The 57,103-nt window shown below is 71.0% G+C and carries 49 protein-coding genes and 1 riboswitch (1 of these 50 cut by a window edge); of the genes, 27 read left to right on the top strand and 22 right to left on the bottom strand.

The genetic code is table 11. The features are described 5' to 3' along the window. The 3 genes from AB0D29_RS21970 to AB0D29_RS21960 form a co-directional block, all read left to right on the top strand. A protein-coding gene (locus AB0D29_RS21970; RefSeq protein WP_319725750.1) for a M24 family metallopeptidase crosses the window boundary here: on the top strand, positions 1 to 371 show its final stretch. Its footprint begins 499 nt before the window's first position; only the last 371 of its 870 coding nucleotides appear in the window; its start codon lies beyond the left edge, outside the window; the stop codon is at positions 369 to 371. A gap of 5 nt (positions 372 to 376) precedes the next feature. Then, positions 377 to 2,158, top strand: a complete 1,782-nt coding sequence (locus AB0D29_RS21965; RefSeq protein WP_362856425.1) for an SDR family oxidoreductase — start codon at positions 377 to 379, stop codon at positions 2,156 to 2,158. A 180-nt stretch (positions 2,159 to 2,338) separates the two neighbouring features. After that, positions 2,339 to 3,259, top strand: coding sequence for a MerR family transcriptional regulator (locus tag AB0D29_RS21960; RefSeq protein WP_362856424.1), 921 nt, complete (start codon positions 2,339 to 2,341; stop codon positions 3,257 to 3,259). A gap of 90 nt (positions 3,260 to 3,349) precedes the next feature. Here the strand turns inward: AB0D29_RS21960 and AB0D29_RS21955 are convergent, their stop codons facing one another. Then, entirely contained in the window at positions 3,350 to 4,177 is an 828-nt protein-coding gene (locus AB0D29_RS21955; protein WP_362856422.1) for an aquaporin, read from the bottom strand. A 134-nt stretch (positions 4,178 to 4,311) separates the two neighbouring features. Here AB0D29_RS21955 and AB0D29_RS21950 point away from each other — a divergent pair, with 134 nt between their 5' ends. The 3 genes from AB0D29_RS21950 (at position 4,312) to AB0D29_RS21940 (ending at position 9,953) form a co-directional block, all read left to right on the top strand. Further along, on the top strand, positions 4,312 to 4,851 hold the full coding sequence (locus tag AB0D29_RS21950) for an RNA 2'-phosphotransferase (protein WP_362856420.1): 540 nt from the start codon (positions 4,312 to 4,314) through the stop codon (positions 4,849 to 4,851). 189 nt (positions 4,852 to 5,040) lie between these two features. Continuing rightward, complete coding sequence (locus AB0D29_RS21945; protein WP_362856418.1) at positions 5,041 to 6,897, top strand: HSP90 family protein; 1,857 nt, start codon at positions 5,041 to 5,043, stop codon at positions 6,895 to 6,897. After that, positions 6,894 to 9,953 carry a tetratricopeptide repeat protein gene (locus tag AB0D29_RS21940; RefSeq protein ID WP_362856416.1) on the top strand — a complete coding sequence of 1,020 codons (3,060 nt, stop codon included), beginning with the start codon at positions 6,894 to 6,896 and terminating at the stop codon, positions 9,951 to 9,953. Before AB0D29_RS21945 ends, AB0D29_RS21940 begins: the two co-directional genes overlap by 4 nt. Positions 9,954 to 10,000: 47 nt before the next feature. Here the strand turns inward: AB0D29_RS21940 and AB0D29_RS21935 are convergent, their stop codons facing one another. Then, complete coding sequence (locus AB0D29_RS21935; protein WP_362856414.1) at positions 10,001 to 10,906, bottom strand: LLM class flavin-dependent oxidoreductase; 906 nt, start codon at positions 10,904 to 10,906, stop codon at positions 10,001 to 10,003. Between the two features lie 122 nt (positions 10,907 to 11,028). Between AB0D29_RS21935 and AB0D29_RS21930 the strand changes: the two genes are divergently transcribed. Beyond that, entirely contained in the window at positions 11,029 to 11,901 is an 873-nt protein-coding gene (locus AB0D29_RS21930; RefSeq protein ID WP_362856412.1) for a Cof-type HAD-IIB family hydrolase, read from the top strand. A 74-nt stretch (positions 11,902 to 11,975) separates the two neighbouring features. On the opposite strand, the gene AB0D29_RS21925 is transcribed toward AB0D29_RS21930, so the two are convergent. The 4 genes from AB0D29_RS21925 to AB0D29_RS21910 are packed head-to-tail and all read right to left on the bottom strand — an operon-like array spanning position 11,976 to position 20,013. Continuing rightward, positions 11,976 to 13,751, bottom strand: coding sequence for a GAF domain-containing protein (locus AB0D29_RS21925; RefSeq protein ID WP_362856410.1), 1,776 nt, complete (start codon positions 13,749 to 13,751; stop codon positions 11,976 to 11,978). Between the two features lie 24 nt (positions 13,752 to 13,775). Next, positions 13,776 to 17,438 carry a thiol reductant ABC exporter subunit CydD gene (cydD, locus tag AB0D29_RS21920; protein ID WP_362856408.1) on the bottom strand — a complete coding sequence of 1,221 codons (3,663 nt, stop codon included), beginning with the start codon at positions 17,436 to 17,438 and terminating at the stop codon, positions 13,776 to 13,778. A gap of 49 nt (positions 17,439 to 17,487) precedes the next feature. Beyond that, positions 17,488 to 18,489: a cytochrome d ubiquinol oxidase subunit II gene (gene cydB / locus AB0D29_RS21915; RefSeq protein WP_362856406.1), complete on the bottom strand. Its 1,002-nt coding sequence runs from the start codon at positions 18,487 to 18,489 to the stop codon at positions 17,488 to 17,490. Between the two features lie 18 nt (positions 18,490 to 18,507). Next, on the bottom strand, positions 18,508 to 20,013 hold the full coding sequence (locus AB0D29_RS21910) for a cytochrome ubiquinol oxidase subunit I (RefSeq protein WP_362856404.1): 1,506 nt from the start codon (positions 20,011 to 20,013) through the stop codon (positions 18,508 to 18,510). Positions 20,014 to 20,203: 190 nt separating this feature from the next. Between AB0D29_RS21910 and AB0D29_RS21905 the strand changes: the two genes are divergently transcribed. Continuing rightward, positions 20,204 to 20,572 carry a cyclophilin-like fold protein gene (locus tag AB0D29_RS21905; protein WP_351290081.1) on the top strand — a complete coding sequence of 123 codons (369 nt, stop codon included), beginning with the start codon at positions 20,204 to 20,206 and terminating at the stop codon, positions 20,570 to 20,572. Between the two features lie 42 nt (positions 20,573 to 20,614). Here AB0D29_RS21905 and hisC read toward each other — a convergent pair whose 3' ends face one another. Then, positions 20,615 to 21,694, bottom strand: coding sequence for a histidinol-phosphate transaminase (gene hisC, locus AB0D29_RS21900; RefSeq protein ID WP_030707773.1), 1,080 nt, complete (start codon positions 21,692 to 21,694; stop codon positions 20,615 to 20,617). A 361-nt stretch (positions 21,695 to 22,055) separates the two neighbouring features. Between hisC and AB0D29_RS21895 the strand changes: the two genes are divergently transcribed. From AB0D29_RS21895 to AB0D29_RS21885, 3 genes are all read left to right on the top strand, one after another. Beyond that, positions 22,056 to 23,171: a LacI family DNA-binding transcriptional regulator gene (locus tag AB0D29_RS21895; RefSeq protein ID WP_327414982.1), complete on the top strand. Its 1,116-nt coding sequence runs from the start codon at positions 22,056 to 22,058 to the stop codon at positions 23,169 to 23,171. 215 nt (positions 23,172 to 23,386) lie between these two features. Next, complete coding sequence (locus AB0D29_RS21890; RefSeq protein ID WP_362856583.1) at positions 23,387 to 24,625, top strand: metallophosphoesterase; 1,239 nt, start codon at positions 23,387 to 23,389, stop codon at positions 24,623 to 24,625. A 148-nt stretch (positions 24,626 to 24,773) separates the two neighbouring features. After that, positions 24,774 to 25,592: a hypothetical protein gene (locus tag AB0D29_RS21885; protein WP_362856402.1), complete on the top strand. Its 819-nt coding sequence runs from the start codon at positions 24,774 to 24,776 to the stop codon at positions 25,590 to 25,592. Between the two features lie 139 nt (positions 25,593 to 25,731). On the opposite strand, the gene thiC is transcribed toward AB0D29_RS21885, so the two are convergent. Further along, a complete protein-coding gene (gene thiC / locus AB0D29_RS21880; protein WP_351591864.1) occupies positions 25,732 to 27,519 on the bottom strand; it encodes a phosphomethylpyrimidine synthase ThiC in 1,788 nt (595 codons plus the stop codon). Continuing rightward, positions 27,513 to 27,658, bottom strand: a riboswitch (TPP riboswitch). Its footprint overlaps the gene before it by 7 nt. Positions 27,659 to 27,697: 39 nt before the next feature. Between thiC and AB0D29_RS21875 the strand changes: the two genes are divergently transcribed. Continuing rightward, positions 27,698 to 29,158: a YibE/F family protein gene (locus AB0D29_RS21875; protein ID WP_362856400.1), complete on the top strand. Its 1,461-nt coding sequence runs from the start codon at positions 27,698 to 27,700 to the stop codon at positions 29,156 to 29,158. A 10-nt stretch (positions 29,159 to 29,168) separates the two neighbouring features. On the opposite strand, the gene AB0D29_RS21870 is transcribed toward AB0D29_RS21875, so the two are convergent. The 4 genes from AB0D29_RS21870 to AB0D29_RS21855 form a co-directional block, all read right to left on the bottom strand. Then, on the bottom strand, positions 29,169 to 29,618 hold the full coding sequence (locus tag AB0D29_RS21870) for an SsgA family sporulation/cell division regulator (RefSeq protein ID WP_351290094.1): 450 nt from the start codon (positions 29,616 to 29,618) through the stop codon (positions 29,169 to 29,171). A gap of 97 nt (positions 29,619 to 29,715) precedes the next feature. Further along, entirely contained in the window at positions 29,716 to 30,462 is a 747-nt protein-coding gene (locus AB0D29_RS21865) for a helix-turn-helix domain-containing protein (RefSeq protein WP_362856398.1), read from the bottom strand. 293 nt (positions 30,463 to 30,755) lie between these two features. Beyond that, positions 30,756 to 30,980, bottom strand: coding sequence for a DUF5326 family protein (locus AB0D29_RS21860; protein ID WP_362856396.1), 225 nt, complete (start codon positions 30,978 to 30,980; stop codon positions 30,756 to 30,758). Positions 30,981 to 31,123: 143 nt separating this feature from the next. Then, positions 31,124 to 31,441 (bottom strand): cupin domain-containing protein, encoded by a 318-nt coding sequence (locus AB0D29_RS21855; RefSeq protein WP_319721218.1) that lies wholly within the window; start codon positions 31,439 to 31,441, stop codon positions 31,124 to 31,126. Positions 31,442 to 31,530: 89 nt separating this feature from the next. Here AB0D29_RS21855 and AB0D29_RS21850 point away from each other — a divergent pair, with 89 nt between their 5' ends. The 5 genes from AB0D29_RS21850 (at position 31,531) to AB0D29_RS21830 (ending at position 35,199) form a co-directional block, all read left to right on the top strand. Then, a complete protein-coding gene (locus AB0D29_RS21850; protein WP_362856394.1) occupies positions 31,531 to 31,911 on the top strand; it encodes a phage holin family protein in 381 nt (126 codons plus the stop codon). 11 nt (positions 31,912 to 31,922) lie between these two features. After that, the gene (locus tag AB0D29_RS21845; protein WP_362856392.1) at positions 31,923 to 32,423 is read left to right on the top strand and encodes a low molecular weight protein-tyrosine-phosphatase; all 501 of its coding nucleotides are present in this window, start codon (positions 31,923 to 31,925) and stop codon (positions 32,421 to 32,423) included. Then, entirely contained in the window at positions 32,420 to 33,577 is a 1,158-nt protein-coding gene (locus AB0D29_RS21840; RefSeq protein ID WP_362856390.1) for a cystathionine gamma-lyase, read from the top strand. Before AB0D29_RS21845 ends, AB0D29_RS21840 begins: the two co-directional genes overlap by 4 nt. Before the next feature lie 176 nt (positions 33,578 to 33,753). Continuing rightward, on the top strand, positions 33,754 to 34,659 hold the full coding sequence (locus AB0D29_RS21835; protein ID WP_362856388.1) for a LysR family transcriptional regulator: 906 nt from the start codon (positions 33,754 to 33,756) through the stop codon (positions 34,657 to 34,659). 60 nt (positions 34,660 to 34,719) lie between these two features. After that, entirely contained in the window at positions 34,720 to 35,199 is a 480-nt protein-coding gene (locus AB0D29_RS21830) for an NUDIX hydrolase (protein WP_362856386.1), read from the top strand. 32 nt (positions 35,200 to 35,231) lie between these two features. On the opposite strand, the gene AB0D29_RS21825 is transcribed toward AB0D29_RS21830, so the two are convergent. Continuing rightward, positions 35,232 to 36,419 (bottom strand): globin domain-containing protein, encoded by a 1,188-nt coding sequence (locus tag AB0D29_RS21825; RefSeq protein ID WP_362856384.1) that lies wholly within the window; start codon positions 36,417 to 36,419, stop codon positions 35,232 to 35,234. Between the two features lie 142 nt (positions 36,420 to 36,561). Then, a complete protein-coding gene (locus AB0D29_RS21820; protein ID WP_362856582.1) occupies positions 36,562 to 37,212 on the bottom strand; it encodes an HAD-IB family phosphatase in 651 nt (216 codons plus the stop codon). A gap of 155 nt (positions 37,213 to 37,367) precedes the next feature. Between AB0D29_RS21820 and AB0D29_RS21815 the strand changes: the two genes are divergently transcribed. From AB0D29_RS21815 to AB0D29_RS21805, 3 genes are read left to right on the top strand one after another with little or no spacing between them, the layout of a single operon-like run. Then, complete coding sequence (locus AB0D29_RS21815; protein ID WP_362856382.1) at positions 37,368 to 38,261, top strand: GNAT family N-acetyltransferase; 894 nt, start codon at positions 37,368 to 37,370, stop codon at positions 38,259 to 38,261. An 18-nt stretch (positions 38,262 to 38,279) separates the two neighbouring features. Further along, complete coding sequence (locus AB0D29_RS21810; protein ID WP_362856380.1) at positions 38,280 to 38,741, top strand: GNAT family N-acetyltransferase; 462 nt, start codon at positions 38,280 to 38,282, stop codon at positions 38,739 to 38,741. Positions 38,742 to 38,798: 57 nt separating this feature from the next. Continuing rightward, entirely contained in the window at positions 38,799 to 39,974 is a 1,176-nt protein-coding gene (locus AB0D29_RS21805) for a winged helix DNA-binding domain-containing protein (RefSeq protein WP_362856378.1), read from the top strand. 35 nt (positions 39,975 to 40,009) lie between these two features. On the opposite strand, the gene AB0D29_RS21800 is transcribed toward AB0D29_RS21805, so the two are convergent. Beyond that, entirely contained in the window at positions 40,010 to 41,395 is a 1,386-nt protein-coding gene (locus AB0D29_RS21800) for a serine hydrolase domain-containing protein (RefSeq protein ID WP_362856376.1), read from the bottom strand. A gap of 9 nt (positions 41,396 to 41,404) precedes the next feature. After that, entirely contained in the window at positions 41,405 to 42,871 is a 1,467-nt protein-coding gene (gene dnaB / locus AB0D29_RS21795) for a replicative DNA helicase (RefSeq protein ID WP_362856580.1), read from the bottom strand. 452 nt (positions 42,872 to 43,323) lie between these two features. On the opposite strand from dnaB, the gene AB0D29_RS21790 reads away from it, so the two are divergent. Next, positions 43,324 to 44,661 carry an MATE family efflux transporter gene (locus AB0D29_RS21790; protein WP_362856374.1) on the top strand — a complete coding sequence of 446 codons (1,338 nt, stop codon included), beginning with the start codon at positions 43,324 to 43,326 and terminating at the stop codon, positions 44,659 to 44,661. Between the two features lie 150 nt (positions 44,662 to 44,811). On the opposite strand, the gene rplI is transcribed toward AB0D29_RS21790, so the two are convergent. The 4 genes from rplI to rpsF all read right to left on the bottom strand — a co-directional run bounded on the left by rplI (position 44,812) and on the right by rpsF (position 46,519). Next, a complete protein-coding gene (gene rplI / locus AB0D29_RS21785) occupies positions 44,812 to 45,258 on the bottom strand; it encodes a 50S ribosomal protein L9 (RefSeq protein ID WP_351290121.1) in 447 nt (148 codons plus the stop codon). 18 nt (positions 45,259 to 45,276) lie between these two features. After that, the gene (rpsR, locus tag AB0D29_RS21780) at positions 45,277 to 45,513 is read right to left on the bottom strand and encodes a 30S ribosomal protein S18 (RefSeq protein WP_005315025.1); all 237 of its coding nucleotides are present in this window, start codon (positions 45,511 to 45,513) and stop codon (positions 45,277 to 45,279) included. Positions 45,514 to 45,556: 43 nt separating this feature from the next. Further along, the gene (locus tag AB0D29_RS21775) at positions 45,557 to 46,156 is read right to left on the bottom strand and encodes a single-stranded DNA-binding protein (protein WP_362856372.1); all 600 of its coding nucleotides are present in this window, start codon (positions 46,154 to 46,156) and stop codon (positions 45,557 to 45,559) included. Positions 46,157 to 46,228: 72 nt separating this feature from the next. Beyond that, the gene (gene rpsF / locus AB0D29_RS21770; protein ID WP_004950685.1) at positions 46,229 to 46,519 is read right to left on the bottom strand and encodes a 30S ribosomal protein S6; all 291 of its coding nucleotides are present in this window, start codon (positions 46,517 to 46,519) and stop codon (positions 46,229 to 46,231) included. Between the two features lie 250 nt (positions 46,520 to 46,769). Here rpsF and AB0D29_RS21765 point away from each other — a divergent pair, with 250 nt between their 5' ends. The 3 genes from AB0D29_RS21765 (at position 46,770) to AB0D29_RS21755 (ending at position 49,416) form a co-directional block, all read left to right on the top strand. Then, a complete protein-coding gene (locus AB0D29_RS21765) occupies positions 46,770 to 47,072 on the top strand; it encodes a hypothetical protein (RefSeq protein WP_362856370.1) in 303 nt (100 codons plus the stop codon). 142 nt (positions 47,073 to 47,214) lie between these two features. Continuing rightward, positions 47,215 to 48,333: a peptidoglycan bridge formation glycyltransferase FemA/FemB family protein gene (locus tag AB0D29_RS21760; protein ID WP_351290127.1), complete on the top strand. Its 1,119-nt coding sequence runs from the start codon at positions 47,215 to 47,217 to the stop codon at positions 48,331 to 48,333. 51 nt (positions 48,334 to 48,384) lie between these two features. Next, positions 48,385 to 49,416: an alanine racemase gene (locus AB0D29_RS21755; protein ID WP_362856368.1), complete on the top strand. Its 1,032-nt coding sequence runs from the start codon at positions 48,385 to 48,387 to the stop codon at positions 49,414 to 49,416. 9 nt (positions 49,417 to 49,425) lie between these two features. On the opposite strand, the gene AB0D29_RS21750 is transcribed toward AB0D29_RS21755, so the two are convergent. Both AB0D29_RS21750 and AB0D29_RS21745 read right to left on the bottom strand, forming a co-directional pair. Further along, positions 49,426 to 50,886: a glycosyltransferase 87 family protein gene (locus AB0D29_RS21750; protein WP_362856366.1), complete on the bottom strand. Its 1,461-nt coding sequence runs from the start codon at positions 50,884 to 50,886 to the stop codon at positions 49,426 to 49,428. Positions 50,887 to 50,980: 94 nt separating this feature from the next. Beyond that, positions 50,981 to 53,590: a transglycosylase domain-containing protein gene (locus AB0D29_RS21745; protein WP_362856364.1), complete on the bottom strand. Its 2,610-nt coding sequence runs from the start codon at positions 53,588 to 53,590 to the stop codon at positions 50,981 to 50,983. A gap of 274 nt (positions 53,591 to 53,864) precedes the next feature. Here AB0D29_RS21745 and AB0D29_RS21740 point away from each other — a divergent pair, with 274 nt between their 5' ends. From AB0D29_RS21740 to AB0D29_RS21730, 3 genes are all read left to right on the top strand, one after another. Next, positions 53,865 to 54,467, top strand: coding sequence for a PadR family transcriptional regulator (locus AB0D29_RS21740; RefSeq protein ID WP_030707740.1), 603 nt, complete (start codon positions 53,865 to 53,867; stop codon positions 54,465 to 54,467). A gap of 49 nt (positions 54,468 to 54,516) precedes the next feature. Continuing rightward, positions 54,517 to 55,599: an inositol-3-phosphate synthase gene (locus tag AB0D29_RS21735; protein WP_362856362.1), complete on the top strand. Its 1,083-nt coding sequence runs from the start codon at positions 54,517 to 54,519 to the stop codon at positions 55,597 to 55,599. Positions 55,600 to 55,705: 106 nt separating this feature from the next. Further along, a complete protein-coding gene (locus AB0D29_RS21730) occupies positions 55,706 to 56,974 on the top strand; it encodes an MFS transporter (protein ID WP_362856360.1) in 1,269 nt (422 codons plus the stop codon). Positions 56,975 to 57,103: the final 129 nt, after the last annotated feature.

The following is a 57,103-nucleotide window of genomic DNA, read 5'->3' as shown; positions in this document are numbered from 1 at the left end:
AGGGGTACGCCAACCGGCACCGGGCCTATCCCTTCGGCGTGATCGCGCACAAGATCGACCGGGTCAAGGAGCGGCGCTGGTCCCCGACCGCCTTCGGGTTCGGCACCCAGTCCCTCAAGGGGCTGGCCGGTGACGCCCTGCACGGGCATCGCGAGGGCTGGTCCCCGCTGTGGAGTCCGTACCACTTCTCCGACCACCCGCCACAGCCCGGACTGTGGGCGGTGGAGCCGCACCTGGGCTTCCGGGGCACCGGCGCGAAGTTCGAGGAGATCCTGGTCGTCACCGACTCCCGGGATCCCGAGGAGAGCGCGTTCTGGCTGGACGACGACCTGCCGCACGTGCGGCGCTGGGCCGAGGAGAAGGCAGCATGAGCGGCATGAGCGGAGCAGGAGTGGCGGGGCCGGCGGGTGCGCGCGAGCGCTGGGTGAGCACCGGAGGGGTCGAGCTGTGCGTCGTCGAGCTCGGCGAGGCGGACCGCCCGACCGTGCTGCTGGTGCACGGTTACCCGGACAGCAAGGAGGTCTGGTCGGAGGTCGCCGAGCGGCTCGCCGCCCGCTTCCACGTGGTGCTCTACGACGTACGCGGCCACGGGCGCTCCACCGCGCCGCAGCCGCTGCGCGGCGGTTTCACCCTGGAGAAGCTGACCGACGACTTCCTGGCCGTGGCGGACGCGGTCAGCCCGGACCGGCCGGTGCACCTGGTCGGCCACGACTGGGGCTCCGTACAGGGCTGGGAGTTCGCGACGGTCGGCCGCACCGAAGGCCGCATCGCCTCCTTCACCTCGATGTCCGGTCCCTCCCTCGACCACTTCGGGCACTGGATCAAGAAGCGGATGACGCGGCCGACCCCGCGCGCGGCCGCGCAGCTGCTCGGCCAGGGCGCCAAGTCCTGGTACGTCTACATGCTGCACACCCCGGTGCTCCCGGAGCTCGCCTGGCGCGGGCCGCTCGGCAAGCGCTGGCCGTCGATCCTCCAGCGCGTCGAGAAGGTTCCGGCCGGCTCGTACCCGACGGCCTCGCTGCCCTCGGACGCGGCGCACGGCGCCTGGCTCTACCGCGACAACGTGCGGGCGCGGCTGCGCCGGCCGCGCTCCGACGCGTACGCCCACGCACCCGTGCAGCTGATCACCCCGACCGGGGACGCCTTCCTGTCCGAACGGCTCTACGACGGCCTGGAGCACTGGGCCCCGGACCTGCTGCGGCGCACGCTGCCCGCCAAGCACTGGGTGCCGAGGACCCGGCCGGACCAGCTGGCGGCCTGGATCACCGAGTTCGTCACCGCCCGGGAGGAACCGGCCACGCGGGCACCGGAGCTCAAGGCTCCGGGCCGGTACGCCGACCGCTTCGGCGGCCAGCTGGTCCTGGTCACCGGCGCGGCCAGCGGCATCGGCCGGGCCACCGCCTTCGCGTTCGCCGAGGCCGGGGCCCGCGTGGTGGCCGTCGACCGCGACGCCGAGGGCGCGGCGCGCACGGCCGACATGGCCCGGCTCGTGGGCGCCGCCGAGGCCTGGGCCGAGTGCGTGGACGTCAGCGACGAGCAGGCGATGGAGAAGCTCGCGGAGAAGGTCGCCGCCGAGTACGGCATCGTGGACGTCCTGGTCAACAACGCCGGGATCGGCCTGTCCGGAGCCTTCCTCGACACGACGGCCGAGGACTGGAAGAAGGTCCTGGACGTCAATCTGTGGGGCGTCATCCACGGCTGCCGGATCTTCGGCAGGCAGATGGCCGAGCGCGGCCAGGGCGGGCACATCGTCAACACCGCCTCCGCCGCGGCCTACCTGCCCTCCAGGACCCTGCCCGCCTACAGCACCTCGAAGGCCGCGGTGCTGATGCTGTCGGAGTGCCTGCGCGCGGAACTGGCGTCGAAGTCGATCGGGGTCTCCGCGATCTGCCCCGGCATCGTCAACACCAACATCACCGCCACCTCGCGCTTCGCCGGGGTGGACGAGGCCGAGGAGAAGCGCCGCCAGGAACGCTCCTCGCGGCTGTACGGGCTGCGCAACTTCCCGCCGGAGAAGGTCGCCGACGCCATCCTGCGCGCCGTGGTCCGCAACGAGGCCGTCGTACCGGTGACTCCCGAGTCCAAGGGCGCCCTGTGGATGTCCCGCCACGCCCCGCGCGTCCTGCGGCGCCTCGCGAGGCTGGAGCCGAAGCTGTGAGCGGGGGCTCGTGGTGGAGAGAGCCCGGCACGGCCATATCCCGCTCCATCCGGCGGTCGTACCATCCCTCGCAGGAGGGCTCGCTGCGCAGGGCGGTCGAGCACCTTGCGGCTTCACCTGCCGCCCGGGCCGCGGCGGGCGGCTCGGTCGGCCCAGCCGCGATGTCGTAGGGAGCCGGGATTGTCCGATCAGGCGGTAGCCGAGTACCGGATCGAGGATCTGGCGCACCACAGCGGGGCGACGGTGCGCACGATCCGCGCGTACCAGGACCGCGGGCTGCTGCCGAAGCCGGAGCGGCGCGGCCGTTCCAACGTCTACCGGGACACGCATCTGGCGCGGCTGCGCCAGATCGCGGACCTGCTCGACCGCGGCTACACCCTGGCCTCCATCAAGGAGTTGCTGGAGGCCTGGGACGCGGGACGCGGCCTGGGCGGCGTACTGGGCCTGGTCGCCGAGGTGCACGGGCCGTGGACCGACGAGGAGGCCGCGCGGATCAGCCGGGAGGAGCTGAACGAGCGGTTCGGCGGCCGGCCGGACGACGAGGCGGTGGGCGAGGCGTGCGAGCTGGGGGTCCTGGAGCGGATCCCGGGGCGCCCGGACCAGTTCCTGGTGCCCTCCCCGCAGGAACTGGCGGTGGCCGCCGAGCTGTACGCGGCCGGGGTGCCGCTGCCGGCGATCACCGGACACCTGCGGGAACTGCGCGGGCAGGTGGAGCACATCGCCTCGCGGTTCCTGGAGTTCACCACCGAGCACGTCTTCGCGCGCTACCTCGGGCAGGTGCCGCCCACGGACGCGGACGCGGCGGAGGCGGCGACGATGGTCCGGCGGCTGCGCCCGCTCGCCCAGCAGACCGTGGACGCGGAGCTGGCGCGGGCGATGCGGCTCTTCGCGACCCGGCATCTGCAGCGGCACCTGGGGACGGCGGGCACGCCCCAGCCGTCGGGGCCCTCACCGGTGGCGCTGCCGGCCGGGACGGTACGGGCGGTGCAGGACCTGGTGGGCCCCGACCACGTGGCGGAGTTCGTCCGGGCCGCGACGGAGCGGGAGCTCCAGGCCCGGACCATGAACGATCTGGCGCGCCGGGCGGAGCCTGGCCGGTAGTCCACAGGGCGGATCATGCATTTGCCGTCAAAACCCGCCCAAACGGCTGTGGACAAGTGCCCTTTTCCTGTGGGCAACTGAGGCGACGTCTCAGCCGACGGGCTCGTACGCCGCCTTCGTGGGGCTCGCACCGTCCGCCGGCCCGGTCTGGGGCAGGGACGCCGGCACGGCCGTCTCGACCGGTGCCGGCACCGCTGTCCGCGAGGCCCCGCCCCCGCTTTCACTCCCGTTCCCGTTCCCGTTCCCGTACAGCAGGGCGGCCAGGGCCAGGCCGAGGATCCCGCCGATCAGCTGGGCGGCGACGAATCCGGGCAGCGACTCCGGGGCGATGCCGGTGAAGGAATCGCTGAAGCTGCGCCCGATGGTGCCGGCCGGGTTGGCGAAGGAACCGGAGGAGGTGAACCAGATCGCGGCGGCGATGTACGCCGCGACCGCCGCCGGGATGAGCCGGGGACGCCCGATCCGCCCGAGGCCCTGGATCACGAGGACGAGACCGGCGGTGGCGACCACCTCGCCGATGAGCAGGTGCCCGCCGTCGCGCACCTGGGTGGAGAAGGTGCCCGGGGTCCGTCCGAACATGGCCTCCGCGAGGAGGGCGCCGCCGATGGCTCCCGCGGTCTGGGCCACGGTGTAGACGAACGCCTCCCGGCCACCGAGCCCCTCGCCGCCGGTGCGCCGAGCCCACCAGGAGGTGAGGGTGACCACCGGGTTGAGGTGGGCGCCGGAGAGCGGCCCGAAGAGGGTGATGATCAGCCCGAGGCCGATGGCCGAGGCGAGCGAGTTGGCGATGAGGGCGACCCCGGTGTCCCGGCTGAGCTCGGCGGCCTGCAGTCCGGAGCCGATCACAACCACGAGCAGTCCGGCGGTCCCGATCAGCTCGGCAGCCGCGCGGCGTGACAGAGAGGTATGGGCTGTCATGGTTTCTCCCCCTGATCAGAAGTGGCAGCGGAAAATATATTCCGCATCTTGGAATGGCGATAGAGGGTGTCCACCACCGGGCCGCACCCGAAAATCCCTGCCGGAAGACCGCCCGAGCGGGCACGCTGGGGCCCATGGATGAAAGACGCACCGTGAAGGTGTCGAAGTACGTCTCGAAACACCTGCGGCACCAGCCGGAACGGATCGGACTGGTGCTCGATCCCCACGGCTGGGTGGAGATCGACGATCTACTGGGGGCCGCCGCCGCCCACGGATTCCACTTCAGCCGCGCCGAGCTCGACCACGTCGTCGCCGCCAACGACAAGCAGCGGTTCGCCGTCGACGGCACCCGGATCCGGGCGAACCAGGGGCACACCGTCGCCGTGGACCTGGACCTTCCGGAGGCCGAACCGCCCGCGTACCTCTACCACGGCACCGTCGCCGCCGCCCTGGACGCGATCCGCGCCGAGGGCCTGCGCCCGATGGCCCGCCACCACGTGCACCTGTCCCCGGACCGGGAGACCGCGACCCGCGTCGGCGCGCGGCGCGGGCGGCCCGTCGTGCTCGCCGTGGACGCCGGCGCGATGCGTGCGGCCGGGCACGTCTTCCGGATCAGCGCCAACGGGGTGTGGCTGGTCGACGCGGTGCCGCCGCAGTTCCTGCGCTTCCAGTAGCCCTTCCGACAGCGCATCCGAGAGCGCACCGGCAGCGCTGCCGGCGGCGGTTCCGGGGCATTCCCAAGGGCGGGAATTCACGCTGAGATTGTCGGACCATCCCCCTAATGTGTGTCCCACTCCGGGATCCGTGAGGGGGGTACCTCGCGATCACCGAACCATCCCTGCACGTACGCGAGGTGACGCCCCATGACGTCCGCACCCCACAATTTCCAGGTCGATCTGCGCGGCCTGGTGGATCTCCTCTCCCACCACCTCTACTCCAGCCCGCGCGTCTACGTCCGCGAGCTCCTGCAGAACGCCGTGGACGCGGTCACCGCCCGCCACGCCCTCGACCCGGAAGCCGAGGTCCGCATCCGGCTGTCGGCGTCCGGCGGCCGCGTGACCATCGAGGACAGCGGCATCGGCCTGACCGCCGACGAGGCCCATTCCCTGCTCGCCACCATCGGCCGCAGCTCCAAGCGCGGCGGCGACGGCTCCATCGCCGAGCACGGTCTGGAGGCCACCCGCCGCGAATTCCTCGGCCAGTTCGGCATCGGACTGCTCGCGTGCTTCGTCGTGGCCCGCCAGATCCGCGTGGTCACCCGCTCCGCCCGCGACCCCCATGCCGCGCCCGTCGAATGGCTCGCCACGGACGACGGTTCGTACACCGTCCGCGAACTGCCCCACGAGGCGCGCCCGGAGCCCGGTACCACCGTCGTCCTCGAAGCCCGCCCGGGCGCCGCGGAATGGACCGTCCCGGCGACGGTCGAGGAACTGGCCCGCGACTACGGCTCCCTGCTGCCGTACGCCATCACCTTCGACGACGGCGAGGGCGGCGGCCCGCGCCCCGTCACCGACCGCCCCGCCGTATGGGACCGGTCCTTCCCCACCCCCGCCGCCCGCCGCGTCGCGCTCGCCGGGCACTGCGCGGAGCTCTTCGGCTTCACCCCGCTCGACAGCATCGACCTCGACCTGCCGGTCGCCGGCGTGCGCGGGGTGGCGTACGTCCTTCCCGAGCCGACCAGCCCCGCCCACCGGGCCGGACACCGCGTCCACCTCAAGGGCATGCTGCTGACCGACCGGGCCGACAACCTGCTGCCGGACTGGGCCTTCTTCGTCCGCGCCGTCCTCGACACGGACACCCTGCGGCCCACCGCCTCCCGGGAGAACCTCTACGACGACGAGACCCTGGCCGCCGTACGGGAGGCACTCGGCGCCCGCGTCCGCGGCTGGCTCGCCGAGCTCGCCGCGAGCGAACCGGACCGTCTGGCCGCGTTCCTGCGCGTCCACCACCTCGGTGTGAAGTCCATGGCCCGGCACGACTCCGAACTGCTCGGGCTGATGCTGCCGTGGCTGCCGTTCGAGACCAGCGACGGCTCGATGAGCCTGCAGGAGTTCGCGGCCGCCCACACGGACATCCACTTCACGCGCACCGTCGAGGAGTTCCGCCAGATCGCACCGATCGCGGCGGCCCACGGGCTCGGCGTCATCAACGCCGGCTACACGTACGACGCGGACCTGCTGGCCCTGCTGCCCGCCGTACGCCCCGACCTCAAGATCACCGAGCTGGACGCCGGAGCCGTCACCGAACGGCTGGACCCGGTACCGACCGCGGCCGAACTGGAGCTCGCCGGCTTCCTGGCCACCGCACGCACCCGCCTGGAACCCCAGGGCTGCGACGTGGTGCTGCGCGCCTTCCAGCCCGTCGCCGTCCCCGCGCTCTACCTCGACGACCGCCAGGCCCGCCAGGAGCGCGACCGCACCGCCGCGCTGGAGAGCGCCGACTCCCTGTGGAGCGGCATCCTCGGCGCGCTGCGGGGCTCCGCGCCGCGCGCCCGACTGGTCCTCAACCACAACAATCCGCTGATCCGGCGGATCGCCGCCCTTCCCGACGAGGCACTGACCGGCACCGCCGTCGAATCGCTGTACGGGCAGGCCCTGCTGATGTCGCAGCGGCCGCTGCGCCCCGCCGACTCCACCCTGCTCAACCGGGCCTTCCTCGGACTCCTGGAATGGGCGACGCACTCCACCGATGCCCGCGATGCCCAGGAGGACCAGAAGTGACGACGCTGACGCGCGAGGAGATCGTGCGGGGGCTGGCGGAGAACCGCGAAGCGCCGAACGGCGCGGCGCGCAACGCGCACGCCGAGGCCCTGGCCGGTGCGGCCGAGGCGAACGGCGACCGCCCGCTGTTCCGCGAGGCCCTGGACAACCTGATCAACGCCTATCTCTACAGCTCCGAGTCGTCGAAGATGCTGGTGCCCTTCGCGCGGCTGCTCCAGGAGTACGACAAGGACCCGGGCGCCTTCGGCGAATGGGACGCGCACTCGCTGTTCTGGCAGTTCAAGTGGGTGGCCTCGGCCATCTCGGACTCCCCGGGGATCCCGCTGGAGTCAGCCGTCGGCTGGCTGGACGAGATGGAGCGCCGCTACAAGATCGCGGGCTACAGCGAACGGCCCGTGCGCGAGGCCGAGCTGTGGCTCGCCCATGCGATCGGCGACGACGAGCGGGCCGAGCGGGCCTTCCGGCGCTGGCTCGCCGCGGAGCGCGACGACATGAGCGACTGCCAGGCCTGCGAGCTCAACGGCCAGGGCCAGTACGCCGTCGTGCAGGGCAAGGACGCCGAGGCGCTGGAGCTGTGGAAGCCGGTGCTCACGGGCGATCTGGTCTGCGCCGAGGAGCCGCACCGGGTCCTGGCCACCTCGCTGCTGCCGCTGCTGCGGCTCGGCCGGGCCGACGAGGCGCGCTCGAACCACGTGCGCGGCTACCGCATGGCCCGTGGCAACGAGAGCCTGCTGCCGTCGGTCGGCAGGCACATCGAGTTCTGTGCGCTCACCGGCAACGAGTCGCGCGGACTGGAGATCCTGGCCGAGCACGCCGCCCATGTGGCCCCGCTCGCCAATCTCGACGACCGGCTGGCCTTCCACGGCGGCATCCTCGTGCTGCTGCGCCGTCTGGAAGAGCTGGGACACGGCCGGAGCCCGGCCGTGCCGTACGAGGGGTCCCCCCGTACGGTCTCCGAGCTGTACGGGGTGCTCCACGCCGGCTGCCTGGACATCGCCCGGCAGTTCGACGCGCGCAACGGCACGACCCGGGTCTCGGACCGCTTCCTCGCGCGGGTGGGCCGGGAGCCGCTGGTGGGCGCCCTGCCGCTGGGGGTGCGCAGTGCGGAGCTGCCCCGGACCGACACGGCGCGCGCCGCTGTTGGCGCCGCCTCCGCCGTGCCCGCCGTGCCCGCGCCGGTCGCGGTACCCGCCGGGTTCACCGAACTCGTGGAGCGGGCCCGCGGTGCCCGTGACCTGAGCCATCCGGGCGCGGACGCCCTGTGGGCCGAGGTGGCCGTACGGGTGGAGGCACAGCCGGAGCCCGATCCGCTGGTCCTTGCCGACCTCGCGGACCAGCGGGCCCTGGCCTCCGCACGGCGCGGGGACGAGGAGGCTCCGCAGCTCCTGGCCGCGGTCCGCGACGGCTACCGGGCGCTCGGCCGGGCGGAGCGCGCCGCGCTCGCCGAGCTGCGGCTGGCCAGCGTGGCCGCGCAGTCGGGGGCCGCGCCCGCGGAGATCCGGGAGCTGCTGCGGGTCGCCCTGCGGTCCGCCGAGGCACTGGACGCCGCCGAACCGTTGCGGGCCCGGCGGATCGCGCTCGCGGAACTGTCGGCGATCCGCGTGGAGTCGTACCTGCGCTCCGTCGAGGCGGCCGGCCCGGACGATCACCACCAGGACCATCACCACGACGGGGAAGAGGAGCACGGTCACGGTGAGCTCGCCGCCGAGCTGACCGGCTTCATCTCCGCCTATGGGGACGTCGCGGCGGACCTGGTCGCGGACGCCGAGGAGATGCTGGGCCGGGTGGCCCTCGCGCAGGGCGACCCCGAGCGGGCCCTGCCGCTGCTGGCGGCCTCCGCCGCGCGGGCGGTCGCCGCCGGCCGGCCGTGGCAAGCCGTGGACCCGCTGGTGCTGCGGGCCGGGGTGCTGATGTCCCTGGACCGGCCCGAAGAGGCTGAGGAGGCGGCGCGCTCCGGGCTGGAGCACGCGGCCGAGCTGACCGACGCCGAGGCGCAGGGCGTCGTACGGCTGACCCTCGCGGACATCCTGCTGCGGCGGGGCGGCCCGGCGCAGGAGCCCGCAGCGCTCGCACTGGCCGGAGCCCACTGGTTCGACCAGGCCGGTCTCACCGCGGACGGCGGGGCACAGGCCCGGCTGCTGCTGGCCCGGGCGTACGCGCGCGAGGACCGGGCCGCCGAGGCCGCCGAGGTCCTGCAGTCGGCCCTGCCGGATCTGCTGGAGCACGGTGAACAGCAGGCGGTGTCCGTACGGGAGTTCCTGGGCGACCTGCTGCGCCGACTGAACGAGCCCCGGCCTGCGGCGGAGCAGTACCTGCTGGCGGCGGAGCTGACCAAGGGCTGGGAGGATCCGCGCCCGCAGGCGGGCCTCGCGCAGTCGGCCGCCGACACCCTGTCCGACGCGGGGCTGCCCGCGGAGGCGGTCGCCGCCTACGAGCGCGCCCTGGAGCTGCACCGGCTGACGGGCGAGGCCCCGGTGGCCGAGGTACGGGTGCTGCGCTCCCTGGCCTGGCTGGGGCTGCGCGAGGAGGTCGACGCCCCGGCGGTGGAGCAGGCCCGCGGCCGCATGGCCGAGGCCGCCGAGGTGCTGGAGGCGGCCCTGGCCGCGGATCCCGGTGATCCCGAGCTGCGCTCCGAACTCGCGCAGACCTGGCACCAGCTGGCCCAGGTGCTCGACCGGCACGTCAGCACGAACGAGGAGACCCCGGAGGACGAGGCACCCGAAGACGGGGCCCCGGCCGATGCGGGCCACTCCGCGAGCCCGGTCCCGGCCGCCCGGCTGAGCCGTGCGGAGGCCGACGCGCTGCGCCTGGAGGAGATCGAGCTGTGGGACCGGGCCGCCCGGGCCTACGCCGAGCTCGGTCCCGATCATCTGCGGGACCGGTTCCAGTGCCTGAACAACGCGGCCTGGACGGAGCAGGAGCGGGGCGACGCGCAGGCGGGAGCAGCGCGTGTCTCCGCGCTGATCGACGAGCTCCGGGCACGGCCCGAGGACGAGCTGCCCGACTGGTTCCTGCCGTCGGCGGAGCGTCTCCTCGAGCAGTTGAGCGGGGCGTAGAGCGTCGGTCGTCGCCGCTCCGGTCCGGAGCGGCGACGACCGGTGGATCAGCTGTCGAGCTGGGCCAGAGCCTCGGTGGCGATCTTCTCGAAGACGGCCTCGTCGGCGGCGAAGTCGGAGTCCGGGATCGGCGCGTGGATCACCAGCTCGGTGAAGCCGAGCTCGCGGTGGCGGCCGGCGAAGTCGACGAACGCGTCCACGGACTCCAGCACGGTGTTGGCCTCCGGCGTGAAGCCGGTGAGCAGGATCTTCTCCATGGGCTCGGATTCCCGCCCGATCTCCACGAAGGCCTTGTCGAGCCGTTCGAGCTGACCACGCAGGGCCTCCCGCGACTGCTCGGGCGTGCCCTCCTCGAAGAGCTTCGGGTCACCCGTGGTCACCCAGGCCTGGCCGTGGCGGGCGGCAAGACGCAGACCGCGCGGTCCGGTCGCGGCGACCGCGAACGGCAGCCGCGGCCCCTGCACGCAGCCGGGAAGGTTGCGGGCCTCCTCGGCGCAGTAGAAGGTGCCCTCGTGGCTCACCGAGCCCTCGGTCAGCAACCGGTCCAGCAGCGGCACGAACTCGGCGAAGCGGTCGGCGCGCTCCCGCGGGGACCAGGCCTCCTGGCCCAGCGCGGTCGCGTCGAAGCCGTTGCCGCCGGCTCCGATGCCGAGGGTGACGCGCCCGCCGGAGATGTCGTCCAGGGACATGAGTTCCTTGGCGAGGGTCACCGGGTGGCGGAAGTTCGGCGAGGTGACCAGCGTGCCCAGGCGCAGTCGCTCGGTGGCGGTGGCCGCCGCGGTCAGGGTGGGCAGCGCACCGAACCACGGGCCGTCGCGGAAGGTCCGCCAGGACAGGTGGTCATAGGTGTAGGCGGTGTGGAATCCGAGCTGCTCAGCCCGGAGCCACTGATCGCGGCCTCCCTCGTGCCATCGACGTACCGGAAGGATCACCGTGCTCAGACGCAGACTCATGCGTCGAGCCTACGGCGAGGCGATGTTTCACGTGAAACATCGCCTCGTGTGAAACATCATCCGGCGCGGCAGCCGGAATCGATCATGGTCCGGCCGTACCCGACCATGGGCGAAGATGGAGCGTGACCTCGGCTCCCCAGCGCCCGGACGGGCCTACCCCCACGCCCCGGCTCATCGCCACCGACCTCGACGGCACCCTGCTGCGCGACGACAAATCCGTCTCGCCGCGTACCGTCGCCGCGCTCGCCGCCGCCGAGGAGGCCGGGATCGAGGTCTTCTTCGTCACCGGACGCCCGGCCCGCTGGATGGACGTGGTCAGCGACCACGTCCACGGGCACGGCCTCGCGATCTGCGCCAATGGCGCGGCGGTCGTCGACCTGCACGCCGGACGGGAGTTCGTCCAGGTCAGGTCCCTCCCGCGGGCGGCGGCACTCGCCGTCGTCGATGCCCTGCGGATCGCCGCACCCGGTACGTCCTTCGCGGTCGAGCTGACCACCGGCATCAACTACGAGCCGGCGTACCCGCCGTTCTTCAAGGACCCGGCCGCCAGGATCGCCACGGCCGAGGAGCTGCTGTGGGAGGCCACGGACGGGGGCGGAGCACCCGTGCTCAAGCTTCTGGCGCACCACTCCGAGATCACCCCGGACGAGTTCCTGGCGCTGGCCCGCTCCGCCGCCGACGCATACGCGTCGATCACCCGCTCCAGCCCCACCTCCCTGCTGGAGATCAGCGGGCACGGCGTCTCCAAGGCCAGCACGCTGGCGCTGTGCTGCGCCGAGCGGGGCATTTCCCCCGCCGAGGTCGTCGCGTTCGGGGACATGCCGAACGACGTGGAGATGCTCAGCTGGGCCGGCACCTCGTACGCCATGGGCAACGCCCACCCGGATGTGATCGCGGCCGCGTCCGGCCGTACCGTCGCCAACAACGAGGACGGGGTCGCCCTCGTCATCGAGCAGATCCTGGCCGAACTCGTCGCACGGCGGCAGCAAGCCTGAGCAGCGGGCCCATCGCAGGGCGGCGGCAGGCCTGAGCAGCGGCTCCGAGCGATCGGGCCGCAGCGGCGGGCACCTCAGAGCGGGGCTTCCCAGACCAGGGTGGTCCCGCCGCCTTCCTCGCCGATGCCCGGGCCGTACGAGCTCGCGCCGCCCAGCGACTCGGCCCGTCGGCGCAGATTGCGCAGCCCGCTGCGCCGGCCCCCTTCGGGGATGCCCACCCCGTCGTCGGCGACCTCCAGCCGGACACCCGGCCGGCCGTCGGCGAGCGTGATCGTGGAGTCGAGGACCACCTCGATCCGGGACGCGTCGGCATGGCGAAAGGCATTGGACAGCGCCTCGCGCAGCGCGGCGATCAGGTTCTTGCCGACCAGCTCGTCGACGACGGTGTCGATCGGGCCGAGGAAGCGGTGCGCGGGCTTGAAGCCCAGGGGTACGGCGGCCATGTTGATCTCGCGCAGCACCCGGGTGCGCAACCCGGACGGGGCCTCCGCCGGACCCTGCTGGAGGGCGAAGATGGCCGTGCGGATCTCCTGGATCGTCACGTCCAGTTCGTCCACGGCCTTGCCCACGCCGTCGCGGACCTCGGGAACGATGGACCGGCGCTGGGCGCCCTCCAGCATCAGGCCGGTGGCGAAAAGCCGCTGAATGACCAGGTCGTGCAGGTCGCGGGCGATCCGGTCCCGGTCCTCGAACACGGCCAGCCGCTCCCGGTCGCGCTGCGCCTCGGCCATCATCAGGGCGAGCGCCGCCTGCGAGGCGAACTGAGTGGCCAGGGTCCGCTCGGCCTCGCTGAACGGGCGCTCGCCACGCCCCCGGGGAGTGACCAGCGCGCCCAGCACCCGCCCGCCGCTGTGCAGGGGCAGCATCATGCAGGGCCCGTACTGACTGGTCAGCTTGCTCATCGTGCGGGGGTCGGACGAGGCGTCGTCCACGAAGACCGGCTCGCCGTGCAACAGGCTGTCCACCACCGGGCTCTCGGCCGGGATCACCACGCCGAGCGAGGTGGCCGGGTTCTCGGCCGAGACGGCGACGATCTCCATCCCGCCCTCCTCGGCCGGCAGCAGCACGATTCCCGCGGAGGAGTCGGCCAGCCGGCGGGCCTGTTCCGCCACCACCGCGAGGGCGTCGTCCGCGTCCCCGCCGGACAGGAGGGCGGTGGTGACGGCCACCGAGCCGTCGATCCAGCGCTCGCGCTGGGTGGCGGCCTCGTACAGCCGGGCGTTGCCGATGGCGATGCCGGCCTCGGTGGCCAGGACCCGGACCATGTGGACGTCGTAGTCGTTGAACTCCCCGCCGCCGTTCTTCTCGGCGAGGTACAGATTGCCGAAGATCTCGCCCTGCACCCGGATCGGGACACCGAGGAAGGTCTTCATGGGCGGGTGGTGCGCCGGGAACCCCGCGGAGCGCGGATCCTTCGTCAGGTCGGCGAGCAGCACGGTGTCGGAATGTGAGATCAGCGCTCCGAGCAGGCCCCGCTTCCCGTCCGGACGGTGTCCGATCTTCCGGGCCAGCTCCGGGTCGATCCCGTGGGTGACGAAGTCCGAAAGCCCGCGGCCCTCCGTGTCGACGACGCCGATCGCCGCGTAGCGGGCGCCCGCGAGCTCGGCCGCGGTCTCGCAGATGCGGTCCAGCGTGGAGTGCAGCTCGAGGCCGGTCCCGACCGACCGCATCGCCTCCAGCAGTTGCGGTACCCGGGCCGTGAGCTCGGTGGACAGGCCCTGCAGGCTCCTGGTGGCCTCGGTGGCGGTCACCAGCGGGTCCGACGTCACGGGCACGACCGGTGTGACCGGGGAGGGATCCGGCAGCGGATCCGGGGAATCCGGCGACTGTTGCGACTGCTGCGCTGACATGCTCTTGAGACTAGTTAGTCCCCATTAGCGGGGAAAGTTGGCCAAAGTCCCGTCCGTAGCCCTTTCCCGTTCCAGCAGCCTGCGCAGCGGTCCCTCGGCCACGGCCAGCTCCGCGTACGCGCCCCGCTGCACGACCTCGCCGTGGTCCAGCACGAGCACCTCGTCGACCGCCGCCAGGCCGGCCAGTCGGTGCGTGATCAGCACGGTGGTCCGGCCCTCGGTCGCGGCCAGCAGGTCCGCCGTCAGGGCGTCCGCCGTGGCCAGGTCCAGGTGCTCGGCCGGCTCGTCCAGGACCAGTACGGCGAAGTCGGCGAGCAGCGCCCGGGCCAGGGCCAGGCGCTGGCGCTGACCGCCCGAGATCCGCTCGCCGTGCTCGCCGACCAGGGTGTCCAGGCCGTCCGGAAGTCCGTCGGCCCACTCCAGCAGCCGGGCCGCGGCCAGCGCGTCCCGCAGTTGCTCCTCGCTCGCCCCGGTCCGGGCCAGGCGCAGGTTCTCCCGCACCGAGCTGTCGAAGATGTGCGCGTCCTGGGCGCACAGGCCCACGAGCGCGCGGACGTCGTCGCCGTCGAGGGTGCGCGCGTCGGTCCCGCCCAGGGTGTAGGCGCCCTCGCGCGGATCCAGGAAGCGGAGCATGACCTGGGCCAGCGTGGTCTTGCCGGAGCCCGAGGGGCCGACGACGGCGATGCGGCGGCCGGCCTCCAGGGTCAGGTCCAGCCCGTGCAGCGCGTCGCGGTCCTGGCCGGGGTGGCGGGCGGCGAGCCCCGTCAGCCGCAGCGGGAAGGGCGAGGCCGGCGCCGCGGCGGGCTGCTCCGGCTCGGCGACCGGGACCGGCGCGTCGATGACCTCGTAGACCCGCTCGGCGCTGCGGCGCACCCGCTGGCGGTACTGGACGGCGAGCGGAAGTCCGTTCACCGCCTCGAAGGCGGCGAGGGGCGTGAGGACCGCGACGGCCATGGCCACCCCGGTCAGCCGTCCGTCGTGGACGGCGTTCGCGGCGACGGCCGCGGCGGCCACGACGGTGAGCCCGCACACGAGGGCGGACAGCCCGCCGCCCAGCCCGCTCGCGGCGGCGCCCCGCGCGGCGATGCGGGTCAGCAGGCCGTCGCTCTCGCGCGCCCGGCCCTCGCGGTCCTCCAGGGCACCGGCCACGGTCAGCTCCGCGGTGCCGGTGAGGAGATCGGCCACCCGGGTGGCGAGCTCGCCCCGGGCGGGCGCGAGCCTGCGCTCCGCCCGGCGGGCGCAGGCTCCACTGACCAGCGGCACCCCGATACCGGCGGCGAGCAGCCCGGTGGCGAGCACAGCTCCGGCCTCGGGAAGCAGCCAGGTGGTGAAGGCGACCGAGCCGGTTCCGACGAGCACCGCGGTGCCGACGGGCAGCAGCCAGCGCAGCCAGTAGTCCTGGAGGGCGTCGGCGTCGGCCACCAGTCGGGCCAGCAGGTCCCCCCGCCGGTGCTCGCGCAGCCCGGCGGGTGCGATGCGCTCCAGCCGCCGGTAGACGGACACCCGCAGATCGGCGAGCATCCGCAGCACCGCGTCGTGGGAGACGAGCCGCTCCGCGTACCGGAAGACGGCACGGCCCATCCCGAAGGCCCGGGTGGCCGTGACGGCCACCATCAGATAGAGCACGGGCGGCTGTTCGGAGGCCCGTGAGATCAGCCAGCCGGACACGGCCATCAGGCCGACGCTGCATCCGACGGCCAGCGCCCCCAGCAGCAGCCCGAGCCTGAACCGTCCCTGCCAGGCCTTGGCCACCGCGCGCACCCGGCGCAGCGGATCGGCCCCGCGCGCGTCGGTCCCGCCGCCGGCCCGCACCCGCTCGGGCGCGGAGCCGAGGATCCACTCCCCGGCGTCCGGGCCGCGGTCGCCGGGGGACGGCAAGGCCCCGTCACGGGAAGCGCCCGGGTGGGGGAGCGGCCCCTCAAGGTCCGGCCCCGCAGGAAGAGCACCCTCGGGAAGAGCACCTTCGGGAAGGGCGCCATCGAGGCGAGGCCCCTCGGCAAGGGACCCCTCGAGGTGGCGCCCGTCGGCGAGGAGTTCAGCCAGCCCGCCCGCCGCCATCGGGACCACCCGGTCCGCGACGGCGAGCAGCGCCGGCCGGTGCACGACCAGCAGTACGGTCCGCCCTGCGGACAGCCGCCGGACCGCGTCCACGATCCCCGCCTCGGTCTCGCCGTCCAGGGCCGCCGTCGGCTCGTCCAGGAGCAGCACGGGCCGGTCCGCCAGGAAGGCGCGCGCCAGGGCCAGCCGCTGCCGCTGCCCGGCGGACAGTCCCACGCCGCCCTCGCCCAGCAGGGTCTGCGCCCCGCGCGGCAGCGCGGTCACGAACTCCCAGGCCCCGGCGTTCTTCAGGGCCTCGGCCACCTCGCTGTCGCCGGCCCCCGCGCGGGCCAGCCGGACGTTCTCGGCGATCGTCCCGGCGAACAGGTGCGGCCGCTGAGGCACCCACGCGACCTGCTCGCGCCAGTGCGCCGGCGACAGCTCGGCCAGGTCCACGCCGGCGATCCGTACCCGCCCCGCAGTCGGGGTCACGAACCCCAGGAGCACCTGGAGCAGTGTGGACTTGCCCGCGCCGCTCGGGCCGGTGAGGGCCACGCACTCCCCCGGCGCGACGGTCAGCGAGACCGGCCCGGGGGAGTCCTCGCCCCGGCCCTCGTAGCGGACGGCGACCCCGTCGATCTCGATCCGCAGGGGGGCGCCGGCGGGCAGCTCGGCCGTCCCGGCCGGACCGGTGGCGGGGGTCTCCAGGATCTCGAAGATCTCCTCCGCGGCCGCGAGTCCTTCCGCGGCCGCGTGGTACTGCGCCCCCACCTGCCGCAGCGGCAGGTACGCCTCGGGCGCCAGGATCAGGATGACCAGGCCGGTGTAGAGGTCCAGTTCACCGTGGACCAGTCGCATGCCGATGGTCACGGCGACCAGGGCCACCGACAGGGTCGCCAGCAGTTCCAGCGCGAAGGAGGAGAGGAAGGCGATGCGCAGGGTCCGCATCGTCGCGCGCCGGTAGTCGTCGGTGATCTTGCGGATCGACTCGGCCTGCGCCTTGGCCCGGCCGAAGACCTTCAGCGTGGGAAGGCCGGCCACCACGTCGAGGAAGTGCCCCGACAGCCGGGACAGCAGCCGCCACTGGCGGTCCATCCGGGACTGGGTGGCCATGCCGATGAGCACCATGAACACGGGGATCAGGGGCAGCGTGACCACGATGATGGCCGCCGACACCCAGTCCTCGGTGACGATGCGGGCGAGGACCGCCACCGGCACGACCACCGCGAGTCCCAGCTGGGGCAGGTAGCGGGAGAAGTAGTCGTCGAGCGCGTCCACACCCCGGGTGGCCAGTGACACCAGCGACCCGGTCTTCTGCCCGGTGAGTCCGCCGGGGCCGAGGTCCGCGGCCCGGTCCAGCAGCCGGCCCCGCAGTTCCGATTTGACCGCCGCGCTGGCGCGGTGCGCGGCCAGTTCCGTCAGCCAGGCGATCAGGCCGCGCCCGAGCGCCACTGCCGCGAGCAGCAGCAGCGGCGTCCGGAGCGCTTCGCCGCCCAGGCCCTTCTCGAAGGCTCCGACCACGATCTCGGCGATCAGCATCGCCTGACCGACGACCAGCCCCGCCCCGACGAGCCCGAGGGCCACGACCGCGCCCAGGAAGAGGCGGGTGGAGCGGGCGTACCGAAGCAGGCGCGGGTCGATCGGTTTCACGTGAAACATCCCCCAGGGGAGGGTCGGACGGGCGGGGTGTCGCGGGAACTCAGTGCACGTCGACGATGTGCTGCGTACCGATCCGCTTGCGGAACACCCAGTACGTCCAGCCCTGGTAGAGGAGGACGAGCGGGGTGGCCACGGCCGCGCACCAGGTCATGATCTTCAAGGTGTACGGGCTGGACGAGGCGTTGGTGACCGTGAGGTTCCAGGCGTCGTTCAGCGAGGACGGCATGACGTTCGGGAAGAGCGTCAGGAAGAGCATCGCGACGGCCGCCGCGATGGTGACCCCGGACAGTGCGAAGGACCAGCCCTCGCGTCCCTTCAGGTTGGTGCCGAGCGCCCCGAGCAGTGCCAGCACGGCGACGGCCATCGCGATCAGGCTCTTGCCGTCGCCGCGGGAGAGCTGGGTCCAGGTCAGGAAGACCAGGGCCAGCACGGCGGTGACGACGCCCAGCCCGGTCGCGAGCTTCCGCGAACGGTCCCGGATGTCACCGACCGTCTTGAGCGAGGTGAAGACCGCGCCGTGGAAGGTGAAGAGGGTGAGGGTGACCAGTCCGCCCAGGATCGAGTAGACGTTGAGCAGGTCGAAGAGGCTGCCGACGTACTCCATGTCCTCGTCGATCTTCACACCCCGGACGATGTTGGCGAAGGCCACGCCCCACAGGAAGGCGGGGATCAGCGAGGTCCAGAAGATCGCGTGTTCCCAGTTGCTCTGCCACCGGTCCTCGGGGCGCTTGTGCCGGTACTCGAAGGCGACGCCGCGGATGATGAGGCAGACCAGGATGAGCAGCAGCGGCAGGTAGAAGCCGGAGAAGAGGGTGGCGTACCACTCGGGGAAGGCGGCGAAGGTCGCACCGCCCGCCGTGAGCAGCCAGACCTCGTTGCCGTCCCATACGGGCCCGATGGTGTTGATCAGGACCCGCTTCTCCGTACGGTCGCGGGCGAGCAGCTTGGTCAGTACGCCGACTCCGAAGTCGAAGCCCTCCAGGAAGAAGTAGCCGGTCCACAGGACGGCGATGAGTACGAACCAGACGTCGTGGAGTTGCATGGTGCGGTCTCCTCAGCCTCAGTACGAGAAGGCCATCGGCCGGTCGGGGTTCTTGTCGTCCCCGCCGATCTTGGTGGGCGGGTTGAGATCGGCCTCGGTGAGCTCGGGCGGTCCGGCCTTGACGTACTTGACGAGGAGCCTGACCTCGATGACGGCGAGCACCGCGTAGAGGAGGGTGAAGCCGATCATCGAGGTGAGCACCTCGGCCTGGGAGACGTTCGGCGAGACCGCGTCCCGGGTGCGCAGGACTCCGTAGACCACCCAGGGCTGGCGCCCCATCTCGGTGAAGATCCAGCCCCACGAGTTGGCGATCAGCGGGAAGCCCATCGTCCAGAGCGCGACGATCCAGTACAGGTTGGCGAACTTCGGGCTCAGCGCCTTCTTGAAGAGGACCAGGTTCGGGACCTCGTCCTCCCCGGTCCGCAGACCCGGCGGCAGCATGAACTTCTTGCGGGTCAGCCACAGGCCCAGCACGCCGATGCCGAGCGAGGCCATGCCGAAGCCGATCATCCAGCGGAAGCCCCAGTAGGCGACCGGGATGTTGGGCCGGTAGTCGCCGGGGCCGTACTTCTCCTGCTCGGCCTTGTTCACGTCGTTGATGCCGGGGACGAAGGAGGTGAAGTCGTCGTTGGCCAGGAACGAGAGCAGGCCGGGAATCTCTATGGCCACCTTGTTGTGGCCCTTGTCGACGTCGCCGTAGGCGAATACGGAGAAGGGCGCGGGCGCCTCGCCGTCCCACAGCGCTTCCGCGGCGGCCATCTTCATGGGCTGCTGCTTGTACATCACCTTGCCGAGCAGGTCACCGCTGATCGCCGTGCCCATGCCGGCAATGATCATGACGATCAGGCCGAGTCGCAGCGAGCTCCGCATCACGGGGACGTGCTTCTTGCGCGCCAGGTGGTAGGCGGAGATTCCCGCCATGAACGCGCCGCCGACCAGGAAGGCGGCCGTGATGGTGTGGAAGAACTGGGTGAGCGCGGTGTTCTGGGTCAGGACGAGCCAGAAGTCGGTGAGCTCGGCGCGGCCCCGCTCCTCGTTGATCCGGTACCCGACCGGGTGCTGCATCCAGGAATTGGCCGCCAGGATGAAATAGGCGGACAGGACGGTGCCGATGGACACCATCCAGATGCAGGCGAGGTGGATCTTCTTCGGCAGCTTGTCCCAGCCGAAGATCCACAGGCCGATGAAGGTCGACTCGAAGAAGAAGGCGATCAGCGCCTCGAAGGCGAGGGGAGCCCCGAAGATGTCGCCGACGAATCGCGAGTAGTCGGACCAGTTCATGCCGAACTGGAACTCCTGGACGATGCCGGTGACGACACCCATCGCGATATTGATCAAGAAAAGCTTGCCCCAGAACTTCGTGGCCCTGAGGTACTTCTCCTTCTCGGTGCGCACCCATGCGGTCTGCAGGCCGGCCGTGAGCGCGGCCAGCGAGATCGTCAGGGGCACGAAGAGGAAGTGATAGACGGTGGTGATGCCGAACTGCCATCGCGCCAGAGTCTCCGGCGCCAAAGCTAGGTCCACGTCCTCGTCTCCTTCGCGTCGCCGTGGTCACGCGGCAGTCTGCCTGTTGTGTCCCACTCAATCCGGGAAAAAACGGGACACGCTTGTGAACGCGTTCACATTCACAAGCATTATGTCGTACCACCGTCGGCGACCTTCAGGCGGGGTACCCCTCTAGCCAATCCATTCAACAGATTGTTGAATGCGGCTCATGCAGATACGGATCTCCTGGCCTGCGGGCCAGCTCACCGCGACCCTTGACGAGACCCCGACCAGCAAGGCGCTGGCCGGGGCCCTTCCGATCTCCGCCTCCGCCAACACCTGGGGCGAGGAGGTCTACTTCGACACCGGCGTCTCCGTGGCCCTGGAACACGACGCCCGGCAGGTCGTCGAGCCGGGCACGGTCGCGTTCTGGACCGAGGGCGACGCGCTCGCCCTGCCCTACGGCCCCACGCCCATCTCACGCGGAGGCGAGAGCCGCCTGGCGAGCCCGTGCAACGTGCTCGGCTCGTTCGACGGCGACCCCCGCCTGCTCTCCACCGTCCGCGACGGCGATCCCATCCGCGTGGAACTGGCCTGACCGGCCCCTGCCGGGTCCGGCCGCCAGGACAACCACGGCCGCCTACAGCTCCTTGAAGAACGCCTCCGCCGTGTGCAGGAAGAGGTCGTTCGCCTCGGTCTCACCGATCGTGACCCGCAGGCCCTCGCCCGCGAAGGGCCGGACCACCACACCGGCCTTCTCGCAGGCCGCCGCGAACTCGGCGGTCCGCTCCCCCAGCCGCATCCACACGAAGTTCGCCTGGGTGTCCGGCACGGACCAGCCCTGGGCGAGCAGCGTCTCGTGCACCCTCGCACGCTCGCCCACCAGCGCCCCGACGCGGCCCATCAGCTCGTCCTCGGCGCGCAGCGAGGCCACCGCCGCATCCTGCGCCAGCTGGCTGACGCCGAACGGCATGGCCGTCTTGCGCAGCGCCGCGGCCACCGGCTCGTGCGCGATGGCGAAGCCGACCCGCAGGCCGGCCAGCCCGTACGCCTTGGAGAACGTACGCAGCACGGCCACGTTCGGGCGGTCGCGGTAGAGCTCGACGCCGTCCGGGACGTCCGTGTCGCGCACGAACTCGCGGTACGCCTCGTCCAGGACCACCAGGACGTCCGAGGGCACCCGGTCCAGGAAGCGCTCCAGCTCGGCGCGGCGCACCGCGGTGCCGGTGGGGTTGTTCGGGTTGCAGACGAAGATCAGCCGGGTCCGGTCGGTGATCGCCGCCGCCATGGCCTCCAGGTCGTGCACGTCCCCGTCGGTCAGCGGGACCTGCACCGAGGTCGCGCCCGAGATCTGCGTGAGGATCGGGTACGCCTCGAAGGAGCGCCAGGCATAGATCACCTCGTCGCCCGGGCCGGCCGCCGCCTGGATCAGCGACTGGGCCACGCCGACCGAGCCGGTGCCCGTGGCGATGTGCTCGACCGGAACCCCGAAGCGCTCGGCGAGCTCGTTCACGAGGCCGGTGCAGGCCATGTCGGGGTACCGGTTGAAGCTGCCGGCCGCCGAGACCGCGGTCTCCAGCACCCCCGGAAGCGGCGGGTACGGGTTCTCGTTCGACGACAGCTTGTACGCGACGGGCCCTCCCGCGGCAGCCGGCTTCCCGGGCTTGTACGTCGGAATGCCGTCCAGCTCGGCGCGCAGCTTCGGGCTCTTCTCGCTCACCGCAGGTCCTCCTCGACCGTCCCGTCCGACGTCGCCGTCGACTCAATACTGCTCACCTTATGAGGATTCCGCCGTTCCGAGAATGGGGGCGCCTGGAATGCGGGGGAGCGCGCGCATATATGCGCGCGCCGGTGGCCTGCGCCGTGGCGCGCGTCCCTCGTGCAGGTGAGTTGAGACCGTCCCGAGACCACACCGTTTTGGCATGCCCGGACCCGCCGACAAGCTCCACCCTCACTCTTAGCGATCAAATACCTTCATTTCCAAGGTCATTGGGGGTGGCGAACCATGCGGAATCGTGCCTGTCAACGCGTGCATATGCACCCGGACCACCCACCCCACCGAGCCCTACTATCGGCTCGCCATGACAGCAGCAGGGAAGCATCAGGTGAGCCGGACCGAGACCACCCGGCGGGCCGCCGGCCGACAGGGCCGGGCCGGCATCAGGGACGTGGCCGCCGCGGCGGGCGTCTCCATCACGACCGTCTCCGACGCGCTCAATGGCAAGGGGCGGCTGCCGGACGCCACCCGCCGCCACGTTCGCGAGGTGGCCGACCGACTGGGCTACCGCCCGTCGGCCGCCGCCCGCACCCTCCGTACCGGCAAGTCGGGCCTCATCGGCCTGACCGTGACGACGTACGGGGATGAACCTTTCACCTTCACCGAATTCGCCTACTTCGCCGAGATGGCCAGGGCCGCCACCTCGGCCGCGCTCGCCCGCGGCTACGCCCTCGTCATCCTCCCCGCCACCTCCCGCCACGACGTGTGGTCCAACGTCGCCCTCGACGGCACCGTCGTCATCGACCCCTCCGACCACGATCCCGTCGTCACCGAACTGGTCCGCCAGGGCCTGCCCGTGGTCTCCGACGGCCGCCCCGCAGGCTCCCTCCCCGTCACCGCCTGGGTCGACAACGACCACGAAGCCGCCGTACTCGGCCTGCTCGACCACCTCGCCGCCGCCGGCGCCCGCCGGATCGGGCTGCTGACCGGCACCACCACCGACACCTACACCCGGCTCTCCACCACCGCCTACCTCAACTGGTGCGAGCGCGTCGGCCAGGACCCCGTCTACGAGTCCTACCCCGCCCACGACCCGTGCGCGGGCGCCGTCGCCGCCGACCGGCTCCTCGCCCGACCCGACCGGCCCGACGCCGTCTACGGGCTCTTCGACCCCAACGGCACCGACCTGCTCGCCGCCGCCCGGCGCTACGGCCTGCGCGTCCCCGAGGACCTGCTGCTCGTCTGCTGCAGCGAGTCCACCGTCTACGCCAACACCGAACCGCCCATCACCACGCTCTCCCTCAAACCGCGCCGCATCGGCACCGCCGTCGTGCAGCTGCTCATCGACGCGATCGAGGGAGTGGACACCGGGCGACCCGTCGAACAGGTCGTCCCGACCGAGCTCATCATCCGTACCTCGTCGCAGCGCAGGCAGCCGCGTACGACCGTCAGTCCGCCCCGTTCCCCGGCCAAGGACTGACCGCCAGACCGTCCGGTCGGCCTGTCGAGGACCCGGCCGAGCATTTCAGCAACACCGATATCGGTAGAAAACGGTAGGAACGATCGGCTCCGCAAAGGATTCACCACCCCTGGTGCGTCACAGAGCGCGAGCCGCATTCCTATGATGGGCGCACGACATCACGGACCCTCCTCCCCGGAGGTCAGGAGGGTCCGCAGGTGTACGGCAGCGCGACGGTGGTGGAGGGGTCGATGACTCAGGGGGCCGGTCAGGGACCCGCGATGCGGACGGACACGCTGCGGGACTTCCGGGTTCCAGCCACCGAACCCGCCGCCTACGCCGGGAATCCCGGCGAGGCTCCCGTCTACGGCGAGTACCCGGCGTACTACGACGACGGCACGCCGAGCGTGCCGGCCGTGCCGCCGCAGCCCGGCTACGCGCCGGCGCCGACCGCGCCGACCGCAGCACCGCCGACCGCGCCGCCGGCCTCGCATCCCGTGCACGCGACGAGCCACACCCCCGAGGACGACGACTTCGAGGGCTACACCCCGACCCACCGCGACCTGCCGATCATCGGCCGCGGCGCCCTCGGCGGTCCCGGCGACACCGTCCAGGTCCAGTACGTCCCGCAGGAGGCCGCAGCCGACGGCCCTGGCCCGCTCTACGTCGTCGGCGACGTCCACGGCTACCTCGACGAGCTCGTCACCGAACTCCACGCCCAGGGCCTCATCGACGCGGAACGCCGCTGGTCCGCCGGCAACGCCCGGCTCTGGTTCCTCGGCGACTTCACCGACCGCGGCCCCGACGGCATCGGCGTCATCGACCTCGTGATGCGGCTGTCCGCCGAGGCCGCCGCCGCCGGGGGCTACTGCAAGGCCCTGATGGGCAACCACGAGCTGCTGCTCATCGGCGCCAAGCGGTTCGGCGACACCCCCGTCGTCTCCGGCGCCGGCACCGCCACCTTCCAGGCCGCCTGGCTCCTCAACGGCGGCCAGCGCTCCGACATGGATCGCCTGCAGGACGTACACCTGCAGTGGATGTCGCGGCTGGACGCGGCCGTCCTGGAGGAGGGCCACCTGCTGCTCCACTCCGACACCACGGCCTACCTCGACTACGGCGACTCCATCGAGGACGTCAACGACACCATCCACGAGCTCCTCAACCGGGGCGACGCCGACATCACTTGGGACCTCTTCCGCAAGTTCACCAAGCGGTTCGCCTTCCGTGACGAGGGGACCGGCCCGCAGGCCGTTCGCGAACTGCTCGGCACCTACGGCGGAAGCCGCGTCGTGCACGGGCACAGCCCCATCCCGTACCTGCTCGGCGAGGTGGGCACCGAGGACGGGGACGAGACGCGCGGCCCGGAGGCCGTGGACGGCCCGCACGTGTACGCGGAAGGGCTCGCCATCGCGATGGACGGCGGGGTGACGATGGCGGGCAAGCTGCTTGTCGTACAACTCCCTCTGAGCGACTGAGAGCTTACGCATAGGGGTATTTCCGGAAAGCCCCTGTCACGGCGTGGTGCGGGCGCTCTACCATCGCTCTATCCGTAGCAGGCTCTCCTCCGTTTGTGCCGGTGCCCCGTTCTACGCGGGGATACCGGCTTCCACGGAGCATCGGGGGATGCACATGACCAGCGCTCCGCACCTGCTGACCGAAGACCGACCAGAATTCGACCGGCTCCTCGACGAGGCGCTGCGCACCGCGAACGAACGGCCCGAGCTCGCCACCCTCGGCGAACGGCTGAACGCCGAACAGCTGCGCACCATGGCCCAGGGGGCCAGCGCACTGCTGGCGGCGGCGGCCGCCGCCGAGTACGGCCACTACGTGAAGGTCCGCGAGGAACGACGCGACGAGGTGCTGTCCACACCCGGCGCCGCGGGGGACGAGGACGGCGGACAGGGCATGGGCGGCGGCGCGGGCGTCAGCGCCGTGGTCGCGGTCCTCGCGCCCGTCCTGGCGGGCACGGCCATGCTGATATTCCTGCTCGTGGGCTACAGCCTGAAGCTGATCGAGCCCGAACCCGCCTTCGCCGAGACGATGCTGACGGCGGGCTGGCTGTTCGGCGCGCTCACCGTGGCGGCGCTGCTGTTCGCGGTGATCGGGCTGCTGGTGACGGCCGTCCGCAACAGCTCGACCGAAGTGGTGGCGGACGAGACCGAGGCCGTACCCGACGAGGTGGCGCGGGCCCGCGAGGCCTGGCGGCACGCCCTGCTGGAGCGGGGGATCATGCCGTTCCTGCGGGACGCGCTGGCCGATCCGAGCGCGGGGCCGGGCTTCCCGACCCCCAGAACGCCGGCGGCCGGGCGCATCCCCAACCTGGGTTACTCCCGGCCCGACTTCACCAGTCCCGGATCCCCCTCGGAGGGGCCCCGCCCCGGCTACACGCCCCCGGACTTCACCAGCCCGGACTTCGGCGGCCCGGAGCAGCGGCCGGAGTAACCGCCGGGGCTCGTGGCGCCCCGCGGACCCGCCGTGCGCCACGAGCCACGGTGGACCCGTACCTCGTGGTCGCCTCACGCGGCAGGCGCCGCCCCGGCCCGACAGGCCATGGAGCGGCGCCCTCCGCTCGTGCGTCGCGTCAGTCCGCCAGCGGCAGGTAGACGCGGTTGCCCGAGGCCGCGAACTCGGCGGACTTCTCCGCCATGCCCGCCTGGATCTCGTCGGCCTTCAGGTCACCGCCGTGCTCGCGGCGGATGTCCTGCGAGATCTTCATCGAGCAGAACTTCGGACCGCACATGGAGCAGAAGTGCGCGGTCTTGGCCGGCTCGGCGGGGAGGGTCTCGTCGTGGAACTCGCGGGCCGTGACCGGGTCGAGGGCCAGGTTGAACTGGTCCTCCCAGCGGAATTCGAACCGCGCGTCCGACAGCGCGTCGTCCCACTCCTGGGCACCGGGGTGCCCCTTGGCCAGGTCGGCGGCGTGCGCCGCGATCTTGTAGGTGATGACGCCGGTCTTCACGTCGTCGCGGTTCGGCAGGCCCAGGTGCTCCTTGGGCGTGACGTAGCAGAGCATCGCGGTGCCCCACCAGGCGATCATCGCGGCGCCGATGCCCGAGGTGATGTGGTCGTACGCGGGTGCGACGTCCGTGGTCAGCGGGCCGAGCGTGTAGAACGGCGCCTCCTCGCAGATCTCCTGCTGGAGGTCGATGTTCTCCTTGATCTTGTGCATCGGGACGTGGCCCGGGCCTTCGATCATCGTCTGGACGTTGTGCCGCTTGGCGATCGTGTTGAGCTCGCCCAGCGTCTTCAGCTCGGCGAACTGGGCCGCGTCGTTGGCGTCCGCGATGGAGCCGGGGCGCAGGCCGTCGCCCAGCGAGTACGTGACGTCGTACGTCGCGAGGATCTCGCAGAGCTCCTCGAAGTTCGTGTAGAGGAAGTTCTCCTTGTGGTGCGCGAGGCACCACGCGGCCATGATCGAGCCGCCGCGCGAGACGATGCCGGTCTTGCGGCGGGCGGTCAGCGGCACGTAGGGCAGCAGCACGCCGGCGTGGACCGTCATGTAGTCGACGCCCTGCTCGGCCTGCTCGATGACCGTGTCCTTGTAGATCTCCCAGGTCAGGTCCTCGGCGCGGCCGTCGACCTTCTCCAGCGCCTGGTAGAGCGGCACCGTGCCGATCGGGACGGGGGAGTTGCGCAGCACCCACTCGCGGGTGGTGTGGATGTTGCGGCCCGTCGAGAGGTCCATGACCGTGTCGGCGCCCCACTTGGTCGCCCAGGTCATCTTGTCGACCTCCTCCTCGATGGAGGAGGTGACCGCGGAGTTGCCGATGTTGGCGTTGACCTTCACCAGGAACCGCTTGCCGATGATCATCGGCTCGATCTCGGGGTGGTTCACGTTCGCGGGAAGCACCGCGCGACCTGCGGCGATCTCCTCGCGGACGACCTCGGGGGAGACGTTCTCGCGGATCGCGACGTACTCCATCTCCGGGGTGATCTCGCCCCGGCGGGCGTACGCGAGCTGCGTGACGGCGGCGCCGCCACGGCCCCGGCGGGGCTGGCGCGGGCGGCCCGGGAAGACCGCGTCGAGGTTCTTGAGGCCACCGCGCGGCGAGGTGTGCTTGATGCCGTCGTCCTCGGGGCGCACGGGACGGCCCGCGTACTCCTCGGTGTCGCCGCGGCCGATGATCCAGTTCTCCCGCAGCGGGGCGAGGCCCCGGCGGACGTCGGTCTCGATCTGCGGGTCGGTGTACGGACCGGACGTGTCGTAGAGCGTCACGTCCTTGCCGTTGGTGAGGTGGACCTGGCGGACCGGCACCCGGATGTCGGGGCGGGAGCCCGCGACGTAGCCCTTGTGCCAGCCGGGCTGGCGCTCGGTCTGGCCGTCGGCGTCCTGGCTGACGGCAGGCGTGCGTGCGTCCTGAATGGTCATGAGACCTATCTCCCTACGCCGGCATTACCCGGTAACAGGTTCGGCGGTCGACGCAGCCTCCTCCCGTACGCATCCGTGATGCGCGTACGGTGATCAGCGTCCTCTCAGCCCGGTGCTCCGAGCTCCCGCGTTGTGCAAAGGTGCCCCCACGCTAGCGTCATCCATGGCGTGCTGAACAGTGGGCCCCCTCATCTCTTGCGATGATCTGCTGGTGACGCCCTCGCCGCAGCCCCCCACCGAGCCCACACAGCCCCATGGCCACAACGGCCACGAGCACCACGGCCCCGGGCACTCCGCAGAGCACTCGTCCGGGCCGTCCGCCGGCCCCTCCGGCGGTCATTCGCACGGTCACGGTCACAGCCACGGGCACGGCCCGGCGGCCCCCGTCTCGAAGCACCTGCGCAAGGTCATCGCGGCCGTACTGATCCCCTTCGCCACCGCCGTCCTCATCGGCATGGTGGTGCTCTGGCCGGGCGGCGCCCCCGGCCACGAGCGCACGGGGGTGGGCTTCGACCGGCAGACGCAGCAGGGCAAGGTCGTCTCCCTCGAACACGTCGACTGCAAGTCCGTGAACGCCGCGCAGGTACCGCCGACCGCCGACCCCACCACGCCCGAGGGCCGCGAGGCCCAGGCGGCGCAGACCGGGGAGTGCGCGAAGGCCACCGTCGAGGTCGGCACCGGCCCGGACAAGGGCCGCACCTTCGTGGAGATCGTCCAGCCGGGGGCGCCACGGCAGTTGACGGACGGCCAGGAGGTGGTCGTGGCGTACGCGCCGGACGCCCCCCGCGACCTCCAGTACTCCGTGATCGACGTGAACCGCAAGATCCCCCTGGCGGTACTGGCCGGCATCTTCGCGGTCGCGGTCGTCCTCGTCGGGCGGATGCGCGGGCTGTTCGCCCTGATCGCGCTGATCGTCAGCTTCGGCGTGCTGACCCTCTTCATCCTCCCGGCCATCCTGCAGGGTTCGAACCCGCTCGTGGTCGCGGTGGTCGGGGCGAGCGCCATCATGCTGATCGCGCTCTACATGTGCCACGGCCTGACCGCCCGCACCTCGGTCGCCGTCCTCGGCACCCTCGTCTCGCTGCTGCTGATCGGTCTGCTGGGCTCGGTGTTCATCGACTGGGCGTCCCTCACCGGCAACACGGACGACAACACCGGGCTGATCCACGGGCTCTACCCGGACATCGACCTGAGCGGTCTGCTGCTCGCGAGCATCATCATCGGATCGCTGGGCGTACTCGACGACGTGACGGTCACCCAGACCTCGGCGGTCTGGGAACTGCACGCGGCGGACCCCTCGATGGGGCCGCGCGGCCTGTACCGGGCGGCGATCAGGATCGGCCGCGACCACATCGCGTCGGTGGTCAACACCCTGGTGCTGGCCTACGCGGGTGCCGCACTGCCGCTGCTCCTGCTGTTCTCCATCGCGAACAGCAGCATGGGCTCGGTGGCGAACAGCGAGCTGGTCGCGGTGGAGATCGTACGGACCCTCGTGGGCTCGATCGGACTGGTGGCCTCGGTCCCGGTGACGACGGCGCTGGCCTCGCTGGTGGTTTCCGCCGACCGGCCGGGATCCCCGAACGTCACGCCGGCCTCGCCGCCGGTCCGCGGCGGCCGGGGCCGGCGGCGCAAGCGCTGAGGGTGGTGGGTCAGCCGGCGTTCTGCTCGTTCTGCTTCGACTCGGCCAGGATCTTGCCGAGCGCCTCGTCGAGGTTCTCCTCGAAGTCGCCCAGGTTCCGCTCCTGTCCGAGCGGTACGAGCCGGTCGGTGCGGTCGAGGAACGCGACGAGCGGCGCCGCGCTGGCGCGGAACAGGGCCCTGTCGCCGCCGACCTGCAGCCGGATGTGGACGTCGGACAGGTCTTCCGGAGTGGTGGGGGCGATGTGCACATCGCCGTCACCGCACGGCTTGTTGATGCCGTCGAGGAGGAGCTCCCGGCCGAACGCCCAGGTCACGGGCGCGTCTCCGGGAAGGTGGAAGGTCAGCCGGACCGCGTAGGGATCACGGGCGTCGTACCGGAGTTCCACCGGAATCCTGAACGAGAGCTCCTCGGAAACGAGGAAACTCATCATGACCTCTGCCTGTACCGACTCGCGCATTGCCTACCCCGCTGTAGTGGAAGTGGCCAGGAATGATCCCCCAGGCTCCTCTTGACAAGAGTGGTGGAAGCGCTAGCAGATCACAAGGAGTGAGTTTTCAGATACTGATAGAGAACGAGAGGGTGCTCAACAGCGCGCCTACTTCACTCCGTAGCCGATCGACTACATAGAGCAATCGATCTTCCTGGTGCAAGGGTAGAGAAATCGCCATGGTTGCGGCGGTATCGCCCGCTGTGATGGGGATGGCCGCACAGACTGTGCCAAGCGCATATTCCTGGCGTTCGGTTACTGGCTGCATTCGCCCGAGGGCCCCGATCCGGTACTCCAGGGACCGGAGATCCCGCACGGTATAAGCGGTGATCGGCTCGACCGGATGACGGTCGTAATGGTCCTTGCGCATTTCCTCGTCGAGTTGTCCGAGCAGGCACTGTCCGATGGCGTGAGCATGGCCGGTCGCACGGAAGTCGGCCCACTCCTCGCAGGCCGGGCTGGCCTGGGTGTCGGAAACGCCCACGACCTCGATCTCACCCTCGCGGTAGACCGCGAAGTAGACGGGGGCCCCGACCGCGTCGCGGAAGTGCGCGAGGGAGTCGAGGATCATGCTGCGACGTTTCTGCTGGAGTCCCCCACCGGCGAGCCGACCCGCGGCGTCGCCCAGGACGAAGACCCCGCCCTCCCGGCGCAGATAGCCCTCGTGCGTGAGGGTGCGCAGCAGGTGGTACGCGGTGGGAAGCGGGAGCCCGGCCTCGCGCGCGAGCTGTTTCGCCGGCGCTCCCTCGCTATGGGACCCCACTGCTTCGAGGAGTCTCAGCGCCCTCTGCACCGAACCGATCAGTGTCGGCACACCGGCATTGTGAACCGGAGACAAAGCTCACCCCCAGGTGTGGCGGCGGGCCTTCGGCGAGACCCACCCTGCGGGGGCCGCCCCCGCGTATGCCGTGGCCCCTGGGGGTCGTACTCGGCGGCTCGTTGGCTTCGCCGCAGGTCAGAGCGGCAGTACCGGGTTTCGGTGCCCAGGGATCGGCGCAGATTGCCACTCTATCCGCCGATTCCCGGGATGTGAGCGGTTTAGCACTTCACGTTCCCTCACCTGGCTTAATCCCGGAACCACCCGGCTCGTCCGGTTCCGCCCTCCTCCTACCAGTCGCCGGAGGAGGACTTCGTACGGCCGCCGACCTTCTTCACGACGAACACCAGGCCGGCGACGAGGCCGATGAAGAGGAGCAGCTTGAAGACGAACCCGATCAGCACGCTCAGGACGGTGGTGATCACACCGCCGAACACGAACAGCGCCAGCAGCGGAACGGCGACCCACTTAACCCACCAGGGCATGCCTGCGAATGTCTCTCGGATGCCGTTCATGTCCTCGACCTCTTCCTCGTCCGTGACTTCCTGCTCTCGATGCTAGGAGTCCACGGCCCCGGATCGGGGCCCGCGAGCCCCCGGAGTCCCCTGACCCTCCCCTTAGGGGAACCGGAGCGGCGACCCCCAGACCTCCGGGGCGCTCAGCTCTCCGGCGGGGAGAACACCACCATCACCTTCAGGTCCTCGGTGATGTGGTGGAACTTGTGCGGGACGCCCGCCGGGACGTAGACGACGCTGCCGCGCGCCACGGTGGTCGTCTCCTCCCCGACGGTGATCGAGGCGCGGCCGCTCACGACGAAGTACACCTCGTCCTGGCGGTGCGGCTGCTGCGGATCGACCTGCCCGGCATCGAGCGCGTACAGCCCGACCGACATGTTCCGCTCGCGCAGGAACTGCAGATAGGCGCCGTCGTTGGCGGCCCGCTCGGCTTCGAGCTCGTCAAGCCGGAACGCTTTCATCGTGGTTGTGCCCCTTGTGTTCGGTAGCGCCGTCGCATCCGCTGATCTGCGGATGTCCCACCGGGATCATCTCTGCCACGATCAGACACATGATGAATTTCGTAGTCAAGACGCTCGCCAACGCGGCGGCCCTGGCCGTCGCCGTCTGGCTGCTCGCCGGCATCACCCTCGACGACGGCAGCAGTCTGGGCCGCCGGACGCTCACCCTGATCCTGGTCGCACTGGTCTTCGGCCTGGTGAACCTGCTCGTCAAGCCGTTGGTGAAGCTGCTCTCGCTGCCGCTGTTCGTCCTCACCCTGGGCCTGTTCACCCTCGTCGTGAACGCCTTGATGCTGCTGCTGACCTCGTGGCTGGCCTCGAAGCTCGACCTCAGCTTCCACGTGGACGGGTTCTGGACCGCGCTCCTCGGCGGTCTGATCATCTCCATCGTCTCCTGGGCCGTGAACATGGTCCTGCCCGACAAGAACTGAACGGGACTTCCATGACGCCCATGTACCGCGTGTGCTTCGTCTGCACGGGGAACATATGCCGCTCCCCCATGGCCGAGTCCGTCTTCCGCGCCCACGTGACGCGGGCCGGCCTCGACGGCCTGGTCGAGGTGGACAGCGCCGGCACCGGCGGCTGGCACGAGGGTGACGGCGCCGACCCGCGCACCGTCTCCGTCCTGGAGGCCGCGGGCTACGAGCAGGACCACCGGGCCCGGCAGTTCCGCGCCTCCTGGTTCGACCGCCTGGACCTCGTCATCGCGCTCGACGCCGGACACCTGCGGGACCTGCGGGCGCTCGCACCCACCCCGCAGGACGCCGCCAAGATCCGGCTGCTGCGGTCCTACGATCCGGCGGCCGCGGCCGCGGAGACCGACGTACCGGATCCCTACTACGGGTCCCTCGACGGGTTCGAGGAGTGCCTGGAGCTGGTCGAGGCGGCGAGCCCCGGTCTGCTGGACGCCGTACGCGAGGCCGTGAAGGAGCACACCGCGTGAACGAGTACGCCCCCGAAGGAACCGCCGAGGCGATCGGCGACGGCACGCGCGCGGTCCGCGCCGGACTGCCGGAGCCCGTGAAGAACGAACCGACCCTGCCCGGACCGGTCTTCGCCGCCCACTTCCACCTGCCGGGCGACGTCGAGGGCCCGTACGCCTACGGCCGCGACACCAACCCCACCTGGACCCTGCTGGAGCGGGCGATCGGGGAACTGGAAGCCCCCGGCGAGGAGGTGGACACCATCGTCTTCGCCTCCGGCATGGCGGCCGTCTCCGCCGTCCTCCTCTCCCAGGCTCGCACCGGCGACACCGTGGTCCTGCCCGACGACGGCTACCAGGCGCTGCCCCTGGTGCGGGAGCAACTGGAGGCGTACGGGATCCACGTGCGCACCGCCCCGACCGGCGACGACGCCCAGCTCGCGGTCCTCGACGGAGCCCGGCTGCTGTGGATCGAGACCCCGTCCAACCCCGGGCTCGACGTGTGCGACGTACGGCGCCTCGTGGACGCGGCGCACGCCGGCGGGACGCTCGTCGCCGTCGACAACACCCTGGCCACCCCCCTCGGTCAGCGACCCCTGGAACTCGGGGCGGACTTCTCCGTGGCAAGCGGCACCAAGGGCCTCACCGGCCACGGAGACCTGCTGCTCGGGTACGTGGTCTGCCGCGACCCGGAGCTCGCGGCGGGCGTCCGGCGCTGGCGCAAGATCGTCGGTGCGATCGCGGGCCCGATGGAGGCCTGGCTCGCCCACCGCTCCCTGGCCACGATCCAGCTGCGCGCGCAGCGCCAGTGGGCCAACGCCCTGGCGGTCGCCGAGGCGCTGGCCGGCCGCCCCGACGTCACCGGGCTGCGCTACCCGGGGCTGGCCACGGACCCCTCGCACAAGACGGCCGCCCGGCAGATGCGGGGCTTCGGCTCGGTGGTCTCGTTCACCCTGTCCGACCGTGCCCACGCGGAACGCTTCATGTCCGCTCTGCACCTGGTCGAGGACGCCACGAGTTTCGGTGGAGTGCGGTCCACCGCCGAGCGGCGCGGACGGTGGGGCGGCGACGCCGTGCCGGAGGGGTTCATCCGCTTCTCCGCCGGGGCCGAGGACACCGAGGACCTGGTCGCGGACGTGCTGCGGGCCCTCGACCGCGCAGACCGCGCCGGCTGAGCAGGCCCTGGACGGACGGTCCGAGCCTCCCCCCTCGTGGCTCGGACCGCCCTGGGTTCCGCGCGCGAAGAACCACGCGACAAGGCTAATTGACTCTGCGTCAGAGTCCAATCACGGTAACGACAGGGGCCTATCGGCATATTTATAGTTGAAGGCCCCCACCGAGAGGTGCCGCGATGGACCTGGCCCTGCTGCGCACCTTCGTCGCCGTCCACCGGGCCGGCTCGTTCACCCGCGCCGCCGCCCTCCTGGGGCTGTCCCAGCCGGCCGTGACCTCGCAGATCCGCACCCTGGAGCGGCAGTTGGGGCGGCCCCTCTTCCACCGCCGGGCCCGTGGTGTCACCCCCACCGCCGTGGGCGACGAACTGGCCCACAAGGCCGCCCCGCACCTCGACGCCCTGCTGCGGATCACCGAGTCCGAGCGGGAGGCCGCCGGTGCGTCGCGCACCCTCCACGTCGCCGGGCCACCCGAGTTCCTGGGCCTGCGCGTGCTCCCCGCCCTGGCGCCCCTCGTCGGCCAGGGCCACACCCTGCGCGCCACCCTGGAGACCGGCGCCGAAGCGACCCTGGACGGGCTCGCCGCCGGTCACCACGACCTCGTCGTCACCACCGCCCATCCGCGCGGCGGGCTCTTCACCGTCACCGCCCTGTGCGACGAGGAGCACGTCCTTGTCGCCGCGCCCTACTGGGCCGCCCTCGTCGGCACGGGGCGGCTGTGCGAGGAGGGTCCCGCCGCTCTCGACGGCATCCCCGTCGTGGAGGTCCACGAGACCCTGCCGCTCGTCACCCGCTACTGGGCCGCCGTCTTCGACACCCCGCCCGATGCCCGGTCCCTGGCCGCCACCGTGGTCGCCCCCGACCTGCGGGCCGTACTGGAGTGTGTCGGGGCCGGCGCAGGACTCGCCGTCCTGCCCCGCTACCTGTGCCGGGAAGCCCTCGACAGCGGCCGGATCGTGGCCCTGGCCGAGCCCTCCGTGCCGCCGCTGCGCACCTGGTTCCTGGTCGTGCGGACCGGGAGCCTCGCCCTCGCCCACCTCGCGCGGGCGCACGACCGGCTGGTGGACGCCGCCGTGCACTGGTGAGCCCCTCTTTTCCGGCCCGTGGCGCGTTTCAGAAGGGGAGCGGTGGGCCACTCTTCTCCCATGACCGAACGTCCCGTGGTCAAACGCACCGCCCGCGCGATCCTGCTCGACGGTGACGACCTGATCCTCATCAAGCGCACCAAGCCCGGCGTCGATCCGTACTGGCTCACCCCCGGCGGGGGAGTCGAGTCCTCGGACGCCACCGTCACCGACGCCCTCCACCGCGAGGTCCACGAAGAACTCGGCGCGAAGATCACCGATGTGGTGCCCTGCTTCGTCGACACCGTCGAGCACATCGCCGACAGGGGGGTGACCGGCGTGAAGGTGCAGCACTTCTTCGTCTGCCGCCTCGAATCGATGGACCCGAGCCTTCGTCACGGCCCGGAAATCGACGAACCCGAGGGCGAGTACGAGATCGTCCGCGTGCCCTTCAGCCGTGTGGGCATCGCCGCCGTCCATCTCGTCCCGCTGTCCCTGCGGCACTACCTCGACGGCAACATCGAGGGCGTACGCGCCATGCACGCTCCCGACCTGGGCTGAGCCCGGCCGAGACCGGCGGCTGCCCGCCGGTCTCAGCCGGCGATGCCCACCAGTTCCTCGACGGCGTCGTGGCGGATCCGCTCGCCGGGGATGCCGATCCTAAGGAGCTCGTCCACCCCGCTCCGGATCATCGCCGGGGGCCCGGAGACGAAGGCGTCGTACGAGCTCCACGGCCCGTGTTCACCCACGGCCTGGGGCAGTTGCCCGGCCAGCCCGTCGCCCACCACCGGGCGCACCGACAGCCACGGATGCGAGCGCTGCAGCCCGAGCAGCGTGTCCTTGTCGTAGAGATCGCTGTCGCTGCGCGCCCCGAAGAACACCTCCACCGGCCGGCGCTCGCCGTGCTCGGCCACGTCCTCGATCAGCGCCTTGATCGGGGCGATGCCGGTGCCGCCGCCCAGGCACAGCATCCCGTTGTCCGTGGTGTGGTCCACCACCATCGACCCGGCCGGCGGCCCGAGGCGCAGCACGTCCCCCGGGCGGGCGTGGCGCACCAGCGCGTTGGAGACCCAGCCCGCGGGGACGGCCTTGACGTGGAACGACAGCAGCCCGTCGGCGCGGGGCGCCGAGGCGAAGGAGTAGTGCCGCCAGACCCGCGGCCACCACGGGGTCTCCAGGCTCGCGTACTGGCCGGCCAGGAAGGCGTACGGCTGGTCGGGACGAACCGTCAGCACCGCGATGTCCGAGGTGCGCAGATCGTGGGAGACCACCTCCGCGTGCCACCACGCGGGGGCCTTCACCTCGTCCTCGGCCGCCGCGTCGATCATGATCTGGGAGATCGCGGTGTACGCCCGCACCCACGCGGCCTCGGTCTCCGGCCCCCAGCTGTCGGCGGCGTACCGGGCCAGCGCCCCGACCAGGGCCTCGCCGACCACCGGGTAATGGCCGGCCATGGTGCCGTACTTGCGGTGCCCCGTGCCCAGTCGGCGCAGGTAGGGGGCGAGTACCTCAGGATTGTCGATGTGCTCGGCGGCGGTCAGCAGCGCCTTCAGCAGCCTGTCGCGCTGCGTGTCCATGGCGGCGGGGAACATGCCCCGCACTTCGGGGTGCCCGGAGAAGACCAGCGCGTAGAAGTACGAGGTGACCTTGTCGGCGATGGGGGCGATCTCCGCGAGGGTCCGACGGATGAGCACGGCATCCGGTGAGGGCTCGGCCGCACCGCCCTCGCCGGGTATCCGGGCCGATTCGCGTCTGGCCGATCTGGTGGGCGGAGCGTCCATGCGGTGCCTCGCTTCGAGCATCTCGGTCGGTCTGCACACGCCACGGTCTGTGAATCCGTGGTTCCGGGTTCCACAGCGTGCCAGCCGGTTCAGAGGCCGGTGGGGAAATGCGGAAAATCCGCGTTTCGAACCCACTTTCCTCCTAAGATGCCTGAACTCCCGGGCGTGCCACCCCTACGAGCTGGTATGCCTCGCGCAGGTCCCGGCCCTGGTAGACGTGGGTCGCGCGCTCCGCCAGATAGGGCCGTGCGTTGACCGCCACCGACACCGGCACCACGTCGAAGAGCACCGAGTCGGTCACCGAGTCCCCGTACGCGACGCAGTCGCCCCGGCTCACGCCGAACTGCTCGCACAGCCGGTCCGCCACCGTGACCTTGGCCTCGGGCGTGAGGAGCCCGGCGGCCTCCACGGGCCGGGTGAACGGCACCTCCGGGAAGACCGAACCGTGCGCGGTGTGCGCGCCCCACTCCAGCAGCAGCTCCACGAAGAAGGACGGCGACAGGGAGATCACCGCGCAGTAGTCCCCGCGCTCCCGGATCTCCCGCCAGACGTCCCGGATTCCCGCGAGCCAGGGGGACCCGTCGAAGGCCGCCCGGACATGCGCGGGCGTGAGTGCGGTCCAGAGCGTGTGGACGGCCACCGCGAACTGGTGCGGCCCGATCTCACGCGCGCCGAAGGCCCGTTCCAGCGCGGCGATCTCGGCACTCAGACCGAGTTGGCGGGAGATCTCGACCGGCGCGGACGAGCCGTACATCAGCGTGCCGTCGAGGTCGAAGAGGTGCAGGCGGGTCATAGCCATCGAGATTAGTGGCTTGGTTTCACGTGAAACAGCGTGTTTCACGTGAAACAGGGCTCTGTGGTCATCATGGGGAGGCGGTCGTGTTTCACGTGAAACATCTCCCCACAAATCCTCTGGACGGCTCCCGGTCCATGATCCAGTCTGAGCCGGTGACACCACCACACATCACCGATCTGCCGATCCGGGCGCTGACCGTGGACGATCTCCACCGCTGCGCCGACCTGTCCGAAGATCGCGGCTGGCTCCGCGAGGACCACAAGTGGGGTCTGCTCCTCGCTGCCGGAACGGGGTACGGCGTCGATGCCCCGGACGGCCGGGGACTCGCCGCCGCGTGCATCGTCACCCGGTACGGCGACACCGGCGCCGGCCCGGAACTGGCCGCCATCGGCATGGTCCTCGTGGCCGACCGCTACGCCCGCCAGGGCCTCGGCCGCCGCCTGATGATCCACGTCTGCGACGACGTGCTCAAGGGTGTCCCCCTCACCCTGCACGCCACTCCGTACGGCCGCCCCCTCTACGAGGAGCTCGGTTTCCAGACCACGGGCCGCGCCGAGATGCTGAAGGGCACCTTCCGGCCCGAGGGCACCCCCGGCGCGTACGGCACCCCCCTGGTCCGGCCGGCCACCGCCGGAGACCTCCCGGGCATCCTGCGCCTGGACGCCGAGGTCTTCGGCACCGACCGCACGCACATGATCACCAGACTGCCCGCCTTCGCCGACCAGTTGATCGTCGCCGAGGACCACAGCGGAGACGGCACCCTCGCCGGCTACGCGGCCGCCTGGCCCAACATGGACACCCATGTCATCGGCCCTCTGATCGCCAAGGACACCGGCACCGCCCAGTCGCTGGTCACCGCCCTCGCCTCAGGTACGGACCGGCCGCTGCGCACCGATGTCGACGTACGGCACCAGGAGCTCGTCGCCTGGCTCAAGGACCGCGGCCTGGGCTCGGTGGCCTTCAACGCCGTCATGACCCGTGACATCCCCGGCCTGCCCGGCGACTGGACCCGCCGCTGGGCTCCGCTCACCGTGGCAGCGGGCTGAGAGAGGAAACACCCCCTCATGACCGACACCCCCGACCTGGCCATCCGGCCCGCGACCGAAGCCGATCTGCCCGCCATCGTCGCCATGCTGGCCGATGACCCGCTGGGTGCCACCCGTGAGTCCCCCGAGGACCTCACCCCGTACCGCGCGGCCCTGCGGCGCCTCGCCGGAGACCCGAACCAGCACCTGGTCGTCGCCGTCCGCGCGGACCGCGTCGTGGGCACCCTCCAGCTGACGATCGTCCCCGGGCTCTCCCGCAAGGGGGCCACCCGCTCCCTCATCGAGGGCGTCCGTGTCCATGCGGACGAGCGCGGCGGCGGCCTGGGCACCCGGTTCATCGAGTGGGCGGTGGAGAAGTCCCGTGCCGAGGGCTGCTCGCTCGTCCAACTGACCTCGGACGTGACCCGGACAGACGCCCACCGCTTCTACGAGCGGCTCGGATTCACCGCCTCCCACGTCGGGTTCAAGCTGCAGCTCTGAGCCGGCCGGCCCGCGGGCCGGGTCGCCCTGTCTGCGGCCCGGCCTACGATCGGGAGGATGAGCCCCAGCCTGCCCCTCGTCACCACCGCCGAGCGCCGCCACCGGCTCGGCCGACGCCATCGCCTCGCTCCCTCGGCCCGGGCCGCCACGGTGGCGGAGGCGGCGGACTCCGTGGTCGCCCTGCACGCCACCGACGCCTCGACGATCTTCCTCTCCGCCCGTGCCCGGCTGGCCGAGGGCGGCCCCGGTCTGGTCGAGCAGGCTCTCTACGAGGACGTCAGCCTCGTGCGGCTGCTCAGCATGCGCAACACGCTCTTCGCGGTCTCGGCGGAACTCGCCCCCTACGTCGACGCGTCGTCCGCGCGGGCCATCGCCGTCAAGGAGCGCCGCAGCCTCCTCAAGCACCTCGACGAGGACGGTCAGGGACTCGACGCGCAGTGGCTGGCCCAGGCGGAGGCCGCCGCGCTCGACGCCCTCGACGTCCACGGGCCGTCCACCGGAAGCCAGTTGTCGGCCGCCGTGCCCGCGCTGCGCCAGAAGATCACTATCGGCCGGGGCAAGAAGTACGAGACGGAGACCGGTGTCGCCACCCGTGTCATCCGGCTGCTGGCCGCCGACGGCCGGATCCGGCGCGGCCGCCCGCGCGGGTCGTGGACCTCCAGCCAGTACCGCTGGGTCCACACCGAGCCGTGGCCCGCCGTACCCGCCGCCGAGGCCCGCGCGGAGATCGCCCGCCGCTGGCTCCACGCCTACGGCCCGGCCACCGAGGCCGACCTCAAGTGGTGGACCGGCTGGACGCTCACGGACGTGCGCAAGGCACTGGCGGCCGTGGGCCCGGACCAGGTTCGCCTCGACGACGGCAGTACCGCTCTCGTCGGCCCCGGCGACACCGCGCCCGAACCGGCCCCGGAGCCCTGGGCCGCGCTGCTGCCCGGCCTCGACCCCACCGGCATGGGCTGGGCCGACCGCGGTTTCCAGCTCGACCCCGCCCACAAGCCCGCGCTCTTCGACTACGCCGGCAACATCGGCCCCACCGTGTGGTGGAACGGCGAGATCGTCGGCGGCTGGGCCCAGCGTTCCGACGGCGAGGTCGTCTGGCGGCTGCTGGGCAGCCCCAGCCGCGCCGCCGAGGAGGTGATCACCGCCGAGGCCGCACGCCTCGCCGCATGGGTGGGCGAGGCCCGCATCACCCCGCGCTTCCGCACCCCGCTGGAACGCGAACTCGTCGCCTGAACGGAACCTGAGCCGGGGCTCCCGGCTCCCGGCCGTCAGCCGATGCCCCGCCAGCCCTGCGGGTCCACCCCGCCGGGCACCGGCGCCTGGGCGTCGTACGGTTCGCGCGTGAAGACGAAGGACGCCAGATCGAGGTGGCTCACCGAGCCGTCCTCCCGGCGCACCGCTCGCAGCGTCTCACCGGCGTAGTAGCCGTTCAGTCCGGTCCAGGTGCCGTCCGGCTCGGCCCGGAACCGGGCCGTGCGCCCGGACCCGCCCAGCGGGCCCAGCTCCAGCAGCCCGTCCGCCGTCAGTCGCACCGCTTGCGCCGAGGTCCCCCAGTACCAGGGGCCGCACAGCTCCAGCGGCACCCGGTCCGACTCCAGGAAGGGCCGCCACGGCTCCGGGAACCGCGGCTCGGCGTCCGCCACGATCCCGACGAGTTCCGCCGCCACCGTCGCGGCCGGAAGGCCCGAGGTGCAGTTCGCCAACACCACCGCCGCCACGTCGTCCGCCTCGCTCAACCACAGGCCCGCGACGAAGCCGGGCAGCGATCCGCTGTGGCCCGCGAGCCTCCGGTCGCCGTCGGCCGTCAGCTGCATGCCCAGCCCGTACCCGAGATCGGCGAAACCGGGCTCCGGCGGCGCTGCCGGCGTGCGCATCTCCCGTACGGACTCCGCGCTCAGGACCCGCTCGTCACCGCGCAGCAGGAAGGCGGCGAACCGCGCCAGGTCCGTGGTCGTCGACCACAGCTGTCCGGCCGGAGCCATCAGCCCCAGGTCCTCCAGCGGCTCGGGCATCATCAGGTCCGCCCACGGGTGCACCGCCCAGCCGCCCGCGTGCGGGGCCCGCGGCTGCCCGCTCGTACGGTCCAGCCCGAGGGGCTCCAGGACCTCGGCCCGCAGCACCTCTTCCCAGGGCTGCCCGCGCAGCGCCTCCACCAGCAAACCCAGCAGGGTGTAGCCGGGGTTGGAGTAGTGGTGGCGGCGTCCCGGGGTGTGGGCGAACGGCTCGTCACCCAGGACGTCGGAGAGCTCGGGCCGCTGTGCGCCGGGGGTGCGCTCCCACCACTCGCCGGGGGTCTCCGCCGCCAGTCCGCCGGTGTGGGCCAGCAGCTGAGCGACGGTCACCTCGCCGGCTCCCGTCCCCGGCAGGTGCTTCTCCAGCGGGTCCGAGAGACTCAGCAGTCCCTCGTCCCGCAGCCGCATCACCAGAACTGCCGTGAAGGTCTTGGTGATCGAGCCGATCCGGTACTGGACGTTCCCGTCGGGACCGTGCCCTTCGACCGAGGTCCGGGAGCCCTCCCAGACCACCTCACCGCCCCGCACCACGGCCGCTACCACGGACGGCGCCCGCCCCGCGCTCTGCGCCACGGCGATCCGGTGCCTGAGGGCACGCCGGGTGGCGGGGAGAAGTTCCAGGTCCTCAGAAAGATCATCCATGATCGGATGCTACGTGTTGGCCATGTCCACGAAGCGTGAATAGTGGCCCTGGAAGGCCACGGTGATCGTGGCCGTGGGGCCGTTACGGTGCTTGGCCACGATCAGGTCCGCCTCACCCGCGCGGGGGGACTCCTTCTCGTACGCGTCCTCGCGGTGCAGCAGGATCACCATGTCCGCGTCCTGCTCAATCGAGCCCGATTCACGCAGGTCGGAGACCATCGGCTTCTTGTCGGTGCGCTGTTCCGGACCACGGTTCAGCTGGGAGAGCGCGATCACGGGGACCTCGAGCTCCTTCGCCAGCAGCTTGAGGTTTCGGGACATGTCCGAGACCTCCTGCTGACGGCTCTCGGGACGGCGCGAGCCGCCCGACTGCATCAGCTGGAGGTAGTCGATGACCACGAGCGAGAGGTCGTTGCGCTGCTTGAGCCGACGGCACTTGGCCCGGATCTCCATCATCGACAGGTTGGGGGAGTCGTCGATGTAGAGCGGGGCGGCGGAGACGTCCGGCATCCGGCGGGCCAGCCGGGTCCAGTCGTCGTCCGTCATCGTGCCGGAGCGCATGTGGTGCAGCGCCACCCGGGCCTCCGCCGAGAGCAGGCGCATGGCGATCTCGTTGCGCCCCATTTCGAGGGAGAAGATCACGCTCGGCAGGTTGCTCTTGATGGAGCAGGCCCGGGCGAAGTCCAGGGCGAGCGTGGACTTGCCCATCGCGGGACGGGCGGCGATGACGATCATCTGCCCCGGGTGCAGGCCGTTGGTCAGCGAGTCCAGGTCCGTGAATCCGGTGGGAACGCCCGACATCTGGCCGCTGCGCGAGCCGATCGCCTCGATCTCGTCGAGGGCGCCCTCCATGATGTCGCCGAGCGGCAGGTAGTCCTCTGAGGTCCGCTGTTCGGTGACGGCGTAGATCTCGGCCTGGGCGCTGTTGACGATCTCGTCGACGTCTCCGTCGGCCGCATAGCCCATCTGCGTGATCTTCGTGCCGGCGGCGACCAGGCGGCGCAGGACGGCCCTCTCGTGGACGATCTCCGCGTAGTACTCGGCGTTCGCCGCGGTCGGCACGGACTGCACCAGGGTGTGCAGGTACGAGGCCCCGCCGACCTTGCTGATCTCGCCGCGCCGGGTCAGCTCGGCGCCGACGGTGATCGGGTCGGCCGGCTCGCCCTTGGCGTACAGGTCGAGGATGGCCTGGAAGATCGTCTCGTGCGAGGGCCGGTAGAAGTCGTGGCCCTTGATGACCTCGACGACGTCGGCGATGGCGTCCTTCGAGAGCAGCATGCCGCCGAGCACCGACTGCTCGGCGTCGAGGTCCTGCGGAGGGACGCGCTCGAAGCCGCCACCGCCGCCGCCGTCCCAGGAGCCGCCCTCGCGGCCCCGGTCGTGCTGTTCGTCCCCGCGGCCACGGCCTTCGCCGCTGCGGCGCGAACGGGCGGGCAGACGGTCTCCTGGACCGCTGTCGGCCCAGGGGTCGTCCATGGGCTCGGGCATGCTCACCGGGCCGCCTCCTCCCGTCCGCAGAGCGGACCTCGCCATGCCACTCTTTCTATGGCACGGCTCTGACATTTGGGGCACCCGAATCGGCTGTCGGCGAGTCGGGCAACGCACCACGGTAGGGCCGGGAGCGGCGTCAGCCAATCTTGTTATCCACAGGCTGTGTGGATGAGATGTGGATGACGGCGCCAATGCTGTGGGTAACTCCCGGGAAGCTGTGTACGGACCGGGGGACGACGCTGTGGACAAAATCACCCGCGCCACCCCGTTACCCCACTTGACCTGGGATTTTCCTCTCCGGAGGCGGTGGGGAGGAAAAATCTTGGCCACTGTCTCAAGATCGCCTCCAACGAGTCGCGAAGAACGCTCACATCGACGCCACAGTAAGGATCACAAATGGGTTGCATCCATTACCTGTGGAAGATTAGATTGAGCGCATGACACAGGCCCTCACAGCACCCGAGGCTGGGCCGAGACGGCACGACCGAGAGATATTCGCGCTCGCCGTCCCCGCCTTCGGCGCGCTCGTCGCCGAGCCCCTCTTCGTGATGGCCGACAGCGCCATCGTGGGACACCTCGGCACTCCCCAGCTCGCCGGCCTCGGCATCGCCGCCGCTCTGCTCACCACCGCCGTGAGCGTCTTCGTCTTCCTCGCGTACGCCACCACGGCGGCCGTCTCCCGCCGGGTCGGCGCGGGCGACCTGCAGGCGGCCATCCGGCAGGGCATGGACGGCATCTGGCTCGCCCTCCTGCTCGGTGTGGCCGTGATCGCCGTGGTGCTGCCCGCGGCTCCGTCGCTGATCTCCCTCTTCGGAGCCTCCGACACCGTCGCCCCGTACGCCGTCACCTATCTGCGCATCTCGGCCTTCGGCATCCCGCCCATGCTCATGGTGCTGGCCGCCACCGGGGTCATCCGCGGCCTCCAGGACACCCGCACCCCGCTCTACGTGGCCGTCGGCGGCTTCACCCTCAACGTGGGCCTGAACGCCGCCCTCGTCTACGGTGCGGGGCTCGGCATCGCCGGCTCCGCCTGGGGCACGGTCATCGCCCAGTGCGCAATGGCGGCCGCCTATCTCGTCGTGGTCGTGCGCGGAGCCCGCCGGCACGGCGCCTCCCTGGTCCCGGACCCCGCGGGCATACGGGCCTGCGCCCGAGCCGGAGCACCCCTGCTGGTCCGCACCCTGTCCCTGCGCGCCATCCTGATGATCGCGACGGCCGTGGCCGCCCGGCTCGGGGACGCCGACATCGCCGCCCACCAGATCCTGCTCGCCCTGTGGAGCCTGCTCGCCTTCGCGCTCGACGCCATAGCGATCGCCGGACAGGCGATCATCGGCCGCTACCTGGGCGCGGGCGACACGGAAGGCGCAAAGACGGTCTGCCGCCGCATGGTGCAGTGGGGCATCGTCTCGGGCGTCGTGCTCGGCCTGCTGGTCGTCCTGGCCCGCCCGGTGTTCATTCCGCTGTTCACCAGCGATCCGGCGGTCGAGGCCGCCCTGTTCCCCGCCCTGCTGGTCGTGGCCCTCTCCCAGCCCGTCTCGGGCATCGTCTTCGTGCTCGACGGGGTCCTCATGGGTGCGGGCGACGGCAGCTACCTGGCCCGGGCCATGCTCCTGACGCTCGCCGCGTTCGTCCCGGCCGCCCTCCTCGTACCGGTCGTGGGCGGCGGCATCACGACGCTCTGGTGGGCCATGACCCTGATGATGCTGGTCCGGATGGTTACCCTCAGGGTGCGCGCCCGCTCGGGCCGCTGGCTGATCGCGGGAGCCACCCGCTAGCGCGCCTTCCACGCCGATGTTCCACGCCGATGTTTCTCCCCCGGCTACCGCCGGGAGGTGCCCCCAGTGAAACATCGGCTGTTTCACGTGAAACATCGGGAAACGACGAAGGGCCGCACCCCGAGGGGTGCGGCCCTTCACGCGCAGCCCTTAGGCGGCGATGACCTCGATGCCCACGTTCGCGGCGACCTCGGCGTGCAGACGCACGGAGACCTGGTACGAACCGAGGGTCTTGATCGGGGCGCCCAGCTCAACGCGGCGCTTGTCGACCTTCGGACCACCGGAAGCCTCGATCGCCGTGGCGATGTCGGACGGGGTCACGGAGCCGAAGAGACGACCGGCGTCACCCGCACGGGTGGCCAGACGCACCTTCACGCCCTCGAGCTTGGCCTTGACCTCGTTGGCCTGCTCGATGGTCGCGATCTCGTGGATCTTGCGGGCGCGGCGGATCTGCGCCACGTCCTTCTCGCCACCCTTGGTCCAGCGGATCGCGAAACCACGCGGGACCAGGTAGTTGCGAGCGTAACCGTCCTTGACGTCGACGACATCGCCGGCGGTGCCGAGGCCAGAGACCTCGTGGGTCAGGATGATCTTCATTAGTCGGTCACCCTTTCCTTATCGCGCGGTGGACGTGTAGGGCAGCAGCGCCATCTCACGGCTGTTCTTGACGGCCGTGGCGACGTCACGCTGGTGCTGCGTGCAGTTGCCGGTAACGCGGCGGGCACGGATCTTGCCGCGGTCGGAAATGAACTTCCGCAGCATGTTCGTGTCCTTGTAGTCCACGTACGCGGTCTTGTCCTTGCAGAATGCGCAGACCTTCTTCTTAGGCTTGCGCACAGGCGGCTTCGCCATTGTGTCTCTCCTGTGTGATCAAGAAGTGGGGATGCGAGCTGCCCTAGAAGGGCGGCTCGTCCGAGTAGCCACCGCCGGAGCCGCCGGAGCTTCCGCCCCAGCCGCCCCCGCCGCCGCCCTGCTGCTGGCCACCGGCCGGCGCGCTGGACGCCCACGGGTCGTCGGAGGGAGCTCCGCCGCCCTGCGGGGCGCCGCCGCTGGGGGCTCCGCCCCAGCCACCGCCGCCACCCTGCTGCTGCTGGCCGCCACCGCCGCCGTACCCACCCTGACCGCCGCGACCGGTGGTCTTGGTGACCTTGGCCGTGGCGTTCTTCAGGCTGGGGCCGACTTCCTCGACGTCCAGCTCGTAGACCGTGCGCTTGACACCCTCACGGTCCTCGTACGACCGCTGCCTCAGCCGGCCCTGCACGATGACGCGCATGCCTCGCTGGAGGGACTCGGCGACGTTCTCCGCCGCCTGCCGCCACACCGAGCAGGTCAGGAACAGGCTCTCGCCGTCCTTCCACTCATTGGTCTGACGGTCGAAGGTGCGGGGGGTGGACGCGACACGGAACTTCGCGACCGCCGCACCCGAGGGGGTGAAGCGCAGCTCGGGGTCGTCGACGAGATTGCCGACGACCGTGATGACGGTCTCGCCTGCCATGGATGAACCTCTCGGCGGGAATTGCTGCTGGGCTGCTGTGCTACTCGGTCCCGATTACCGCTGAACCGAAGTTCAGTGGGTCTCGGGGCGAAGGACCTTGGTCCGGAGAACCGACTCGTTCAGGTTCATCTGTCGGTCAAGCTCCTTGACGACCGCAGGCTCGGCCTGAAGGTCGATGACCGAGTAGATGCCCTCGGGCTTCTTCTTGATCTCGTAAGCGAGACGACGACGGCCCCAGGTGTCGACCTTCTCGACCTTTCCGTTGCCCTCACGGACGACGGAGAGGAAGTTCTCGATCAGCGGGGAGACAGCGCGCTCCTCGAGATCGGGGTCGAGGATGACCATCACTTCGTAGTGACGCATGTGGAACCCACCTCCTTTGGACTCAGCGGCCACGGTCGTTCCGTGGCAGGAGGGTCGTGATGCGTGCGCACGGTGTCCGAGAGCAGACACCGCGCAGCTGTACAGACTACCTCCTCGACTCCTTCCGGTTGAAATCCGACGGGAGGGGGCCCCAATCTGTATCCATCGGGTGTGCTCGGTGCTATGCCCCCGGCCCCTGCCGGAGGCCGCACCGCCGCACCGCTCTGCGTCAGCCAGGAGGTGCCTTCCGATGGCACAGGCCATGCAACGTCAGCCCATCTCCCTGCTCTCCACCGACGGCAAGCCCCACCCGCTGCAGGACACCCTGATGGCGGTCACCCTGACCCTCGGCGCCGTGGCGTTCGTCACGGCCTTCTTCCACAACCTGCACCTGATCAGCTCATGGGCCGGGCTGATCGGAATTCTGACCGGCGCGTACGGACAGTTCGTCTCCGTCACGACACGCGAGCGCTTCGCGCTGATCATCGGCCTAGGCGCGTCTGCCATCGGCTTCTACCTCGGCATGTTCCACGGCGGCCTCTTCGGCGGCTGACCGGGCCGAGCAGGGCACCTGCGCGGCAGGGCGCCGGCTCCGCACCGGCCCGGGCCTCCGGCCCGTCCCCCAGATGGGTGGCGCCCTTGTCGCAGTAGGCTTCGCGCCATAGCCAGCGAAGCCGCCGGAGGAGACGCCCCGCATGAGCCTGTCCCTGAGGACCATCAGCCGAGAGCAGCATCTGGGTTACCTCCAGAGCCTGCCCTCGGCTAGCCACTGCCAGGTCCCGGCGTGGGCCGACGTGAAGAACGAGTGGCGCTCCGAGAACCTCGGATGGTTCAACGAGTCCGAGGAACTCGTCGGTGCCGCACTCGTGCTGTACCGCCAGCTGCCCAAGGTGAAGCGATACCTCGCCTACCTCCCCGAGGGCCCGGTCATCAACTGGTACGCCCCGAACCTGGAGGAGTGGCTCCAGCCGATGCTGGCCCACCTCAAGCAGCAGGGCGCCTTCACCGTGAAGATGGGCCCGCCCGTCGTGATCCGCCGCTGGAACTCGACCGCCATCAAGGCCGGCATCCAGGACCCGGGCGTGAAGCGCCTGCGCGACGTGGAGGCCTCGGTCATCGAGCCCCGCGCCTTCGAGGTGTCCGACAAGCTGCGCCGCATGGGCTGGCAGCAGGCCGAGGACGGCGGCGCCGGATTCGGCGACGTCCAGCCCCGCTACGTGTTCCAGGTGCCGCTGGCCAACCGCTCGCTCGACGACGTCCTCAAGGGCTTCAACCAGCTGTGGCGCCGCAACATCAAGAAGGCCGAGAAGGCCGGCGTCGAGGTGGTCCAGGGCGGCTACGACGACCTGCCGACCTGGCAGCACCTGTACGAGATCACGGCCGAGCGCGACAAGTTCCGCCCGCGCCCGCTCAGTTACTTCCAGCGCCAGTGGACGGCCCTCAACGCCGAGGACCCCAACCGGATGCGCCTCTACATCGCCACGCACGAGGGGGAGCCGCTGGCCGCCGCCACGATGCTCACCGTCGGACAGCACGTCTGGTACTCGTACGGCGCCTCCGCCAACCACAAGCGCGAGGTGCGGCCTTCGAACGCGATGCAGTGGCGCATGCTGCGCGACTCCTACGCACTCGGCGCCAGCGTCTACGACCTGCGCGGCATCTCTGACACGCTGGACGAGAACGACCACCTGTTCGGTCTGATCCAGTTCAAGGTCGGCACGGGCGGCGAGGCCGTCGAGTACGTCGGCGAGTGGGACTTCCCGCTCAACAAGGTGCTGCACAAGGCGCTCGACATCTACATGTCGCGCCGCTGATCCCCTGACCCCCTGACCCCCGCTGTTATCGAGAAAGGTGCCGGACGGGCCATGGCGCTCACGCTCTACGTCGACACCGCGCGCTGGCGTGCGCACCAGAAGCAGATCCAGGACCAGTTCCCCGGGATGATCCCGGTCTGCAAGGGCAACGGTTACGGCTTCGGCCACGAGCGGCTGTGCGAGGAGGCGACCCGCATGGGCGCCGACGTGCTCGCCGTCGGCACGACGTACGAGGCCGCGAGCATCAAGGACTGGTTCGGCGGCGACCTGCTCGTCCTCACCCCGTTCCGGCGGGGCGAGGAGCCGGTGCCGCTGCCGGACCGGGTCATCCGCTCGGTGTCCTCGCTGGACGGGGTCCGCGGTCTGGTCGGCGCCCGCGTGGTCATCGAGTGCATGAGCTCGATGCGCCGCCACGGCATCTCCGAGCAGGATCTGGGCCAGCTGCACGGGGCCATCGAGGACGTCCGGCTGGAGGGCTTCGCCCTGCACCTGCCGCTGGACCGCCCGGACGGCTCGGACGCCGTCGAGGAGGTCATCGGCTGGATGGACCGGCTGCGCGCGGCCCGGCTGCCGCTGCACACCATGTTCGTCAGCCACCTGCGGGCCGAGGACCTGGCACGGCTCCAGCAGCAGTTCCCGCAGACCCGCTTCCGGGCCCGCATCGGCACCCGGCTGTGGCTGGGCGACCACGAGGCGACCGAGTACCGCGGTGCGGTCCTCGACGTCACGCGCGTGGCCAAGGGCGACCGGTTCGGCTACCGCCAGCAGAAGGCCGCCTCCGACGGCTGGCTGGTCGTGGTCGCCGGCGGTACCTCGCACGGGGTCGGTCTGGAGGCCCCCAAGGCCCTCCACGGCGTGATGCCGCGGGCCAAGGGCGTCGCCCGGGCCGGCCTGGCCACCGTCAACCGGAACCTGTCGCCGTTCGTGTGGGCGGGCAAGCAGCGCTGGTTCGCGGAACCGCCGCACATGCAGGTGTCGATCCTGTTCGTGCCCTCGGACGCGACCGAGCCGAAGGTCGGCGACGAGCTCGTGGCGCACCTGCGCCACACCACCACGCAGTTCGACCGGGTGCTCGACGCCTGAGCCGGCCCGTCAGTCCTTGGGGTCCAGGCCCCAGTCGACCCGCTGTCCCCCCGAGGGCGCCGCGTACCGCGGCGCCCTCGCCGCGTCCGACAGCACGAACACGTCCTCGGCCCCGTCCAGGACGCCGCCGGACGGGTCGTCCGAGCCGTCGCGGCGTACGACGTCCCGCTCGGGCAGCAGGATGTCCCGGACGACGACCGCGCACAGGTACAGGGTGGCGAGCAGGTGGGCGGCGATCGCCAGCTGGTAGCCCTCCACGGGCAGGCCCTGGTGCTTGTCCCCGCTGCTCGTGTAGGCGAGGTAGAACCAGATCCCGAGGAAGTAGACGATCTCGCCGGTCTGCCAGATCAGGAAGTCCCGCCAGCGCGGGCGGGCCAGCGCGGCGAGCGGGATGAGCCACAGCACGTACTGCGGCGAGTAGACCTTGTTGCAGAGGATGAACGCGGCGACGACCAGGAAGGCCAGCTGCGCGAACCGGGGCCGCCGCGGGGCGGTCAGGGTGAGCAGGCCGATCGCCCCGCACAGCAGGAGCGTCAGCCCCGTCGCGTACGTGTTGGCGTCTTCCATGGGGTTGCCGGAGCGCTGTGAGATCAGCAGCCACACGGAGCCGAAGTCGATGGGCCGTTCCTGGCTGAAGGTGTAGAACTTCGTCCAGCCGTCCCAGGCGAAGAGCATGACGGGCAGGTTCACCACGAGCCAGGCGCCGGCCGCGCCGAGGACGGCCGCGCCGAAGGCGCGCCACTTCCCGGCCCGCCAGCAGAGCACGAACAGCACCCCGAGCAGCAGGACGGGATAGAGCTTGGCCGCGGTGGCCAGGCCGATGAAGACGCCGAAGAGGACCGTCCGTCCGCGGGACCACATGAGCATCCCGGCGGCGGTCAGGGCGATGGCCAGCAGGTCCCAGTTGATCGTCGCCGTCAGGGCGAAGGCGGGCGCGAGCGCGAAGAGCAGGGCGTCCCAGGGCCGGCGGCGGTGGGTGCGCGCCACGCACACGGCGATGACCGCCGCGCAGGCCATCAGCATGCCCGCGTTGACCATCCAGTACATCTGCTCGCGGTGCTGCATGGAGCCGCTGCCGGGGGTCAGCCAGGAGGCGATCTCCATGAAGAGCCCGGTGAGCACCGGGTACTCCAGGTACTCCATGTCGCCGGGAAGCCGGTCGAAGTAGGGCGTCAGGTTGTCGGCGAAGCCGCGTACCGCGTACAGGTGCGGGATGTCGGAGTAGCAGGCGTGGGTGTACTGCGAGGCCGCTCCCCGGAACCACGCCCAGTCGTAGCAGGGCAGCTTCTGCACCATGCCGAGCGCGAACATGCCGATGGCGAGGAGGGCCACGACGCGGACGGGCCCCAGCCAGTGGCCGCCCAGCCGGGCGTAGCGGCCGAGCGGGCCTCCGATGAGCTCACTGCCGGCTGCTGCGACCTCGTCCTGCTGCGTCGGCAGTACGGGACGGTCCTCGTGCACCTGGGTCATGGGGGTCATCCTGCCGTACGGGGCCGGACACGGGGGAAGGCCGCCGCACGACTGGTGCGACGGCCTTCCTCTGTTCACGGGGCGCTGGGGCCGGTCAGTCCGGCACGGTTCCGGCGGTCCCTCCGGGGGTGCCGCAGGGGCGGCCCGGTCTGCAGCTGTTCGACGGGGACGGCGATCCGCTGGCCCCGCCCTGGGTGCCGGCGATGACCCCCGAATTGGCGCCGGTGTTCGCGCCTCCGTTGGTCGTCCCGCGCGTGGGGTCGTCCGGGTCGCAGTACAGCTCCCACGGCTTGCAGGACGGCTTCCCGCCCTTGGACGGGGTCGGGGACGGCGTCGGGGAGGGCGGCGGGGTCGTCGACGGGGACGGCGACGGCGAAGCGGGGGCCGACGGCGTGGGGGAGGGGGCACCTGAGGCGTCGGCGGTGACGCCTACGTCCTCGGGCTCCGGGAACTGCTTGACCGGCGCGTCCTTGAGCGCTTCGCGCATGTACTGGGTCCAGATCTCGGCCGGGATGTCACCACCGTGGATGGACGGGATGGCGCCCACGCCGTTCATGGACTGCAGCTTCCGGTCCTGCGAGTTGGGGTCGGTGCGGAAGAGGACGACCGAGGTGGACAGCTCCGGGGTGTAGCCGACGAACCACGCCGACTTGTTCTCGTCCGTGGTACCGGTCTTGCCCGCGGCGGGCCGGCCGAGCTTCTTGGCCTCCTTGCCGGTGCCGTTCTTGACGACGTTCTGCAGGACCTCGGTGATGTTGTCCGCGACGGCGTTGTCCATGGCCCGCTGGGGCTTGGGGGGCTCGAAGCCGGGCAGCTTCTCGCCGTCCTTCTCGACCTCGGTCACCGAGTAGGGCTCGTGGTGCGTGCCCGAGGCGGCGAACGTGGCGTACGAGTCGGCCATCCGGATGGCGCTGGGGGTCGAGGTGCCGAGGGCGGAGGAGGCGTCCGGGTTCGGGTTGATCGACTCCTCGAGGATGCCCGTGGCCTTGGCCAGGTCCCGCACCTTGGTGTGGCCGACGTCGAAGATCAGCTGGGCGAACGGGACGTTGATGGACTTCTCCATCGCCTCGTTGAGGGTGACGTATCCGTAGGCCGTCGGGCTCTCGTTCTTCTGCTTGAACGGTTGGCCCTTGGCGTCGCGCAGCGGCCTGCCCTCACGGTTGTTGATCACCGTGAGGTCGTTGGCCTGGTACTTGCTGTCGGCCGAGATGCCCCGGCCGTTGGAGTTCTGGGTGCCGTACTGCATGGCCGCCGCGAGCACGTACGGCTTCCAGGTCGAGCCGACCGGGACACCGCTGGTGTTGGCGTTGTTGCTGAAGTACTTCTGGTCCCAGCCCGGGCCGCCGTACAGGGCCACGAGCGCCCCGGTCTTGACGTCCACGGAGGCCCCGCCGAACTGGACGAAGGTGTCGGTGTCGGGCCGCTTCTTCTCGTCGATGAAGCCGTCGCGGGCGTCCGCCACGGCCTTGGCCAGGGCGTCCACCCTCGGCTTCTCGAAGGTGGTCTTGATCCGGTAGCCGCCCAGGGCCATCTGCTCGACGGTGATGCCCTTGGTCTTCATCACGTACGCCTTGGCCGTGTCGACCAGGTAGCCGATCTGGCCGGTCATGCCGCGGGCCTGCTCCGACTCGACGCGGGCGGGGAAGTCCGAGTCCTTGTACTTCGCCCGCTCGGTCTTGTCCATGCGGCCGACCTCGACCTGGCGGTCCAGCACCCAGGCCCAGCGCTTGCGGGCCCGGTCCTCGTTGAGTTCGGGGGTGGCCGCGGGGCCGATGCCGCCGTCCGGGTTGTAGAGGTTGGGGCCCTTGAGCACGGAGGCCAGGAACGCGCACTCGGAGGGGTTCAGGTCCTGGCTGTCCTTGCCGAAGTAGGCACGGGCCGCGGCCTGGATGCCGTAGGCGTCGCGTCCGTAGTAGGCGGTGTTGAGGTAGCCCGCGAGGACCTTGTCCTTCTCCTCGGAGACACCCAGCCTTATCGCGATGAAGAGCTCCGTGACCTTCCGCTTGAGCGTCTGGTCGGAGTCCAGGTAGGTGTTCTTCACGTACTGCTGGGTGATGGTCGAGCCGCCCTGGGTGGAGCCGCCCGTGCCCATGTTCCAGACGGCGCGGGCGATGCCCATCGGGTCCACGCCCTTGTCCGTCTCGAAGGACTCGTTCTCCGCCGCGATCACGGCGTCCCTCATCGACCGGGGAATGCTCGAGATGGGCACGATCTGCCGGTTCATCGAACCGCCCGTCGCCACCATCTGGCTGCCGTCGGCCCAGTAGAAGACGTTGTTCTGCGCCTTGGCCGCCTTGTTCGGGTCCGGCGTGCTCACCATGGCGATGCCGATGCCGGCACCGGCGATGATCACCGCGAAGAAGCCCAGGGTGGTGCCGGAGACCAGCTTCCAGGAAGGCACGAAGCGCTTCCAGCCGTCCCGGTCGGACCGCGGATAGTTGATCAGCCGCTTGCCGGGGCGGCCCGAGCCGCGAGCGGCGTTCGCGGCGCCTCGGCCGCGGCCCCCGGAGCCTCTCTGGGCAGCCCGGCGCGCCTCGGCACGACTGCTCGGCACGGGCTCCTGCGTGTACGGGCCGCTGTGCGACGCGGTGGGGACGTCCCGTCCGCCCGGGGCGCCCCTCCCGGGGCGCTGCTGGGCGGCGCGGCGGGCCGAGGCCCGCCCACCACCCTGGGGCTGCGGCGGTTTGCGGCGGTGCTCGCTCATCGAACGACTACTCCTCGGGCAGGCGAGTGGCCTGGAAGCGGCAGATGAATTCCGGTTCCCCCGGTGTCATGGCCCACAGACTACGCACGCTCAAAACCCGACCAGTGCCGAAGTTCACCCCAAATCAGGCAACTCCGCTGGTGCGAATTGGTGATGTGACACCGGTCACCAGATCACCCCTTGTCGATCAGGGCGCCCCGTTCTATCGTCTGGATGTATCGAGTCGATACATCAGCTCGGCATAAAGACTCAGGGGCGGAGGAGAGGCAGGCGGATGAGCAGACGCTCAGGCATCCTCGAGTTCGCCGTCCTCGGCCTGCTGCGCGAGTCCCCCATGCACGGCTATGAGCTGCGCAAGCGGCTCAACACCTCACTGGGGGTGTTCCGAGCCTTCAGCTACGGGACGCTCTACCCCTGCCTCAAGACGCTGGTCGCCAACGGCTGGTTGATCGAAGAACCGGGCAATGCCCCGGAGGACGCTCTCGCCGCTTCACTCGCAGGGCGCCGCGCCAAGATCGTCTACCGGTTGACGGCCGCGGGTAAGGAGCACTTCGAGGAGCTCCTCTCCCACACGGGCCCCGACACCTGGGAGGACGAGTCCTTCGCCGCCCGCTTCGCCTTCTTCGGCCAGACCGAACGAGACGTGCGCATGCGGGTGCTGGAGGGCCGCCGAAGCCGGCTGGAGGAGCGTCTGGAGAAGATGCGCGCCTCCCTCGTCCGTACGCGGGAGCGCCTCGACGACTACACGCTCGAGCTGCAGCGGCACGGCATGGAGTCCGTGGAGCGCGAAGTGCGCTGGCTGAACGAGCTCATCGAGAGTGAGCGGGCGGGACGGGACCGCAGAAGGTCCGGTCCGTCCGACGAAACTGAAAAATGAGGCCTGCATCTCGCAGACCTCGTCCGAGAACAAACAGGGAGCAACCGGAATGGGTTCGGTTCGCGTAGCCATCGTCGGCGTAGGCAACTGCGCCGCCTCGCTGGTGCAGGGCGTCGAGTACTACAAGGACGCCGACCCGGCGGCCAAGGTCCCCGGTCTGATGCACGTCCAGTTCGGCGACTACCACGTGCGTGACATCGAGTTCGTCGCCGCGTTCGACGTCGACGCGAAGAAGGTCGGCCTCGACCTTTCGGACGCCATCGGCGCCAGCGAGAACAACACCATCAAGATCTGCGACGTCCCGAGCGCCGGTGTGACCGTTCAGCGCGGCCACACCCTGGACGGCCTGGGCAAGTACTACCGCCAGACGATCGAGGAGTCCGCCGAGGCTCCGGTCGACGTGGTCCAGGTCCTCAAGGACCGCGAGGTCGACGTCCTGATCTGCTACCTGCCGGTCGGTTCCGAGGCCGCGGCGAAGTTCTACGCCCAGTGCGCCATCGACGCCAAGGTCGCCTTCGTCAACGCCCTCCCGGTCTTCATCGCCGGCACCAAGGAGTGGGCTGACAAGTTCACCGAGGCCGGTGTCCCGATCGTCGGCGACGACATCAAGTCCCAGGTCGGCGCCACCATCACCCACCGCGTGATGGCGAAGCTGTTCGAGGACCGCGGTGTCCGTCTTGAGCGCACCATGCAGCTCAACGTCGGCGGCAACATGGACTTCAAGAACATGCTCGAGCGCGACCGCCTCGAGTCGAAGAAGATCTCCAAGACGCAGGCCGTCACCTCGCAGATCCCCGACCGTGAGCTCGGCGAGAAGAACGTCCACATCGGCCCGTCCGACTACGTCGCGTGGCTCGACGACCGCAAGTGGGCCTACGTCCGCCTCGAAGGCCGTGCCTTCGGCGACGTCCCGCTGAACCTCGAGTACAAGCTCGAGGTGTGGGACTCCCCGAACTCCGCCGGTGTCATCATCGACGCCCTGCGCGCCGCGAAGATCGCCAAGGACCGCGGTATCGGCGGCCCGATCCTGTCGGCGTCCAGCTACTTCATGAAGTCCCCGCCGGTGCAGTACTTCGACGACGAGGCCTACGCGAACGTCGAGAAGTTCATCAAGGGCGAGGTCGAGCGCTAGTCGAACCCCAAGGGTCCGCGAGGACACCTGGACTTCGACTGTTCTTCCGCGGAGGGTCCCCGGGCAATATGCCCGGGGACCCTCCGCGTATGTGACCCTTGCCCTCATGCCTGTCGTACGTGATCTGCGCGTACTCCTGCGCCTCAGGGACTTCCGCAACCTGCTCGCCGTACGGCTGCTCTCCCAGGCGGCGGACGGCGTCTACCAGGTCGCCCTCGCCACCTACGTCGTCTTCTCCCCGGAGAAACAGACCTCGCCGACGGCCATCGCCTCGGCCATGGCGGTACTGCTCCTGCCCTACTCGCTGATCGGCCCCTTCGCCGGGGTGCTGCTCGACCGCTGGCGCCGGCGTCAGGTCTTCCTCTACGGCAATCTGCTGCGCGCCTTCCTCGCCTGCGTCACCGGGATGCTGATCGTCGCGGAAGTGCCCGACTGGCTGTTCTACGCCTCGGCGCTGTCCGTGACCGCCGTCAACCGCTTCGTACTGGCCGGGCTCGCCGCCTCGCTGCCCCGCGTCGTCGGCCCCGATCAGCTCGTCACCGCGAACGCGCTCTCCCCCACCGCCGGAACCCTGGCGGCGGTCGCGGGCGGCGGGCTGGCCTTCCTCGTCCGGCTGCTGGCCTCCGACTCCAACGCCCTCGTCGTCCTGCTCGGGGCCGGGCTCTACCTGTGTGCGGCCCTCGTCTCCCTGCACCTCGCCATCGGCCTCCTCGGGCCCGACCACCCCGCCGGCCGGGTCCACCCCTCCGTCGCCGAAGGGGTCGCCCTCACCGTGCGGGGCATGGCCGAGGGCCTCCGGCACCTGGCCGGCCGGCGCGAGGCGGCCCGGGCGCTCGCCGCGATGACCATGATGCGGTTCTGCTACGGCGCCCTGTTCGTCATGCTGCTGATGCTCTGCCGCTACTCCTGGTCGGACAACGAGGCCGACGGGCTGGCCGTGCTCGGCGTCGCCGTCGGCGCCTCCGGGGCGGGGTTCTTCGCGGCCGCCGTCGTGACCCCGTGGCTGGCGGGCCGGCTGGGCACCCTCGGCTGGATCACGGCCTGCTCCGCGGGAGCCGCGGTCCTGGTGCCGGCCCTCGGTCTGTTCTTCGCCCCGGGGCCGATGCTGGTCGCCGCCTTCGTCCTCGGCCTCGCCACCCAAGGGGCCAAGATCGCCACCGATACGGAGGTCCAGTCCCGGGTGGACGACGACTTCCGCGGGCGCGTGTTCTCCGTCTACGACGTGCTCTTCAACGTCGCCTTCGTGGGAGCGGCGGCGGTGGCCGCCCTCATGCTCCCCGCCGACGGGCGCTCGGTGGCCCTGATCCTCTGCGTGTCCGCCCTCTACGCCGCGACCGCGCTGCTGCTGGGCCGGTCGGAGCGGCGGCTCGTCTGAAGACGCCCCCGATCGACGGCCGGCGTCGATGTTTCACACCCTCACCATCGACATGCGGCAGACCTCGGTCGTCTCCGCGCTCGTCTACCACCCCCGCACGAACGGGCCCAACGGGCGCGTCGGCGAGTA

This window comes from Streptomyces sp. NPDC048424, assembly GCF_040651555.1.
Taxonomy (GTDB): domain Bacteria; phylum Actinomycetota; class Actinomycetes; order Streptomycetales; family Streptomycetaceae; genus Streptomyces.
Note: the sequence above shows the minus strand (reverse complement) of the source record. Positions and strands in the feature narration are given on the sequence as shown.

Coding starts and splice junctions, on each gene's coding strand:
- AB0D29_RS21965 (WP_362856425.1), top strand. CDS start 377: ATGAGCGGAGCAGGAGTGGCGGGGCCGGCGGGTGCGCGCGAGCGCTGG.
- AB0D29_RS21955 (WP_362856422.1), bottom strand. CDS start 4,177: ATGACAGCCCATACCTCTCTGTCACGCCGCGCGGCTGCCGAGCTGATC.
- AB0D29_RS21950 (WP_362856420.1), top strand. CDS start 4,312: ATGGATGAAAGACGCACCGTGAAGGTGTCGAAGTACGTCTCGAAACAC.
- AB0D29_RS21945 (WP_362856418.1), top strand. CDS start 5,041: ATGACGTCCGCACCCCACAATTTCCAGGTCGATCTGCGCGGCCTGGTG.
- AB0D29_RS21935 (WP_362856414.1), bottom strand. CDS start 10,906: ATGAGTCTGCGTCTGAGCACGGTGATCCTTCCGGTACGTCGATGGCAC.
- AB0D29_RS21925 (WP_362856410.1), bottom strand. CDS start 13,751: ATGTCAGCGCAGCAGTCGCAACAGTCGCCGGATTCCCCGGATCCGCTG.
- cydB (WP_362856406.1), bottom strand. CDS start 18,489: ATGCAACTCCACGACGTCTGGTTCGTACTCATCGCCGTCCTGTGGACC.
- AB0D29_RS21905 (WP_351290081.1), top strand. CDS start 20,204: ATGCAGATACGGATCTCCTGGCCTGCGGGCCAGCTCACCGCGACCCTT.
- AB0D29_RS21895 (WP_327414982.1), top strand. CDS start 22,056: ATGACAGCAGCAGGGAAGCATCAGGTGAGCCGGACCGAGACCACCCGG.
- AB0D29_RS21885 (WP_362856402.1), top strand. CDS start 24,774: ATGCACATGACCAGCGCTCCGCACCTGCTGACCGAAGACCGACCAGAA.
- thiC (WP_351591864.1), bottom strand. CDS start 27,519: ATGACCATTCAGGACGCACGCACGCCTGCCGTCAGCCAGGACGCCGAC.
- AB0D29_RS21870 (WP_351290094.1), bottom strand. CDS start 29,618: ATGCGCGAGTCGGTACAGGCAGAGGTCATGATGAGTTTCCTCGTTTCC.
- AB0D29_RS21860 (WP_362856396.1), bottom strand. CDS start 30,980: ATGAACGGCATCCGAGAGACATTCGCAGGCATGCCCTGGTGGGTTAAG.
- AB0D29_RS21855 (WP_319721218.1), bottom strand. CDS start 31,441: ATGAAAGCGTTCCGGCTTGACGAGCTCGAAGCCGAGCGGGCCGCCAAC.
- AB0D29_RS21850 (WP_362856394.1), top strand. CDS start 31,531: ATGATGAATTTCGTAGTCAAGACGCTCGCCAACGCGGCGGCCCTGGCC.
- AB0D29_RS21845 (WP_362856392.1), top strand. CDS start 31,923: ATGACGCCCATGTACCGCGTGTGCTTCGTCTGCACGGGGAACATATGC.
- AB0D29_RS21835 (WP_362856388.1), top strand. CDS start 33,754: ATGGACCTGGCCCTGCTGCGCACCTTCGTCGCCGTCCACCGGGCCGGC.
- AB0D29_RS21830 (WP_362856386.1), top strand. CDS start 34,720: ATGACCGAACGTCCCGTGGTCAAACGCACCGCCCGCGCGATCCTGCTC.
- AB0D29_RS21825 (WP_362856384.1), bottom strand. CDS start 36,419: ATGGACGCTCCGCCCACCAGATCGGCCAGACGCGAATCGGCCCGGATA.
- AB0D29_RS21820 (WP_362856582.1), bottom strand. CDS start 37,212: ATGACCCGCCTGCACCTCTTCGACCTCGACGGCACGCTGATGTACGGC.
- AB0D29_RS21810 (WP_362856380.1), top strand. CDS start 38,280: ATGACCGACACCCCCGACCTGGCCATCCGGCCCGCGACCGAAGCCGAT.
- AB0D29_RS21805 (WP_362856378.1), top strand. CDS start 38,799: ATGAGCCCCAGCCTGCCCCTCGTCACCACCGCCGAGCGCCGCCACCGG.
- AB0D29_RS21800 (WP_362856376.1), bottom strand. CDS start 41,395: ATGGATGATCTTTCTGAGGACCTGGAACTTCTCCCCGCCACCCGGCGT.
- dnaB (WP_362856580.1), bottom strand. CDS start 42,871: ATGGACGACCCCTGGGCCGACAGCGGTCCAGGAGACCGTCTGCCCGCC.
- AB0D29_RS21790 (WP_362856374.1), top strand. CDS start 43,324: ATGACACAGGCCCTCACAGCACCCGAGGCTGGGCCGAGACGGCACGAC.
- rplI (WP_351290121.1), bottom strand. CDS start 45,258: ATGAAGATCATCCTGACCCACGAGGTCTCTGGCCTCGGCACCGCCGGC.
- rpsR (WP_005315025.1), bottom strand. CDS start 45,513: ATGGCGAAGCCGCCTGTGCGCAAGCCTAAGAAGAAGGTCTGCGCATTC.
- AB0D29_RS21775 (WP_362856372.1), bottom strand. CDS start 46,156: ATGGCAGGCGAGACCGTCATCACGGTCGTCGGCAATCTCGTCGACGAC.
- rpsF (WP_004950685.1), bottom strand. CDS start 46,519: ATGCGTCACTACGAAGTGATGGTCATCCTCGACCCCGATCTCGAGGAG.
- AB0D29_RS21765 (WP_362856370.1), top strand. CDS start 46,770: ATGGCACAGGCCATGCAACGTCAGCCCATCTCCCTGCTCTCCACCGAC.
- AB0D29_RS21760 (WP_351290127.1), top strand. CDS start 47,215: ATGAGCCTGTCCCTGAGGACCATCAGCCGAGAGCAGCATCTGGGTTAC.
- AB0D29_RS21755 (WP_362856368.1), top strand. CDS start 48,385: ATGGCGCTCACGCTCTACGTCGACACCGCGCGCTGGCGTGCGCACCAG.
- AB0D29_RS21750 (WP_362856366.1), bottom strand. CDS start 50,886: ATGACCCAGGTGCACGAGGACCGTCCCGTACTGCCGACGCAGCAGGAC.
- AB0D29_RS21745 (WP_362856364.1), bottom strand. CDS start 53,590: ATGAGCGAGCACCGCCGCAAACCGCCGCAGCCCCAGGGTGGTGGGCGG.
- AB0D29_RS21740 (WP_030707740.1), top strand. CDS start 53,865: ATGAGCAGACGCTCAGGCATCCTCGAGTTCGCCGTCCTCGGCCTGCTG.
- AB0D29_RS21735 (WP_362856362.1), top strand. CDS start 54,517: ATGGGTTCGGTTCGCGTAGCCATCGTCGGCGTAGGCAACTGCGCCGCC.
- AB0D29_RS21730 (WP_362856360.1), top strand. CDS start 55,706: ATGCCTGTCGTACGTGATCTGCGCGTACTCCTGCGCCTCAGGGACTTC.